43 protein-coding genes and 1 pseudogene (1 of these 44 only partly in view) are annotated in these 42,838 nt (G+C 72.0%); 25 read left to right on the forward strand and 19 right to left on the reverse strand.

Annotated features, from left to right (window positions below; translation table 11 throughout):
- From ABT015_RS06370 to ABT015_RS06390, 5 genes are all read right to left on the reverse strand, one after another.
- Nucleotides 1-880, reverse strand: the 5' end (the start) of a protein-coding gene (locus ABT015_RS06370) for an acetyl/propionyl/methylcrotonyl-CoA carboxylase subunit alpha (RefSeq protein ID WP_350877312.1). Its footprint begins 896 nt before the window's first position; only the first 880 of its 1,776 coding nucleotides appear in the window; it begins with the start codon at nucleotides 878-880; its stop codon lies off the left edge, out of view.
- Between the two features lie 288 nt (nucleotides 881-1,168).
- Nucleotides 1,169-1,768, reverse strand: a complete 600-nt coding sequence (locus tag ABT015_RS06375; RefSeq protein ID WP_350877314.1) for a nucleoside triphosphate pyrophosphatase — start codon at nucleotides 1,766-1,768, stop codon at nucleotides 1,169-1,171.
- 72 nt (nucleotides 1,769-1,840) lie between these two features.
- The gene (gene mmpB / locus ABT015_RS06380; RefSeq protein ID WP_279634918.1) at nucleotides 1,841-1,966 is read right to left on the reverse strand and encodes a morphogenic membrane protein MmpB; all 126 of its coding nucleotides are present in this window, start codon (nucleotides 1,964-1,966) and stop codon (nucleotides 1,841-1,843) included.
- Between the two features lie 137 nt (nucleotides 1,967-2,103).
- Nucleotides 2,104-2,325 (reverse strand): acyl-CoA carboxylase epsilon subunit, encoded by a 222-nt coding sequence (locus ABT015_RS06385; protein ID WP_350877317.1) that lies wholly within the window; start codon nucleotides 2,323-2,325, stop codon nucleotides 2,104-2,106.
- Between the two features lie 25 nt (nucleotides 2,326-2,350).
- Entirely contained in the window at nucleotides 2,351-3,940 is a 1,590-nt protein-coding gene (locus ABT015_RS06390) for an acyl-CoA carboxylase subunit beta (RefSeq protein ID WP_350877319.1), read from the reverse strand.
- A gap of 241 nt (nucleotides 3,941-4,181) precedes the next feature.
- Here ABT015_RS06390 and ABT015_RS06395 point away from each other — a divergent pair, with 241 nt between their 5' ends.
- The 3 genes and pseudogenes from ABT015_RS06395 to ABT015_RS06405 form a co-directional block, all read left to right on the forward strand.
- Nucleotides 4,182-5,075 (forward strand): biotin--[acetyl-CoA-carboxylase] ligase, encoded by an 894-nt coding sequence (locus ABT015_RS06395; RefSeq protein WP_350877321.1) that lies wholly within the window; start codon nucleotides 4,182-4,184, stop codon nucleotides 5,073-5,075.
- Between the two features lie 169 nt (nucleotides 5,076-5,244).
- Entirely contained in the window at nucleotides 5,245-6,369 is a 1,125-nt protein-coding gene (locus tag ABT015_RS06400) for an adenylate/guanylate cyclase domain-containing protein (protein WP_350877323.1), read from the forward strand.
- 467 nt (nucleotides 6,370-6,836) lie between these two features.
- A pseudogene (locus tag ABT015_RS06405) lies at nucleotides 6,837-7,970 on the forward strand (GGDEF domain-containing protein); the annotation flags it as partial.
- A 610-nt stretch (nucleotides 7,971-8,580) separates the two neighbouring features.
- On the opposite strand, the gene ABT015_RS06410 reads toward ABT015_RS06405, so the two are convergent.
- Nucleotides 8,581-9,177: a TetR/AcrR family transcriptional regulator gene (locus ABT015_RS06410; protein ID WP_350877325.1), complete on the reverse strand. Its 597-nt coding sequence runs from the start codon at nucleotides 9,175-9,177 to the stop codon at nucleotides 8,581-8,583.
- A 127-nt stretch (nucleotides 9,178-9,304) separates the two neighbouring features.
- Here ABT015_RS06410 and ABT015_RS06415 point away from each other — a divergent pair, with 127 nt between their 5' ends.
- Complete coding sequence (locus ABT015_RS06415; protein ID WP_350877327.1) at nucleotides 9,305-10,504, forward strand: macrolide family glycosyltransferase; 1,200 nt, start codon at nucleotides 9,305-9,307, stop codon at nucleotides 10,502-10,504.
- On the opposite strand, the gene fdhD is transcribed toward ABT015_RS06415, so the two are convergent.
- On the reverse strand, nucleotides 10,494-11,378 hold the full coding sequence (gene fdhD / locus ABT015_RS06420; protein WP_350877331.1) for a formate dehydrogenase accessory sulfurtransferase FdhD: 885 nt from the start codon (nucleotides 11,376-11,378) through the stop codon (nucleotides 10,494-10,496). The genes ABT015_RS06415 and fdhD overlap by 11 nt on opposite strands.
- 156 nt (nucleotides 11,379-11,534) lie before the next feature.
- On the opposite strand from fdhD, the gene hutH reads away from it, so the two are divergent.
- Complete coding sequence (gene hutH, locus ABT015_RS06425) at nucleotides 11,535-13,118, forward strand: histidine ammonia-lyase (RefSeq protein ID WP_350877333.1); 1,584 nt, start codon at nucleotides 11,535-11,537, stop codon at nucleotides 13,116-13,118.
- A gap of 110 nt (nucleotides 13,119-13,228) precedes the next feature.
- Here the strand turns inward: hutH and ABT015_RS06430 are convergent, their stop codons facing one another.
- Nucleotides 13,229-13,654, reverse strand: a complete 426-nt coding sequence (locus ABT015_RS06430) for a hypothetical protein (RefSeq protein ID WP_350877335.1) — start codon at nucleotides 13,652-13,654, stop codon at nucleotides 13,229-13,231.
- A gap of 206 nt (nucleotides 13,655-13,860) precedes the next feature.
- Between ABT015_RS06430 and ABT015_RS06435 the strand changes: the two genes are divergently transcribed.
- Nucleotides 13,861-14,730: a MurR/RpiR family transcriptional regulator gene (locus tag ABT015_RS06435; protein WP_350877337.1), complete on the forward strand. Its 870-nt coding sequence runs from the start codon at nucleotides 13,861-13,863 to the stop codon at nucleotides 14,728-14,730.
- Between the two features lie 59 nt (nucleotides 14,731-14,789).
- A complete protein-coding gene (locus ABT015_RS06440) occupies nucleotides 14,790-15,113 on the forward strand; it encodes a hypothetical protein (protein ID WP_063349091.1) in 324 nt (107 codons plus the stop codon).
- 1 nt (nucleotide 15,114) lies between these two features.
- Here ABT015_RS06440 and ABT015_RS06445 read toward each other — a convergent pair whose 3' ends face one another.
- Nucleotides 15,115-15,687: a Uma2 family endonuclease gene (locus ABT015_RS06445; protein WP_350877339.1), complete on the reverse strand. Its 573-nt coding sequence runs from the start codon at nucleotides 15,685-15,687 to the stop codon at nucleotides 15,115-15,117.
- Nucleotides 15,688-15,867: 180 nt separating this feature from the next.
- On the opposite strand from ABT015_RS06445, the gene hutU reads away from it, so the two are divergent.
- From hutU to hutI, 4 genes are all read left to right on the forward strand, one after another.
- Entirely contained in the window at nucleotides 15,868-17,538 is a 1,671-nt protein-coding gene (gene hutU / locus ABT015_RS06450) for a urocanate hydratase (protein WP_350877341.1), read from the forward strand.
- Between the two features lie 17 nt (nucleotides 17,539-17,555).
- Nucleotides 17,556-18,737 carry an allantoate amidohydrolase gene (locus tag ABT015_RS06455; RefSeq protein ID WP_350877412.1) on the forward strand — a complete coding sequence of 394 codons (1,182 nt, stop codon included), beginning with the start codon at nucleotides 17,556-17,558 and terminating at the stop codon, nucleotides 18,735-18,737.
- Nucleotides 18,728-20,107, forward strand: coding sequence for a formimidoylglutamate deiminase (locus tag ABT015_RS06460; RefSeq protein ID WP_502897266.1), 1,380 nt, complete (start codon nucleotides 18,728-18,730; stop codon nucleotides 20,105-20,107). The genes ABT015_RS06455 and ABT015_RS06460 overlap by 10 nt, the downstream gene beginning before the upstream one ends.
- A 64-nt stretch (nucleotides 20,108-20,171) precedes the next feature.
- Complete coding sequence (hutI, locus tag ABT015_RS06465) at nucleotides 20,172-21,347, forward strand: imidazolonepropionase (RefSeq protein ID WP_350877343.1); 1,176 nt, start codon at nucleotides 20,172-20,174, stop codon at nucleotides 21,345-21,347.
- A 243-nt stretch (nucleotides 21,348-21,590) separates the two neighbouring features.
- On the opposite strand, the gene ABT015_RS06470 is transcribed toward hutI, so the two are convergent.
- A complete protein-coding gene (locus ABT015_RS06470; protein ID WP_350877345.1) occupies nucleotides 21,591-21,791 on the reverse strand; it encodes a DUF397 domain-containing protein in 201 nt (66 codons plus the stop codon).
- Nucleotides 21,784-22,650 (reverse strand): helix-turn-helix domain-containing protein, encoded by an 867-nt coding sequence (locus ABT015_RS06475; protein WP_350877347.1) that lies wholly within the window; start codon nucleotides 22,648-22,650, stop codon nucleotides 21,784-21,786. Before ABT015_RS06475 ends, ABT015_RS06470 begins: the two co-directional genes overlap by 8 nt.
- A 262-nt stretch (nucleotides 22,651-22,912) precedes the next feature.
- Here ABT015_RS06475 and ABT015_RS06480 point away from each other — a divergent pair, with 262 nt between their 5' ends.
- The 4 genes from ABT015_RS06480 (at nucleotide 22,913) to ABT015_RS06495 (ending at nucleotide 24,408) form a co-directional block, all read left to right on the forward strand.
- The gene (locus ABT015_RS06480) at nucleotides 22,913-23,281 is read left to right on the forward strand and encodes an ATP-binding protein (RefSeq protein ID WP_350877349.1); all 369 of its coding nucleotides are present in this window, start codon (nucleotides 22,913-22,915) and stop codon (nucleotides 23,279-23,281) included.
- A 32-nt stretch (nucleotides 23,282-23,313) separates the two neighbouring features.
- Nucleotides 23,314-23,532, forward strand: coding sequence for a hypothetical protein (locus tag ABT015_RS06485; protein WP_350877351.1), 219 nt, complete (start codon nucleotides 23,314-23,316; stop codon nucleotides 23,530-23,532).
- Nucleotides 23,529-23,651 (forward strand): hypothetical protein, encoded by a 123-nt coding sequence (locus ABT015_RS06490; RefSeq protein WP_350877353.1) that lies wholly within the window; start codon nucleotides 23,529-23,531, stop codon nucleotides 23,649-23,651. The genes ABT015_RS06485 and ABT015_RS06490 overlap by 4 nt, the downstream gene beginning before the upstream one ends.
- Nucleotides 23,652-23,853: 202 nt before the next feature.
- Nucleotides 23,854-24,408, forward strand: a complete 555-nt coding sequence (locus ABT015_RS06495) for an NUDIX hydrolase (RefSeq protein WP_502897267.1) — start codon at nucleotides 23,854-23,856, stop codon at nucleotides 24,406-24,408.
- A gap of 35 nt (nucleotides 24,409-24,443) precedes the next feature.
- Here ABT015_RS06495 and ABT015_RS06500 read toward each other — a convergent pair whose 3' ends face one another.
- On the reverse strand, nucleotides 24,444-25,523 hold the full coding sequence (locus ABT015_RS06500) for an NsdA family TPR-like regulatory protein (RefSeq protein ID WP_350877355.1): 1,080 nt from the start codon (nucleotides 25,521-25,523) through the stop codon (nucleotides 24,444-24,446).
- Nucleotides 25,524-25,850: 327 nt separating this feature from the next.
- Here ABT015_RS06500 and ABT015_RS06505 point away from each other — a divergent pair, with 327 nt between their 5' ends.
- From ABT015_RS06505 to ABT015_RS06515, 3 genes are all read left to right on the forward strand, one after another.
- Complete coding sequence (locus ABT015_RS06505) at nucleotides 25,851-26,021, forward strand: hypothetical protein (protein ID WP_350877357.1); 171 nt, start codon at nucleotides 25,851-25,853, stop codon at nucleotides 26,019-26,021.
- 81 nt (nucleotides 26,022-26,102) lie between these two features.
- Entirely contained in the window at nucleotides 26,103-27,296 is a 1,194-nt protein-coding gene (locus tag ABT015_RS06510; RefSeq protein WP_350877359.1) for a JmjC domain-containing protein, read from the forward strand.
- Entirely contained in the window at nucleotides 27,230-28,036 is an 807-nt protein-coding gene (locus ABT015_RS06515) for an aldo/keto reductase (protein ID WP_350877361.1), read from the forward strand. Before ABT015_RS06510 ends, ABT015_RS06515 begins: the two co-directional genes overlap by 67 nt.
- On the opposite strand, the gene ABT015_RS06520 is transcribed toward ABT015_RS06515, so the two are convergent.
- On the reverse strand, nucleotides 28,024-28,851 hold the full coding sequence (locus ABT015_RS06520; protein ID WP_350877364.1) for a hypothetical protein: 828 nt from the start codon (nucleotides 28,849-28,851) through the stop codon (nucleotides 28,024-28,026). The two genes, ABT015_RS06515 and ABT015_RS06520, sit on opposite strands and share 13 nt — an antisense overlap.
- A 144-nt stretch (nucleotides 28,852-28,995) precedes the next feature.
- On the opposite strand from ABT015_RS06520, the gene ABT015_RS06525 reads away from it, so the two are divergent.
- Nucleotides 28,996-29,481 (forward strand): hypothetical protein, encoded by a 486-nt coding sequence (locus ABT015_RS06525; protein ID WP_350877366.1) that lies wholly within the window; start codon nucleotides 28,996-28,998, stop codon nucleotides 29,479-29,481.
- A 48-nt stretch (nucleotides 29,482-29,529) separates the two neighbouring features.
- Here the strand turns inward: ABT015_RS06525 and ABT015_RS06530 are convergent, their stop codons facing one another.
- A complete protein-coding gene (locus tag ABT015_RS06530) occupies nucleotides 29,530-31,536 on the reverse strand; it encodes a S9 family peptidase (protein WP_350877368.1) in 2,007 nt (668 codons plus the stop codon).
- Between the two features lie 108 nt (nucleotides 31,537-31,644).
- Entirely contained in the window at nucleotides 31,645-33,153 is a 1,509-nt protein-coding gene (locus ABT015_RS06535) for a peptide MFS transporter (protein ID WP_350877370.1), read from the reverse strand.
- Between the two features lie 329 nt (nucleotides 33,154-33,482).
- Between ABT015_RS06535 and ABT015_RS06540 the strand changes: the two genes are divergently transcribed.
- Together ABT015_RS06540 and ABT015_RS06545 are read left to right on the forward strand one after the other, a co-directional pair.
- Nucleotides 33,483-34,157, forward strand: a complete 675-nt coding sequence (locus ABT015_RS06540; RefSeq protein WP_030290974.1) for a response regulator transcription factor — start codon at nucleotides 33,483-33,485, stop codon at nucleotides 34,155-34,157.
- A gap of 63 nt (nucleotides 34,158-34,220) precedes the next feature.
- Complete coding sequence (locus tag ABT015_RS06545; protein WP_350877372.1) at nucleotides 34,221-35,465, forward strand: sensor histidine kinase; 1,245 nt, start codon at nucleotides 34,221-34,223, stop codon at nucleotides 35,463-35,465.
- A gap of 72 nt (nucleotides 35,466-35,537) precedes the next feature.
- Here ABT015_RS06545 and ABT015_RS06550 read toward each other — a convergent pair whose 3' ends face one another.
- Entirely contained in the window at nucleotides 35,538-36,104 is a 567-nt protein-coding gene (locus ABT015_RS06550) for a GtrA family protein (RefSeq protein WP_350877374.1), read from the reverse strand.
- A gap of 246 nt (nucleotides 36,105-36,350) precedes the next feature.
- Here ABT015_RS06550 and ABT015_RS06555 point away from each other — a divergent pair, with 246 nt between their 5' ends.
- The 3 genes from ABT015_RS06555 to ABT015_RS06565 are packed head-to-tail and all read left to right on the forward strand — an operon-like array spanning nucleotide 36,351 to nucleotide 39,269.
- On the forward strand, nucleotides 36,351-37,490 hold the full coding sequence (locus ABT015_RS06555; RefSeq protein ID WP_350877416.1) for a 5-(carboxyamino)imidazole ribonucleotide synthase: 1,140 nt from the start codon (nucleotides 36,351-36,353) through the stop codon (nucleotides 37,488-37,490).
- Nucleotides 37,487-38,023, forward strand: coding sequence for a 5-(carboxyamino)imidazole ribonucleotide mutase (purE, locus tag ABT015_RS06560; RefSeq protein ID WP_063349101.1), 537 nt, complete (start codon nucleotides 37,487-37,489; stop codon nucleotides 38,021-38,023). Before ABT015_RS06555 ends, purE begins: the two co-directional genes overlap by 4 nt.
- A gap of 31 nt (nucleotides 38,024-38,054) precedes the next feature.
- Nucleotides 38,055-39,269 (forward strand): dipeptidase, encoded by a 1,215-nt coding sequence (locus tag ABT015_RS06565; RefSeq protein WP_350877377.1) that lies wholly within the window; start codon nucleotides 38,055-38,057, stop codon nucleotides 39,267-39,269.
- A gap of 2 nt (nucleotides 39,270-39,271) precedes the next feature.
- Here the strand turns inward: ABT015_RS06565 and ABT015_RS06570 are convergent, their stop codons facing one another.
- The 3 genes from ABT015_RS06570 to ABT015_RS06580 all read right to left on the reverse strand — a co-directional run bounded on the left by ABT015_RS06570 (nucleotide 39,272) and on the right by ABT015_RS06580 (nucleotide 42,205).
- Nucleotides 39,272-39,685 carry a CoA-binding protein gene (locus ABT015_RS06570; RefSeq protein WP_350877418.1) on the reverse strand — a complete coding sequence of 138 codons (414 nt, stop codon included), beginning with the start codon at nucleotides 39,683-39,685 and terminating at the stop codon, nucleotides 39,272-39,274.
- Nucleotides 39,686-39,741: 56 nt separating this feature from the next.
- Nucleotides 39,742-40,755 carry an HNH endonuclease gene (locus ABT015_RS06575; RefSeq protein ID WP_350877379.1) on the reverse strand — a complete coding sequence of 338 codons (1,014 nt, stop codon included), beginning with the start codon at nucleotides 40,753-40,755 and terminating at the stop codon, nucleotides 39,742-39,744.
- Between the two features lie 112 nt (nucleotides 40,756-40,867).
- Nucleotides 40,868-42,205 carry a UDP-glucose dehydrogenase family protein gene (locus ABT015_RS06580; protein ID WP_350877381.1) on the reverse strand — a complete coding sequence of 446 codons (1,338 nt, stop codon included), beginning with the start codon at nucleotides 42,203-42,205 and terminating at the stop codon, nucleotides 40,868-40,870.
- Nucleotides 42,206-42,386: 181 nt separating this feature from the next.
- On the opposite strand from ABT015_RS06580, the gene ABT015_RS06585 reads away from it, so the two are divergent.
- On the forward strand, nucleotides 42,387-42,838 hold a 452-nt coding region (locus ABT015_RS06585; RefSeq protein WP_350877383.1), incomplete at its 3' end, for an acyl-CoA dehydrogenase family protein.

Raw genomic sequence — 42,838 nt, forward strand, 5'->3', positions numbered from 1 at the left:
CCTGCAGCCGGGTGTTGACCTCCAGGAAGGAGATCGTGCCGTCCAGCGCCACCAGGAACTCGCAGGTCCCGGCGCCCTCGTAGCCGGCCTCCTTCAGGATGGCCTTGGACGCCCGGTACAGCTCGGCGTTCTGCTCGGCGGTCAGGAACGGCGCGGGCGCCTCCTCGACCAGCTTCTGGTGCCGGCGCTGCAGCGAGCAGTCACGGGTGGAGACGACCACCACGTTGCCGTGCTTGTCCGCGAGGCACTGGGTCTCCACGTGCCGCGGGTTGTCCAGGTAGCGCTCGACGAAGCACTCGCCGCGGCCGAAGGCGGCGACGGCCTCGCGCACCGCGGACTCGTACAGCTCCGGGATCTCCTCCAGGGTGCGGGCGACCTTGAGGCCGCGGCCGCCGCCGCCGAAGGCCGCCTTGATGGCGACCGGAAGGCCGTGCTCCCGGGCGAACACGACCACCTCGTCGGCACCCGAGACCGGGTCCGGGGTGCCGGCGACCAGCGGCGCGCCGGCGCGCTGCGCCACGTGCCGGGCGGTGACCTTGTCACCGAGGTCGCGGATGGCCTGCGGGGGCGGGCCGATCCAGGTCAGGCCCGCGTCGAGGACGGCCTGGGCGAAGTCGGCGTTCTCCGACAGGAACCCGTAGCCGGGGTGGATGGCGTCGGCCCCGGAGTCCGCTGCGGCCTTCAGGACCTTGGCGATGTCCAGGTAACTGGTGCCGGGGGTGTCTCCACCCAGCGCGTAAGCCTCGTCGGCCGCGCGGACGTGCAGCGCATCCCGGTCCGGCTCGGCGTAGACGGCGACGCTGGCGATACCGGCGTCCGAGCAGGCCCGGGCGACGCGGACGGCGATTTCCCCGCGGTTGGCGATGAGCACCTTGCGCACTGTGGCTCCCTTCTTGAACCTGGTCGAGTTTATGGATTCCTGGGCGGTACCGGCGAGTAGCCCCAGGTTGTGAACTATCCCACACGGACGGTGATGAGTTTCGAGGGCCCGTCGACCGCCCGTCCGATGACGCCGCAGGTCGCGGCCGGTGCGGTCGAACCGGCCGGATCCACAGCGGGTGACCGGGCGTTGTCCGGGGCCCCGGTGGCATCGGACACACTCTCGCGCGGCCGGCTCGAACGACGGTGGAACGGGCGGCGGGTCGCCGCGGTCCCGCGGGCCCGGCCGTCAGGCCCAGAGGTCGACCAGCCGGACGTCCAGGTCGGCGAGCAGGGCGCGCAGCAGCGGCAGCGAGAGGCCGATGACGTTGCCGGGGTCGCCGTCGATGCCCTCGATGAACGGCGCCGAGCGCCCGTCCAGGGTGAACGCCCCGGCGACGTGCAGGGGCTCGCCGGAGGCCACGTAGGCGGCGATCTCGGCGTCGTCCGGGGTGCCGAAGCGGACGGTGGTGGACGCGGTCGCCGAGGACTGCCGGCCGGTCGCGGTGTCGATCACGCAGTGACCGGTGCGCAGCACCCCGGCGCGGCCGCGCATCGACTGCCAGCGGGCGAGCGCCTCGGTGGCGTCGGCGGGCTTGCCGAGGGCCTGGCCGTCCAGCTCCAGGACGGAGTCGCAGCCGATCACCAGCTCGCCGCCGGTCAGTGCGGCGGCGACCGCCTTCGCCTTGGCCTCGGCCAGCACCAGGGCGAGTTCGGCCGGGGTGGCGGCGCTGATCGCGTCCTCGTCGACGCCGCTGACCACCACGCGCGGGTCGAGGCCCGCCTGGCGCAGCAGTCCGAGGCGGGCGGGGGAGGCGGAGGCGAGGACGAGGATGCGCTGGTCGGTCATGCCCCTCAGGGTAGGGGGTCCCGGTGTCCGCCGTTCGGGTGAACGGCGGTCGCGGCGGTCGGCTGACGGTGGTCACAGCAGCAGGAGGACGGCGGCCACCATCGCGAGGGCGGCGAGCACCCGGCCGGCCCGGTGCAGCCGCTCCATCATCCGGCGGGCCTCCGGGGAGGGCTCGTCGCGGGGGTCTGACCAGAGCACACGTCCAGGGTGCGCCGCGCCCGGCCCCGGGCGCCTGAGTATCCGTACTCAGCTTTCGGGCAATCCGGGCGGACGGGCCCGAACGGGTGCGGAGCGGGAAGTCGGACGGGCCGACTTCCCGCTCCGCACCCGGCGGATCAGCTCGCCCAGCCGGACGTCCGCCAGGCGTTGACGCCCGGGTGGACGGCCTGGCGGAACAGGCGGGAGCGGTCGTTCCAGGGGGCGGCCGGGCCGGCACCGGCCCGGCGCGCCGCCTCGGCGGCGGCCTGCGCGGCGGCGGCCCGGGCCTGGACCACCGCCAGGACGGCGGCGAGCTCCTCGGGGGTCGGCTGCCCGTGCAGCACGTGGATCGGGGCCATGGCTCAATTCTCTCCCGACGGGGGCCTACAGGGGGATGTTGCCGTGCTTCTTCGGCGGCAGCACCTCGCGCTTGCCGCGCAGCGCCCGCAGACCCCGGACGATGTGCCGGCGGGTCTCGCTCGGCGGGATCACCGCGTCCACGTAGCCGCGTTCGGCCGCCAGGTACGGGTTCAGCAGGGTGTCCTCGTACGAGGCGATCAGCTCGGCCCGCTTCTGCTCGGCACCGCCCGCCGCCCCGGCCTCGGCGATCTCCCGCCGGTGCAGGATGTTGACCGCGCCCTGCGCGCCCATCACCGCGATCTGCGCGGTCGGCCAGGCCAGGTTGAGGTCGGCGCCCAGGTGCTTGGAGCCCATGACGTCGTACGCGCCGCCGAAGGCCTTGCGGGTGATCACGGTGATCAGCGGGACGGTCGCCTCGGCGTAGGCGTAGATCAGCTTGGCGCCGCGGCGGATGATGCCGTCCCACTCCTGCTCGGTGCCGGGCAGGAAGCCGGGCACGTCGACGAAGGTCAGCACCGGGATGTTGAAGGAGTCGCAGGTCCGGATGAAGCGGGCGGCCTTCTCGCTGGCGTTGATGTCCAGGCAGCCGGCCAGGTCCATCGGCTGGTTGCCGACGATGCCGACGGACTGGCCCTCGACCCGGCCGAAGCCGGTGATGATGTTGCCCGCGTACAGCGGCTGGGTCTCCAGGAACTCGCCGTCGTCGACGATGTGCTCGATCACCTTGCGCATGTCGTACGGCTGGTTCGCCGAGTCCGGCACGATGGCGTCGAGTTCGAGGTCCTCGTCGGTGACGGTGAGGTCCGCCTGCTCGGGGTAGGACGGCGGGTCCGACAGGTTGTTGGAGGGCAGGTACGAGAGCAGGCTCTTGACGTACTCGACGGCCTCCTTCTCGTCGGTGGCCAGGTAGTGCGCGTTGCCGGACTTGCTGTTGTGGGTGCGGGCGCCGCCCAGCTCCTCCATGCCGACGTCCTCGCCGGTCACGGTCTTGATCACGTCCGGGCCGGTGATGAACATGTGCGAGGTCCGGTCGGCCATCACCACGAAGTCGGTGATCGCGGGGGAGTACACCGCGCCGCCCGCGCAGGGGCCCATGATCAGCGAGATCTGCGGGATCACGCCCGAGGCGTGCACGTTGCGGCGGAAGATCTCGCCGTACAGGCCGAGCGAGACCACGCCCTCCTGGATCCGGGCGCCGCCGGAGTCGTTGATGCCGATGACCGGGCAGCCGGTCTTCAGCGCGAAGTCCATCACCTTGACGATCTTCTCGCCGAACACCTCGCCCAGGGAGCCGCCGAACACGGTGAAGTCCTGGGCGAAGACGGCGACCTGGCGGCCGTCCACGGTGCCGTAGCCGGTCACCACGCCGTCGCCGTACGGGCGGTTCCGCTCCTGCCCGAAGTTCGTCGAGCGGTGCCGGGCGAACTCGTCGAACTCGACGAAGGAGTCCTCGTCCAGCAGCTCCGCGACCCGCTCGCGGGCCGTCAGCTTGCCCTTGGCGTGCTGCTTCTCCACGGCCGCGGCGGAGCCGGAGTGCACCGCCTCGTCGAGCCTGCGCCGCAGGTCGGCGAGCTTGCCGGCGGTGGTGTGGGGGTCGTACGGCGCCTCGGTCATCCGGTGGCTCTCCCTGATCGATGGGCCGCGACCTGTTCGAGTGCGCGCGGGCCGGGGTGGGGGCCCGCGCATGAGGGCAGGGCGGCGCTGCGAACTACCGTTGGGTAGCGTAGCCAGCGCACGGGCCCGGACGTCATGTCCTGGCGTTATGGCCATCAACACAGTGTGTCCACGCTCGTTCTGCGGGACGATGGGGCGGCCTACGCCCCACGCGGCCGGACACGTTCTAGTGTTCTGGACCATGACCGCACCCGACTCCCCCCGCCGCAGTGGACTGCGCGGTTTCGGCCACGCCGGGCCGTCGCCGTGGACCGACCTGGACCGCCCGCCGCTGGACGAGGCGGCACTGCGCCGCGACCTGCTCGTCCCGGACGGGCTCTGGACCTCGGTGGACGTCGTCGCCGCGACCGGCTCCACCAACAACGACCTCGCCGCCCGCGCCCGGGCCGGCGCCCCGCAGGGCGCGGTGCTGGTCGCCGAGCTGCAGAACGCCGGGCGCGGCCGGCTGGAGCGCCAGTGGAGCGCCCCGGCCCGCTCCGGGCTGTTCCTGTCCGTCCTGCTGCGCCCCGAGGAGGTGCCGGTCGAACGCTACGGCTGGCTGCCGATCCTGGTCGGGGTGGCCACCGCCAGCACGCTGAGCCGGATCGCCGGGGTCGAGGTCGGGCTGAAGTGGCCCAACGACCTCCAGGTGGAGATCGACGGCGCCGAGCGCAAGCTCGGCGGCATCCTCACCGAGCTGAGCGGCGGCGCCGTGGTCGCCGGCCTCGGCATCAACGTCTCGCTGCGCGAGTCCGAACTGCCCGTCCCCACCGCCGCCTCGCTCGCGCTGGCCGGCGCCGAGGTCACCGACCGGTCCACCCTGCTGCGCGCCCTGCTGCGCGAGTTCGCCGGGCTGTACCGCACCTGGACGGCCGCCGCCGGGGACCCGCACACCAGCGAGCTGCTCCGCGCCTACGCGGACCGCTGCACCACGCTCGGCCGCCAGGTGAAGGTGCACCTGCCGGGCGACCGGGAGCTGGTCGGCGAGGCGGTGGCGATCGACGGCGACGGCCGCCTGGTGGTCCGCACCCCCGACGGCGCACGCCGGGCGGTCGGCGCGGGGGACGTCGTCCACGTGCGCCCCGAGCCCCGCTGAACGGCACTCTTCACCTCTCCTTGACCCGGGCTGATGCCCCGGATCGCGCGATTCCGTGCGAACATTCCACCTGGCAGCGGTGTGAGGCGCGCCACTGCCCGCCGGGTGGCGGGCGCGCCCGGACAGGCAGGACACGAGGCGAGTGCGGCGACCGCACGGGGACGGACCGGTGGCAGAGGACGGCAGCAGCGGCGCGGCATCGGGGGCCCACGACCCCACGGTCGCGCTCGAACTGGAACGCCTGATCCTGGACGCGCCACGCCGCTACACCCCGTACCAGGCCGCGCGGGCCGCCGACGTCCCGATGGAGCTGGCGACCCGCTTCTGGCGGGCCATGGGCTTCCCCGACATCGGCCAGTCCCGGGCCCTCACCGACGGCGACGTGATCGCCCTGCGCCGGCTCGCCGGCCTGGTCGAGTCCGGCCTGCTCAGCGAGTCGATGGCGATCCAGGTGGCCCGTTCCACCGGCCAGACCACCGCCCGGCTGGCCGGCTGGCAGATGGACACCTTCCTGGAGAACCTCACCCAGGCCGTCGAGCCCGGCCTGACCCGCGCCGACGTCGCCTACCCGCTGGTCGAGCTGCTGCTGCCGGAGCTGGAGCAGTTCCTGGTGTACGTCTGGCGCCGCCAGCTCGCCGCCGTCACCGGCCGGGTGGTCCAGGCCGCCGAGGACAACGAGATCACCAGCGGGCGCCTCGCGGTGGGCTTCGCCGACCTGGTCGGCTTCACCCGGCTGTCGCGGCGGCTGGAGGAGGAGGAGCTCGGCGAGCTCGTCGAGACCTTCGAGAACACCTGTTCGGACCTGATCGCCGGGCAGGGCGGCCGGGTCATCAAGACCCTCGGCGACGAGATCCTCTACGTCTCCGAGGACCCGGTCACCGCCGCCGAGATCGCGCTCAGCCTGATCGAGGCCCTCGCCGAGGACGAGACCATCCCCGCGCTGCGGGTCGGCATGGCCTTCGGCACGGTCACCTCGCGGATGGGCGACGTCTTCGGCACCACCGTCAACCTGGCCAGTCGGCTCACCTCGATCGCGCCCAAGGACGCGGTGCTGATCGACGGCGAGTTCGCCGCCGCGCTGGAGCAGTACGGCAGCGTGGCCCCGCCGGACGCGGACGGCCCCGGCCTCGCCGAGGCGCTGTCGGCCGCCGCCGGGATGCCCGCCTCGGGCCTGCCGGTGCCGGGGCTGGACGCCGGGCACCGGTTCCACCTGCAGCCGATGTGGCGCCGACCGGTGCGCGGGCTCGGGCTGGTCGAGCCGTGGCTGCTGTCGCGGCGGCTGAAGCCGGAGTAGGCTCCGCCGCCGCCCCTCCCGGGCCCTTCTCGCGCCTCTCCCAAGCCTTTTTCGCGCCTCTCCCGGGCCCGTCCCGGTCCCTTCCGGACCCGTCCCGGTCCTCTCCTGTGCCCTTCCCGGCTTTTCCCGGGCCTTTCCGGCCTTCCCCTGCCCTTTCCAGGACGTGGCCCGGAGCCGCTCCCGATGCTTGGGGTGCCGAACGGTTGAAACCCGTACGGCCGGTTGCGGGTCCGTCCCGGCAAACGGGGCATAACCGAACGAAACCGCCATAGTCTTGGTGAAAGCGGCCGGGTGGGTGCGGACGCCGTCGGGGGTCCGGCAGGACCGAGCACAGGGAGCGAGGCGAGCCGGTGAGCAGTGAGGCGATCATGACGGACCGCGGCTGCGACTGCGACTGCGGCGGCCCGCGGCCGTCCGGTCGACTGCCCGACCTGCGGCTGCAGTCCGTGGTCGAGCTGGCCCAGGACATGGCCCGCGCGCTCACCCCGCTGGAGGCCGTCCGGGCCGCCGCCGCCCGCGCCACCGAGGCGCTCGGGGCCACCATGGCGGCCGTCTCCGTCTGGGACCGCGAATCCGGCCGGCTCCGGGTCCTGGTCAACCACGGGGAGCTCGCGCCCGGCGAGGAGGAACTGCCCGAGGACGAGTCCTACCCCGTCGCCGACTTCCCCGAGATCGTCACCTATCTGGAGGAGCGCTGGACCACCGGGCGCCTCCCCCGGGCCTGGCTGCAGACCGCGGAGAACGCCGAACCGCACGCCGGGCACGCCCACCCCACCGCCGGCGCGTACTGCCAGGAACGCGCCGCGGCGCTGCGCCGGCGCGGCCGCGCCTGCTGCGTGGTCGCCCCGATCGTCCTGCACGGGCAGGCGTGGGGCGAGCTGTACCTGGCCCGCAGCGTCGGGAAACCCGGGTTCGTCGCCGCCGACGCCGACTACGCGACCCTGCTCGCGGCCCAGATCTCGGCCGGCCTCGCCCAGACCGAACGCCTCGCCGACCTGCGCAAACTCGCCTTCTCCGACCCGCTCACCGGCCTCGCCAACCGGCGCGCCGTCGACGCCCGGCTGGAGAGCGCCCTCAGGGCGCACAACCGGGACAACACCGTGGTCTCGCTCGTCGTCTGCGACGTCAACGGCCTCAAGCGGGTCAACGACCAGCTCGGCCACGAGATGGGCGACCGGCTGCTCGAACGGTTCGCCCACCAGCTCTCGGTCGCCGCGGCCAAGCTCCCCGGCAGCCTCGCCGCCCGCCTCGGCGGCGACGAGTTCTGCCTGCTTGCCGAGGGGCAGAAGGCCGACGAGGTCGTCGCCGTCGCCGAGGAGCTCTGCGCCCGGGCCCTGGCCCTGTCCGAAGGCGAGGGCGTCGCCTGCGGAGTCGCCTCCACCGGCGACTCCATCGGCCCGGTCACCACCCCCGACCGGCTCTTCCGGCTCGCCGACGCCGCCCAGTACCGGGCCAAGGCCGCCCGGGCCGCCCACCCCGTCGTCGCCGGGCGCAGCCACGGCCCCGGCTTCTCGCCCGACCCCACCGTGCTGCTCGCCGACGCCGCGGACCCGCACCACCGGGCCGACGGACGCGCCCGGCCGGGCCGGGCCGGGGCGGGCGACCGGCGGCGCTTCCGGGGCGCCGCGCACAGCGCGGACCCGGGCCAGCTGCTCACCGCCGTCCTCGCGGCCCTCGACCAGGCCGCCGCCGCCCGGGCCGTCCACCCCGCCGACACCCTCGGCAAGCTCGTCGTCGTCGCCGAGGCCTCCGCCCGGTTGCTCGACGCCGTCGGCTGGTGGGTCTCCTACGTCCCGCCCGGCTCCCACCTCATGCGCACCGCCCAGCACGCCGTCTACCGGATGACCAGCGGCCCCAGCAGCACCCGCGCCGAGACCCAGCGGGCCCAGATCGAGGCCCCGGACGCCGTCTTCGACCTGCGGCACTACCCGATGACCCGCCGCGCCGTCCGCGGCGGCGCCTTCGCCCTGCGCGCCGGCGCGGCCGGCAACGACCCGGCCGAGGAGGCCATGCTGGTCGTCTCCGGCTACCGCGGCATGGTCGCCGCCGGTGGCCAGAACCCGGCCGGCGGCTGGCTCGTCGAACTCTTCGCCGACGACGCGACCCTGCCGTTCGGTCAGGCCGCCTTCGCCATGCGCGCCCTGGTGGCCGTCGCCCTGGCGGGCGCGGCCTCGCCCCCGGTGGTGTGAGGATCCGAAGCGGCCGGTGCGGTCAGGCCTGTCCGAGGGCGCGCAGGACCGCCTCGACCAGGCGGTCGGCGTGGGCGTGGTCGAGCGGGCCGAGGCGGTAGAGCCAGCGGTAGTGGAGCGGGCCGTAGAGGAGTTCGAGGGCGAGGTCGAGGTCCGCGTCGGGGGCGAGCCGGCCGGCCTCGCGGGCGCTGCGCAGGCGCTCGCGGGTGACGTCGAGGAGCGGGTCCAGCAGGCGGGTGCGGTAGTCGGCGTACAGGGCCGGGTCGTTGAGCAGTTCGGCGGTGAGGGCGCGGTAGGTGCGGTCGAGGGCGGGGTCGGTGAGCTCGTCGGCGGCGGGGCGCAGGACGGCCCGCAGGTCGGCGGCGAGGTCGCCGGTGTCGGGGAGGGCGAGGCTGCCCTCGTGCTCGTTGGCGGCGAGGAAGGCGTCGAAGACGACGGCGCCCTTGGAGGGCCACCAGCGGTAGATGGTCTGCTTGCCGACGCCGGCCCGGGCGGCGATCGCCTCGATGGTCAGCTTGCCGAAGCCGACCTCGGCGACGAGTTCGGCGGCGGCGGTGAGGACGGCGGCGCGGGAGCGTTCGCTGCGGCGGGCCGGGTCGGGGGCGGTTCTGTGGGCCATGGCGGAAATTCTAAGCGAAGTGGCGAGACGGACCGTATCGTCTTGACGTGGTGTCGGACCCCGATCATGCTGGGGTGGCGCCAGCGAGACGGATCGTCTCGTCTCACTCTGAATCCTGGAGGCCCCCATGACCCGCTCCGCGCACCCCGCCCACATCCTGATGGTCTCGATCCCGGCCCACGGGCACGTCAACCCCAGCCTCGCCGTGATCGCCGAACTGGTCGCCCGGGGCCACCGGGTCAGCTACGTCAACGACGCCTCCTTCGCCGGGGCCGTCGAGTCGACCGGCGCCCGCTTCGTCCCGTACCCGACGAGGCTGCCGCTCGCCGGCGGCCTGGACGCCTGGGAGGAGGACCCGGTGGCGCTCCAGGAACTGTTCCTGGACGACGCCCTCGCGATGTACCCCGTCCTGCTGGAGGCCTTCGCGGACGACCGCCCCGACCTGGTGCTCTGCGACATCGCGGGCTTCGCCGGGCGGGCGCTCGGCGAGCGGTTGGGCGTGCCGGTGATACAGCTGTCGCCCACCTACGTCGGCTGGGAGGGCTTCGAGCAGGACATGGCGGAGGTGTTCGAGGCGATCCGCAACGGGCCCGGCGGCGCCGAGCACTACCGGCGGTTCGCCGACTGGCTGGCCGAGGCCGGGACGCTGGAGCGCGACGTGGACGCCTTCAAGGGCCGCCCGGCGCGGTCCGTCGCCCTGATCCCGCGCGCCCTGCAGCCCAACGCGGACCGGGTCGACGAGCGGCGCGTCACCTTCGTCGGGCCGTGCTTCGGCGACCGCGCCCACCAGGGCGAGTGGCACCGGCCGACGCACGCGGAGAAGGTGCTGCTGGTCTCGCTCGGCTCGGCCTTCACCCACCAGCCCGCGTTCTACCGGGCCTGCGTCCAGGCCTTCGGCGGCCTGCCCGGCTGGCACACGGTGCTCCAGGTCGGCGCGCACACCGACCTGGCCGACCTGGGCGAGGTGCCGGACACCGTCGAGGTGCACCGGTGGGTGCCGCAGCTGTCGGTGCTCGCGCAGGCGGACGCCTTCGTCACCCACGCGGGCATGGGCGGCTCCAGCGAGGGGCTGTACCACGGCGTGCCGATGATCGCGGTGCCGCAGGCCGTCGACCAGTTCGCCAACGCGGACGCGCTGGTGGGGCTCGGCGTCGCCCGCCGCCTGGACACCGCGCGGGCCACTCCGGAGGCGCTGCGCGGCGCGCTGCTGGAGCTGGTCGGCGACTCGGCGGTGGCCGAGCGGCTGAAGGCGCTGGCCGCCGCCGGCCGGGCCGAGGGCGGCACCGCCCGCGCGGCGGACCTGATCGAGGCCGAGCTCAGGGGGTGACCGGCGTGGCGGGGGAGGGCGCCGGCGTCGAGGGCGTGGCGGGGGAGGGCGAGGCGATCCGGTCCGGCCGGGTGTAGACGTTCGCGCCCTCCCCGCGCAGGAAGCCGACCAGGGTCAGGCCCAGCTCCTCGGCGAGGTCCACCGCGAGCGAGGACGGCGCCGAGACGGCCGCCAGCAGCGGGACACCCGCCAGCGCGGCCTTCTGGGTCAGCTCGAACGAGGCCCGGCCGCTGACCAGCAGGACGTGCCCGGTCAGCGGCAGCCTGCCCTCGCGCAGCGCCCAGCCGACCACCTTGTCCACGGCGTTGTGCCGCCCGACGTCCTCGCGGGCGCAGAGCAGTTCGCCGGTGGCGGCGTCGAACAGGCCGGCCGCGTGCAGGCCGCCGGTGGACTCGAAGGTGCGCTGGGCGGCCCGCAGCCGCTCCGGCAGGCCGTACAGCAGGGACGGCGGGACGGTGAGCGGGTCCTCGCCCACCGGGTGGCGGACGTGGGTGCGGACGGCGTCCACCGTGTCCCGGCCGCACAGGCCGCAGGCGCTGGTGGTGAGCAGGTTGCGGTGCGCGGACAGCGGCAGCGCGCGGGCGGCGCCGCGCAGGGTGGCGTCGACGACGTTGTAGGTGTTGGCGCCGGACTCGTCCGTCCCGGCGCAGTACCGCAGGGCCGCGAGCTCCTCGGAGGTGTGCACCAGCCCCTCGCCGACCAGGAACCCGGCCACCAGGTCGAAGTCCTGCCCGGGGGTGCGCATGGTGACGGTCAGCGGCTCGCCGCCGAGCCGGATCTCCAGCGGTTCCTCCGCCGCCAGCGAGTCCGGCCGCACCCCGCGCTCGTCCCCCCGCAGCCGCACCACCCGGCGCCGTGCCGTCGCCCGCGTCATCGCCCTGCCACCTCCGTGCGTGTCCGTGGCCACCAGCGTGCGGCACGGGTCGGCCCGGGTGAAAATCCTGCTGGCCGGTCCGGGTGTGCCATCGTGGCCGTTTCGGATGGCGACCACCTGTTGTCATATCTTCATTCACCTGATGTGATGGTGTATATGGATATGCACAGTGCTGTGGCCCCCGACGCTCCGCTGGTCCAGGTCGGCAAGGCCGACGTCAGCGCCGAGGACGTGCTGGCCGTCGCCCGGGGGAACGCCCGGGTCGAGATAGGCCCCGACGCGCTCGCCGAGATGGCGACGGCGCGGGCACGGATCGACGCCCTCGCGGCCGAACCGCGCCCCGTCTACGGCGTGTCGACCGGATTCGGCGCGCTCGCCGTCCGGCACATCAGCCCCGAACTGCGGGCGCAGCTCCAGCGGTCGCTGGTGCGCTCGCACGCGGCCGGGATGGGACCGGCCGTCGAGCGCGAGGTCGTCCGGGCACTCGTCTTCCTGCGGATGAAGACGCTGGCCTCCGGCCGGACCGGCGTACGCCCGCTGGTCGCGCAGACCATGGCCGCCCTGCTCAACGCGGGCATCACCCCGGTGGTCCGGGAGTTCGGCTCGCTCGGCTGCTCCGGCGACCTCGCGCCGCTGTCGCACTGCGCGCTGGTCCTGATGGGCGAGGGCGTGGCCACCGGCCCGGACGGCGTGGAGAAGCCCGCCGCCGAACTGCTCGCCGCCGCCGGCATCGAGCCCGTCGAACTGCTGGAGAAGGAGGGCCTGGCCCTCATCAACGGCACCGACGGCATGCTCGGCATGCTGGTGATGGCCATCGCCGACCTGCAGCGGCTGTACACCACCGCCGACATCACCGCCGCGATGACCCTGGAGGCGCTGCTCGGCACCGACAAGGTGCTCGCCCCCGAACTGCACGCCCCGATCCGCCCCCACCCGGGCCAGGCGCTGAGCGCCGCCAACATGCTGGCCGTCCTCAAGGACTCCGGCCTCACCGGCCACCACCAGGACGACGCGCCGCGGGTCCAGGACGCCTACTCGATCCGCTGCGCCCCGCAGGTGGCCGGCGCCGGCCGGGACACCCTCGCCCACGCCCAGCTGGTCGCCTCCCGCGAGCTGGCCGCCTCGGTCGACAACCCGGTGGTGCTGCCGGACGGCCGGGTGGAGTCCAACGGCAACTTCCACGGCGCCCCGGTCGCGTACGTGCTGGACTTCCTCGCCATCGCCGCCGCCGACCTCGGCTCCATCTCCGAGCGCCGCACCGACCGGCTGCTCGACAAGGCCCGCTCGCACGGCCTGCCGGCCTTCCTGGCCGACGACCCCGGTGTGGACTCCGGCCTGATGATCGCCCAGTACACCCAGGCGGCGCTGGTCAGCGAGAACAAGCGGCTCGCCGTCCCGGCCTCGGTCGACTCGATCCCGTCCTCCGCGATGCAGGAGGACCACGTGTCGATGGGCTGGTCCGCCGCCCGCAAGCTGCGCCAGTCCGTCGACAACCTCGGCCGGATCCTCGCCGTCGAACTCACCGCCGCCGCCCGCGCCCTGGAGATCCGCCGGCAGGCCGACGGCGCGGGCCGGACGGCCCCGGCCACCACGGCCGCCATGGCCGCCGCCCGGGAAGCGGGGGTCGGCGGCGCCGGCCGCGACCGCTTCCTGTCGCCGGACCTGGAGGCGGCGGCCGCGCTGGTCGCCTCAGGGGAGCTGGTGCGGGCCGTGGAGCGGGTCACCGGGCCGCTGGCCTGAGCCGGTGTGAGCCGGGCTGACACGGTGCGATCGGTGCGATCGGTGCGATCGGTGTGACGGTCCGTCGGGCCCGGTGCGGGCGGTGGGGCGGCCGGTGCGGGCGGCGGGGCTCAGTCCCAGTCGTCCCGGGACCGGGACCGGGACCGCGGCTCGTCCCGGTCCCGGCGGTTGCCGAACGCGGCGGCGAAGTTGACGCCGACGATGCCCGCCCAACTGACCAGCAGGCCGTAGAAGCCGCCGCCCTGCGGGCTGGCCGCGATCGCGGTGAGCGGGATGCCGAGGGCCAGCGAGATCACCGCCAGCCGGTTGCCGGAGCGGCCGGGCCCCGGCCCCTGGTGGTGCGGCCGGCGCCGGTGCGCGGGCTCGTAGTCGTCCATCCGCTCGGCCACCCGGCGCTCGACCCGGGCGTCCAGCCGGGCGTCCAGACGGCTCAGGAACGAGTCGACCAGCTCCGGCTCGTACTCCTTGCCGAGGTCCTTGCGAGCATGCAGGGCGGCGTCGAGGTCGCGCCGCAGGTCGTCCTGGCGAGTGTCCATGGAAACAGCCTGGGCCCGCGCCGGGGGCGCGGTCCATCCGTCGGTGGGGGAATCCGGGCGGGTTCAGGGAGAATTCAGGGTTACCCCGAGCTCCCACCCGCTCGGGCCGTCTCGCCCGGCGTCCCGCCGTACGAGACGTCTTTGCCAGGCGCGACGCACTGCTGCACAGTCGTCGTCCGAATCGCTCGCATCCGGAGGTACCGCTGATGACCGCCACCGACGAGGCCGGCACGGTCGGCCCCTCCGCCCGGCTGCTCCAGCTGTTCGAAGGCCACCGACTGACCCCGACCCAGCGGCGGATCGCGCACTCGCTGGTCCGGCACGCCACCGAGGCGCCGTTCCTCTCCAGCGTCGAGGTCGCCGAACTCGCCGGCGTCAGCCAACCCTCCGTCACCCGCTTCGCGGTCGCCCTCGGCTACGACGGCTACCCGGCACTGCGCAAACAGCTGCGCGAACTCGGCGCGGGCGAGCCCGCCGCGCCGGAGACCCCCGACGACGCGGTGCGCAACGAGCACCAGCAGGCCGTGCTCGCCGAGATCGCCCACCTGCGCCACCTCGCCGAACTCCTCGCCGACCCCGAGCCGATCACCCGTGCCGCCCGGCTGCTCGCCGCCTCCCGCCCGCTGCCGGTGCTCGGCCTGCGGGCCGCCTCCGCGCAGGCGCGCGGCTTCGCCTACTTCGCCGCCAAGGTGCACCCGGACATCCGCCTCCTCGACGAGGGCGGCAGCATGCTCGCCGACCGGCTGGAACAGGCCGCCGCGGCCGGGGCCACCGCGCTGCTCTGCTTCGCGCTGCCGCGCTACCCGCGGGAGCTGATGGACGCGCTGGTGGTGGCCCGCGAGTGCGGGCTGACGGTGCTGACCGTCGCCGACAGCGCCTTCGCGCCGGTCGCCAAGCTCTCCGACCTGATGCTGCCGGCCGCCGTCGGCACCGGGCTGGTCTTCGACACCGCGTGCGCGCCGATGATGCTCGGCCGGGTGCTGTTGCAGCGCATGTGCGACGAACTCCCGGGCGCGGAAGCCAGGTTGGAGGCCATCGAGCAGTCCGCCGCGGCACGTGGCCTGTTTTTGGAGTAGACACGGCGGGGAGTAGCCGTCACGAACCCGGGCATCCCCTACAGCAGGGGGTGCCGCCCATGCGCGTGATCCACGAGATGAAGTTCGTCGCCCGCCTGGCCTCGGGTGTCGACGAATGGTCCTGCCCCACCTGCGGACGCCGCGTCACCCTGCGGCGCCTGCCCGATCCCGAACTGACCGTCCTCGACCCGGGAGACGAGTCCGCCGTGCACGTCGGCGTCATCGAACCCGACGCCCGCGCAGCCGCCGCGGCCGCCGAGAAGTACGGCCTCGGCCCGGTCCAGAACATCCCCCGCCCGCCGACCCCGCCCACCCCCGACGCCGCCGACCGCCGCTGGCTCGCCGAGATCGGCATCGACTGGGACGGCGACGCCGCGGCGTGACTCAGGCGCGGGGTGCGTACAGCGGCAGTGCGGAGGTGTCCAGTTCGGCGGGCAGCGGCGCGGGCAGCGGGACGGGCTCGCCGTACTTGCCGTGCAGCACGCCCTGGTACTCGCCGTCGCGGGGGTGGGTGCGAAGCGTCCAGACACCCTTGCGGGGGTCGACCGCGAGGAGGACCGGCACGCCCGCGACGGCGTACCAGCTCGTTTTGGTCGCGATGTGGCTGACCCGCTCGGAGGTGGAGATGACCTCTACGGCGAGCTCGACGTCGTGCGGGTCGGCCAGCCAGTCGTCGTCGTCCTCCCAGTCGGACGGCAGGACGACCAGGTCGGGTGTCGCGTAGTCCTCGGCGTCGTCGGGCATGTTGATCGAGGAGACCTCGTAGGCGCCGAGACCGGCCGGGAGGTTGCCGTCGAGTTGGCGGGACAGGCGCTTGACCGTCCCCGCGTGCTTGCCGCGAGGAGTGGGGGACATCACCAGGGTTCCTCCGATGATCTGGACGCGGAGGCCGGTGCTCCGCTCGATCTCCTCCGCCACATCCCGCAGTTTGCCGGGCCGCACGGTGATCGCAGTCATCGTGTTCTCCGTTCTCGTCGCTGGGCCGAGTGGCTGGTGTTCGCCGGGTTCAGGCTAGCGCGCCGAGCCGGTCGGCGGCGGGGCTGATCGGATGGGTCCGGGGTCTGGTCGGGAGCTGGTTGTTTGGATATATTCAGCCGAGCTGAATCTGAATGAATCCATCCGCATGGAGGCCGGGACATGGTGCAGCAGCAGGCGAGCGGGCCGCGTGAGGTCAGGGCGGCGCGGGGGACGGGGCTCACGACGCAGGGGTGGCAGCAGGAGGCGGCCCTGCGGATGCTGATGAACAACCTCGACCCCGAGGTGGCCGAGCACCCGTCGAAGCTGGTCGTCTACGGCGGCACCGGCAAGGCGGCGCGGGACTGGCGTTCGTTCGACGCCATGGTGCGGACGCTGGAGGGGCTGAAGCAGGACGAGACCATGCTGGTCCAGTCCGGGCGGCCGGTCGGCGTCATGCAGACCCACGAGTGGGCGCCGCGGGTGCTGATCGCCAACTCCAACCTGGTCGGCGACTGGGCCAACTGGGAGGAGTTCCGCCGGCTGGAGAGCCTCGGGCTCACCATGTACGGGCAGATGACCGCCGGCTCGTGGATCTACATCGGCACCCAGGGCATCCTGCAAGGCACCTACGAGACCTTCGCCGCCGTCGCCAACAAGCGGTTCAACGGAACGCTGGAAGGCACCATCACCCTCACCGCCGGCCTCGGCGGCATGGGCGGCGCCCAGCCGCTGGCCGTCACCATGAACGGCGGCGTGGCGATCTGCATCGACTGCGACCCGTCCCGGATCGCCCGCCGGATCGAGCACCGCTACCTGGACGTCGAGGCCAAGGACCTCGGGCACGCGCTGGAGCTGGCCACCGCCGCCCGCGACAAGCGGCAGCCGCTGTCCATCGGCGTGCTGGGCAACGCCGCCGAGCTGGTCCCGCAGCTGCTCGCGATGGACGCGCCGATCGACATCGTCACCGACCAGACCAGCGCCCACGACCCGCTCGCCTACCTGCCGGTGGGCGTCGCCTTCGACGACATGGCGGACTACGCGGCGGCCAAGCCCGCCGAGTTCACCCAGCGGGCCCGCGAGTCGATGGCCCGGCACGTCGAGGCGATGGTCGGCTTCCAGGACGCGGGCGCCGAGGTCTTCGACTACGGCAACTCGATCCGCGGCGAGGCCCAACTGGCCGGTTACGACCGCGCGTTCGCCTTCCCCGGGTTCGTCCCCGCGTACATCCGGCCGCTGTTCTGCGAGGGCAAGGGACCGTTCCGCTGGGCGGCGCTGTCCGGTGACCCGCAGGACATCCACAAGACCGACAAGGCCGTCCTCGACCTCTTCCCGGAGAACGAGTCGCTGCACCGCTGGATCAAGATGGCCCAGGAGAAGGTGCACTTCCAGGGCCTGCCCGCGCGGATCTGCTGGCTCGGCTACGGCGAGCGCGACAAGGCCGGCGAGCGCTTCAACGACATGGTCGCCTCCGGCGAGCTGTCCGCGCCGATCGTGATCGGCCGCGACCACCTCGACTGCGGCTCGGTCGCCTCCCCGTACCGGGAGACCGAGGCGATGCTGGACGGCTCGGACGCGATCGCCGACTGGCCGCTGCTCAACGCCATGGTCAACGTGGCCTCCGGCGCGTCCTGGGTCTCCATCCACCACGGCGGCGGCGTCGGCATCGGCCGCTCGATCCACGCCGGCCAGGTCACCGTCGCCGACGGCACCGCGCTGGCCGGCGAGAAGATCCGCCGGGTGCTCACCAACGACCCGGGCATGGGCGTGATCCGGCACGTGGACGCCGGCTACGACCGGGCCGGCGAGGTCGCCGCCGAGCGCGGGGTCCGCGTCCCGATGGGTGAGCTGTGACGTCCTCGTTCGAAGAGATGTGGGCGGAGCTGCTCCCCGTGGGCCGCTCCGCCGCCTCCGGCGGCTACCGCCGCTTCGCCTGGAACTCCGCCGACGCCGAGTGCCGGGCCTGGTTCGAGCAGCAGGCCCGTGACCGCGGCCTCGCCTACGAGCTGGACCGCAACGGCAACCAGTGGGCCTGGCTGGGCGATCCGAACGCGGGCGGGGCGGTCGTCACCGGCTCGCACCTGGACTCCGTCCCGGACGGCGGCGCCTTCGACGGCCCGCTCGGCGTGGTCTCCTCCTTCGCGGCCCTGGACGAACTGCGCGGCCGCGGGGCCGAGTTCACCCGCCCACTGGCGATCACCAACTTCGGCGACGAGGAGGGCGCCCGGTTCGGCGTGGCCTGCATCGGCTCCCGGCTGTCCGCCGGCGTGCTCTCCCGCGAGGCCGCGTACGAGCTGCGCGACGCCGACGGCGTCCGGCTGCCCGACGCGATGGAGCGGGCCGGCTACGACCCGGGCGCGATCGGCGCGGATGACGACCGGCTGGCCCGGATCGGTGCCTTCGTCGAACTCCACGTCGAGCAGGGCCGCCTCCTCGCCGAGGACCGGCCGGTCGGCGTGGCCAGCGCGATCTGGCCGCACGGCCGCTGGCGGTTCGACTTCCACGGCGAGGCCAACCACGCCGGCACCACCCGGATCGAGGACCGCCGCGACCCGATGCTGACGTACGCCAACACCGTGCTCGCGGCCCGCAAGAAGGCCCGGCAGGCGGGCGCGCTGGCCACCTTCGGCAAGGTCGCGGTCGAGCCCAACGGCACCAACGCGATCGCCTCGCTGGTGCGCGGCTGGCTGGACTCCCGGGCCGCCGACGAGGCGACGCTCACCGCGCTGGTCGAGGAGATCGAGCAGGCCGCCGCCGAGCGCGGCGGGCGCGACGGCGTCCGGGTCGAGCTGACCCGCGAGTCCTACACCCCGGTGGTGGACTTCGACGGCCCGCTGCGCGACCGGCTCGCCAAGCTGCTGGACGCCCCGGTGCTGCCCACCGGCGCCGGACACGACGCCGGGATCCTGGCGTCGGCCGTCCCGACCGCCATGCTGTTCGTGCGCAACCCCACCGGGGTCTCGCACTCCCCGGCCGAGCACGCCGAGGAGGCCGACTGCCTGGCCGGGGTCGCCGCCCTCGCCGACGTACTGGAGGACCTGGCGTGTCGCTGAGCCCATTGACCTCGGGGACCGAGCCGGTGGCGTACTGGGCGCGGTACGCCTGGCTGCCGTACGACAACGGGCCGGTGGTCGAGCCGGACGTGCTGATCACCGTCGGCCCCGGCGGCCGGATCACCGCGGTGACCCCGGACAGCGGGCCCTGCCCGCCCGGGGCCGTCCGCCTCGACGGGCTGCTGCTGCCCGGCCAGGCGAACGCCCACTCGCACGCCTTCCACCGGGCGCTGCGCGGGCACGTCCAGGTCGGCTCCGGCACCTTCTGGACCTGGCGCGACACCATGTACCGGTTCGCCGGGGCGCTCGACCCGGACCGCTACCTGGCGCTCGCCACCGCCGTCTACGCCGAGATGGCGCTGGCCGGGGTGACCGCCGTCGGCGAGTTCCACTACCTGCACCACGCCCCCGGCGGCGCCCGCTACGACGACCCCAACGCGATGGGCGAGGCGCTGATCGAGGCCGCCGCCCGGGCCGGCATCCGGATCACCCTGCTCGACACCTGCTACCTGTCCGCCGGCTTCGGCGCCGAGCCGACCAGGCCGCAGCAGCGGTTCAGCGACGGCGACGCCGAGGCCTGGGCGGTGCGGGCGGACGCGCTCAAACCCCGCGAGCACGCCCGGATCGGCGCCGCCGTCCACTCGGTGCGGGCCGTCCCGGCCGAGCAGCTGGGCACCGTCGCCCAGTGGGCGGCGGTGCGCGAGGCTCCGCTGCACGTCCACCTGTCCGAGCAGACCGCCGAGAACGACGCCTGCCTCGCCGCGCACGGCGTCACCCCGACCCGGCTGCTCGCCGACCACGGCGTGCTCGGCCCGCGCACCTCGGCCGTGCACGCCACCCACCTCACCGACGAGGACGTCCGGCTCCTCACCGACACCTCCACCACCATCTGCATGTGCCCCACCACCGAGCGGGACCTCGCGGACGGCATCGGCCCGGCCCGCCGGCTCGCCTCGGCGGGCTGCCCGGTCACCCTGGGCAGCGACAGCCACGCCGTCATCGACCCGTTCGAGGAGGCCCGCGCCCTGGAGCTGAACGAGCGGCTGCGCACCCGCACCCGCGGGCACTGGACGGCCAACCTCCTGCTGCGGGCCGGCACCGAGGACGGGCACGCCTCGCTCGGCTGGCCGGAGGCGGGGCGGATCGAGGCCGGCGCGCTCGCCGACTTCACCGTGATCGCCCTGGACTCGGTGCGCACCGCGGGCCCGCCGCCCCGGCTCGGCGCCGAGACCGCCGTCTTCGCGGCCTCGGCGGCCGACGTGCGGCACGTGGTGGTCGGCGGCCGGCAGATCGTCCGGGACGGCGTGCACCAGCTCGTCGCGGACGTGCCGGGCGCGCTGCGGGACTCGATCGGCGTGCTGGACCACTGAGCCGTTCGCCACTGAGCCGTTCGCCACTGAGACGTTCCTCCAACCCCCTTCGGAAGGCTTTGTCTTGAGCACCCCGACCACCCTGATCACCGGCATCGGCAGCCTGGTCACCAACGACACCGGGCACGGCACCGGGCCGCTCGGCCTGCTCGCCGACGCGGCCGTGGTGATCGACGGCGGAACGGTTGCCTGGGTCGGCCCGGCAGCCCAGGCCCCGGCAGCGGACGAGCGCTTCGACGCCGAGGGGCGGGCGCTGCTGCCCGGCTTCGTCGACTCGCACGCCCACCTGGTGTTCGCGGGCGACCGTACGGCCGAGTTCAACGCCCGGATGTCCGGGCAGGCGTATTCGGCGGGCGGCATCCGTACGACGGTGGCGGCCACCCGGGCGGCGAGCGACGCCGAACTGGAGGCCAACCTGGCCGGGTTCGTCCGGGAGGCGCTGCGGCAGGGCACCACCACGATCGAGTGCAAGTCCGGCTACGGGCTGACGGTCGAGGACGAGGCGCGGGCGCTGCGGATCGCCGCGCGGCACACCCCGGAGACGACGTACCTGGGCGCGCACGTGGTCGCGCCCGAGTACGCCGACGACCCGGCCGGGTACGTCGACCTGGTCACCGGCGAGATGCTGGACGCCTGCGCCCCGCACGCCCGCTGGGTGGACGTGTTCTGCGAGCAGGGCGCCTTCGACGGCGACCAGGCGCGGGCTGTTCTGACGGCGGGGATCGAGAAGGGCCTCACGCCGCGAGTGCACGCCAACCAGCTCACGTACGGGCCCGGCGTGCAGCTCGCGGTGGAGCTGGGGGCCGCCTCGGCGGACCACTGCACCCACCTGACGGACGAGGACGTGGCGGCGCTGGCGGGGTCGGCGACGGTCGCGACGCTGCTGCCGGGTGCGGAGTTCTCCACCCGCGCCGAGTACCCGAGCGGGCGGCGGCTGCTCGACGCGGGGGCCGTGGTGGCACTCTCCACCGACTGCAACCCGGGTTCCAGCTTCACCAGTTCGATGGCGTTCTGCATCGCGGTCGCGGTCCGGGAGATGGGCATGACCCCGGACGAGGCGGTGTGGGCGGCCACGGCCGGCGGCGCCCACGCGCTGCGGCGCACGGACGTGGGGTCGGTGGCGGTCGGCTCGCGGGCGGACCTGCTGCTGCTGGACGCCCCGTCGCACGTCCACCTGGCGTACCGCCCGGGCGTGCCGCTGACGGCCGCGGTCTGGCGCGCGGGCGTCCGGGAGGTCTGAGCCCGGGGACCGTCTTGCTCAGGTGGCGGCGGAAGGGCCAGCAGGCCCTGATGCCGACTTCTCCCGGGGTCATCAGGGCTGACGGTAGGCGCAGACAAGCAGGGTGTCGGCAGCACGTGCACCCGGTACGGCAGGAGGGAGCCGGTCGACACTGATCTTCGTGAACCCCGACTCTTTAACTTAGCCGCATCTCCTCTACCGGCGGCCTCTTGCTCCCAGCAAGAGGCCGCCGGAACGATTCGTTCAGGGGGTGGTGGTGAGGTGGTCGAACTCGCCGGCCTTGGCGCCCTGGAGGAAGGCGGCGAATTCGAGGCGGGTGGTTCGGACGATCGCCTCGCCCTCGTCGGACTCCCGGAGTTCGATCACCCCGTCGGCGGTCCGCACCTCGACACAGTCGGAGTTGGAGCCGGAGTAACTGGACTTCTGCCAGGCAGAGTTAGACATGCTTACTTTCCATATCCTTCTTGATGGATCGAATGAACTCTCGGGAGTCGCCTTCGGACAGAGCCGCTGAACCGAGCCGGGCGAGCATGGCGCGAAACCTGGCGATGTGAGCGGGCGCATCGAAGAGCACGTTGCCGACGGCGGAGTCCACCTGCACGGTGTCGAGCTCCCGAACCGGGCCTTCGACATACGTGAAGTTTTCGTAGTTGAGCGGAAGCGTGTCTACATCGAACAGCACGACTCGGATCGAGACCTTTGGGCGCCCGGAGTCTTCGATGAGGCTGCAGAGCTGTTCGGCTTGGATCTGCGGTCCGCTGAACTGCATCCGCAAGGCAGCCTCATGGATGTAGGCGGAGTACGGTGTCGCGCCGGATTGAAGCAGCTCTCGTCGTCGGATGCGGAACGCGGTTCTCAGGTCGACCTCGTGGCGCGGGAGAGGTGTCAAGGCTCGTTCGAAGACGGCAGACGTGTATCCACTTGTCTGGAGCAGCCCGGGGATGAAGGCCATCGTGTAGGTCGAGAGCCCGCTTGTATGGCCTTCGATCTCGGCGACCTCAAGGAAGTCGCTCGAGAGGGTCCCGCGGTACTCCTCCCACCAGCCGCCCTTGTCGCGATCCGTGATGATCGCTGCCAACGCATCGATCAGAGGCTCGTTGACGCACATGCACAATGCCGCAATCGTGCGCAGGCGTTCGACGCTGACGCCGGTCCTGCCGCTCTCCATCTGTGTCACATGGGCAGGGTTGATGCCCAACGCGCGGGCGAGTTGACTCCCGCCGAGGCCTGCCTGCTCCCGCATCCGGCGCAGCTCAGCACCCAGGCGTAGCTGACGGAGGGTCGGGTTCGTTCGAAGCGCCATGGAGTCCTCCCTGCAAGTCGTGGGACCAGTCTGCCGGAGAGGGACTGCCACGTTAGAGGGAACTTCCTCTGCTTCGCCACAAATCTGTGGCGCCCCGCGCTATCGTCGTCTCCAGCTCGACCCGACGAATCGTCAGTAATTCCTGCGTCCACGGCAGTAGGCGCCTGCTGCCCGCGCGCCGCAGAACAGCCGCCGCCCCGGCCTGGCTCACGGCGACGACCGTCATCACCTCTCCCCACGCCACAGCCTCACGGAGGTTCCCGTGTGCACCCGTAACACCCCCTCGCTCACCCTCTCCCGGCAGGCCCTGCGGGACGCCATGACCCGCAGCGGCTGGGACGCCGACGCCATCTTCAACGCCGAACTCGCCCTCTGCGAGCTCATCGTCAACGCCTGGCGGCACGGCGACACCCCCGCGCCCGTCGTCTGGTTCTCCGTCCTCGGCCGCACCCTCCGGGTCACCGTCTCCGACGAGAGCGACGCCCTCCCCCGGCAGCGAACCCCCGCCGATTTCGCCGAGTCCGGCCGGGGCCTCCAGCTCGTCGCCGGGCTCACCCGCCGCTGGGGCGTCGACCCGCAGAAGCGTGGCAAAACCATCTGGTACGAGCTGGAGCTGGACTCCCTCGCGTGACCCGCGATCCCGTCGTTCCGGAGGACTCCCGGATGCGCGACTACACCAAGCCCCACATCATGGACCTCCTGGGCGAGTTGCACAGGCGCGGCCTGCCGCACGGGCTCCTCTGGGGATCCGCCTCCCCCGGCGAAACGACCCTCGACGGCCGCATCCTGATCGACTTCGGGAATGCGCCGGTCAGTACTCTGCTCAACCTCCTCCACCTGCTCCGCGACCTGGACGATGACGACGAGGGGTGGCGCCAGTGAGGCTCTTCATCGGCGCGGTCCTCCTGGCCCTCCTCGTCCTCGCGATCGCCACCGTGGCCCTCGGCGTCCTCGCGACCCTCAAGATGCCCCGCCCCGAGGAGCGCGACGAGCACCCCTGACCCACCCCACGAAGGCCCTCGCCCACCCCGGGTGAGGGCCTCGCGGGCGTTCGGCCGGATGCGGTATGAGTGCTGCGAACGTGGCGTTCAGCAGTCGGGGAGATCAGTTGCACCTGGAAGGACGAGGACCCGAACATGCGTCCTCCGTTCGGTGGGTGTGGTCAACTAGGCCCACTGACAACTTCCCAGGATGTGATTGCTGATGAGCACTCAGGCCGACGGGCTGGAACCGTGGAAGATTTACGGCGACCGCTTGGTTTATGACAACCCTTGGGTACAGCTGGCCCTCGTGGACGTCGAGCCTCCTGGGGTAGCGCGCTTCGAGCATCACATGGTGCGATTGAAGCGCGTGGCCATAGCCGCGGTACTAGATGCCGACGAACGCGTGTTGATGCTCTGGCGATACCGCTTCGTGCCACAGTCCTGGGGCTGGGAGCTTCCCGGCGGCATTGTCGATCCCGGAGAGGACGGCCTGGGAGCCGCTCTGCGCGAGGTCGAGGAGGAGACCGGCTGGCGACCGGATCAGCTCGACCACGTGGTCACCTTCCAGCCGATGGTCGGCATGGTCGACTCGCCGCATGAGGTGTTCGTTGGTCATGGAGCGACCCTTGTGGGCGAGCCGGAAGCCGGCGAGGAGGCCGGCCGCGTCGCTTGGCTGCCGATGTCCGAGATCCCGGCGCTGATGGCGGAGGGGAAACTCATGGGTTCCGGAACCCTGGTGGCGCTCTTGCACATCCTGGCTTCCCGTAAGCAGTGACACCCGGAGAGCCCGTGGTCCCTGTCGTGACTCCCCTATCGCGACTCTCCGAACTTCTCGACCAGTTGGTTGATTCGGCTGCGTTGGCGCGCTGATCCCGTGCGATTGGCCAGCAGCCGCGCCTGTCGTAAGTGGCCAACGGCCTCGCTCTGTTCCTCTCGGGCGAGATGAGCCTGGGCGAGATCGCAGTGCAGACCGGCGGTTGCCCTGGTAAAGGTGGCATCCATGGTGGCGAGAGCGTCGTACAGGTCGCTCATCGCAGCGTCGTCCCCAAGGCGGGCGAGCACATTGCCTCGCCACCGGGCCAGGTGGCTGTCGTTGAGGAAGATGCTCGACATGTCGGGGTCGCGGTCCGAAGCTCCGGCGGGGAGAGCGGCCGCTGCCAGGTCCAGGGACCGTCGGCAGGCTTCTGTCTGGCCTGCCTGGGCGAGGAGTTCGGCTTCGGCGGCATGCAACCATGCGTCCAGCCGAGGGGAGGCCTTGGTGCCGACGATGCGGTGGGCCTCCTGAACGAGCTGTACGGCGAGGTCGTTCTTCCCGGCAGCCGACAGCACGTATGCCTGCTCGGCCATGGCGTGCGCCACGTACATGGGTTCCCTCGACTCGGTGGCGGCCCGCTTGCCCAGTTCGTAGTGGCGCCATGCCCGTTCAGTGGCGCCGATGTCGAGCGCCTGCCACGCCGCCAGCGTGGCAGCCCCGGCGAGTGCACGGGCGATCGGTTCCCTGGTCGTGGGCAGTACGGCGAAGGTCAGTGATTCTTCCAGGGCTTTCAGGTGTGCCTGCATCTGGTCCACCAGGGCAGCAGCCCCCATCTGGCGGTCCACCGTGCGCAGGAGCTCGGTCTGGGCCATGAAGATGTCCACCGTGCCACGGCTGAGGCTGTGGGCAGCGTCGATGCGGACGACTAGTTCGTCATAACCAGCTACCGCCAGTGGTTGGTTGCCTGTTGTGTCGCTGCCGAGGAGTTCTCGGTCGGTGAGCCCGAGCAGTGCGCGAAGTATCGATGCATACAGGGGGCCGATCGGCCGGCGGCTGTTCTCCCACTCCGAGACGTAGACGCGCAGACTCGCTGTCGAGGCGATGCCGAGGAGGCGCTGCCGGGCGTACCGCTCCATCTCGTGAACTAGCCGGTCCTGCGACCAGCCCCGCTCCTTTCGAGCTTGCCGCAACTGAGCTGACATATCTCAGCCCCATCTCCCGTGATCGTGCCCACCGCTGCGTCCTGGCTGTGTCGGCGCAGGTCGGGAAGGGTTAACTCGCGAGCGTTAAGGACGGTTGGCTACCGGCCTGGCGAACAGTCATATTCCATTGTTCTCAGGCTAATCACTGAGATGCCTTCTGTTTCGAGGTTCCGGGCGATCAGCCCCTACCCAGTGCCGGAGGGGTTCGCCCCAGACCTTCGCCCGGAATCGGGCGGAGCCGAGAAGAAAGGAGAGCGCCACGTGGACGACACCACGAAGAAGCCGCTGACGAAGACGAGTGGGCTGCTGGTCGCGGTCGAGGAGCTGGCCGCTGTCCAGGACAGGTACGACAGCCTCCGCTCCGACAACGCCGGATCGTCCGGCGATGCTCCGTGGCCCGGCGGTGACGGAAACCTGACCGACGTCGCCTAAGACCCGGTCATCCCCCGGGGCGGGAACTCGTGCACCGCGCGAGTTCCCGCCCCACTCCAGCACACCCCTACGGAGGCAGCAGTGGAACACCGACTGGTCACCGCCATCGAGACGGCCCTCGGATGGCGCAGCTCCGAGCCGATCGGCACCGGCTTCGTTCTCGGGCGGATCGAGGACGACGCGCTCCTGTCGCGCATCCTCACCCCGAACAAGCTGCTCGACATCGCGATGCGGCGCAGCCTCAACCGGCCACAGTTCCGGGCCTTCCAGAACGGCGAGGAAGTCCACCCTGCCGTGTACTTCACCGACAGCGTCAGCCCGCGCGGACAGTCCATCCCGATGGCGAACATGTACCGCCTCGGCGACCTGCTCCGGCAGGGCGCGACGCTCATCATGGACCAGGTCAACGTCTTTGACCCCACCATGGAGGTCACCTGTCGCGCCTTGCAGTGGTGGGCGCACGAGCGCGTGCAAGTGAACGCGTACCTCACCACCAACGACGCCGCCGGGTTCCCACTGCATTGGGACGACCATGACGTGGTCATCGTTCAGCTGTCGGGGGAGAAGGACTGGGAGGTTCGAGACACCTCCCGCACTGCTCCCATGTACCGGGACGCCGACCCCAACAGCACGCCCAGCGACACCGTGATCTTCAACGGCACACTTCAGGCTGGCGACGTCATGCACATCCCGCGCGGCCATTGGCACCAGGCCACCCGCACCGGAAGCGGCACTGGTCACAGCCTCCACGTCACCTTCGGAATCACCAAGCGCACCGGCGCCTCCTGGATGGCCTGGCTGGGTGATTGGTGCCGCGAGCAGGAGATCTTCCGCCACGACCTCGACCGCAGGGGTACTGGCAGCTCCGCTCTGATGGAAGCTGCCAGTCGCCTCGTCTGCCAGCGCGGCCCGGAGGACTTCCTCAGCGCCCACAGGCAGCAGACCGCCCCCGGGCGCCACGTCCCCTTCCTCGGCATCTTCGGCCCGCTCCGCGCCGTTGTGTGTACCACCCACTTCCCGCCCCGGCTTAGGGAGAACGGGGACGCCGTGGACGTCATGGCGGCCGGGAAGAAGCTCACCTTTGCCGCGAAGGCCCTTCCCTCCTTGCGGTTGCTGCTCAGCGGCAGGCCGGTGGCGCTCGAGCAGGCAGCGGCGGCCGCCGGGGACGAGATCCACGAGGTTGCCGTGGCCCTGATCAAGGAGGAGTTGTGCGCACCGCTAACCGACGAATTGTCCTGGGGCTACACCGGTCTCGTCACCGACGCGACCTCCTGAGCCACGCCCTGGACCTCGGCGTCACCGCGCTCGACACCGCGTCGAACTACCTTGGCCATCACTCCCACTGCACCCTCACGATGGTTGCCGGCGACCTGCTCGCGAAGTTCTCGATCTCCACGAAAGTTGGCTACTTCGAGGACGGGCACAGCCTCCTCCCGGCCCGGCTCCGGTGCGCTGTCGAGAAGACGGCGAAGGATCTCGGCTGTGAACCGGACACAGTCCTCCTCCACAACCCTGAGCATTCCACCCCCAACGCCGAGACTCTGAGGCGTGCGTGCGCGGTCTTGTCCGACGCGGCTGCGGCGGGGCTGTGCGGGCGCTGGGGGATTTCAACCTGGGACCCCCGTCCGCTGGTCGGCCTCGCCATACCTCGGCCGGAAATTCTGATGGTCCGGTCCGGCCTTCTGGTCAGCAGCAGCGTGCTCGATGCCGCCCAGGCGCTGGTGACCGGGTGGCGGCCGACCACGGTATGGGGGATGAGCCCGTTCGGCGGCAGTGCGACGGCATCCGTATGGTCGAGGGTGGACCCGAGGGTGTTCCTGCAGGTACCACAGGTACCAGCTGTCACGGCGGTTCAGGCAGCATTCCGGGTCGCCTTCGCGCTTCCCGAGGTAGAGGCGGTGGCGGTGGGCACCGATGATGCTGAGCATTTGCGGGAGCTGCTCGGTGGCCTGGCGTATGAGATCGACACCGAGGTGGTCCGGTCATACCGGCAGCTTCTGAGTCAGTCCGGCTGAAGCTCCTTCGCCACCTGCTCCGCCAACACGCGGGCGCCCTCAAGGCGCGGGTCCTCGGGATGCGCGTACGGCCCGAGGATCTTCGCCGCGACGAACAAGGTCATCAGCTTGCCGTCCCGGCTCGCGAAGTCGCCGCTCCTCTCGACGCGAACGCGATCGGCCAGCGCCGGAACAGCGAGTGACGCCGCCCACAGCGTGGCAGCGTCCAGACCACGTGGGGCCATGCCCCAGTCCTCCCAGTCGAAGACGCAGAACTCGGGCGCCGTCACGTTCGCCCAGTTCAGATCCGCATGCGCCGGACACCACTCGCTCACCACAGCGTCGATCCCGGGGAACACCTGGCTGATCGTTCGACTCACCAGCTCCTGGGTAATCGTCTCCATGTCCGGTGTGGCGATCCGATTCGTCCGTTGCTTCGCGAGCGCGTCGAGGGAGGTATTCAGCGCCGGCCACCAGTTGGACGGCAAAGCGGGGTCCTCGGCCACAACTGCGGACCCCACTGGGGTGGATGGCAGCAGTTCGGTTTCATCGGCCCGCCACATCACTGGCTCGGCGTCGTCCCGCCAGGCGACGCCGGCCAGCCACGCGGGCTTCGCGATCCCGTGCAGCGCCTCAGCGGAGGGGGTCCCGTCCCCGCCTTGGACGCCGATTCGGTCGAGTCCGCGCCGTTCGATGCGCACCCAGGTGCCACGCTCCGTACCGGCTCCCACGGACCGGCGTTTGCGGACCACCGTCGCCTTGTCGAGCCGGGTCCCCAAGGCCGTCTCGACGCGTTCCAACACCTCGTCGACCGGCACCCGGCGTAGATCCGTCATGGGACAACGGTAGCGATGCTCAGCGGAGTTGGGAGTCGCTCCGAACGAGACGCCGTCAGCCGGCCCGCGCCCGAACGATCAAGCTCTCGGGTCTGGCATCGTGAGCGGGATCTGGAACTGGCCGAGCAGCACATCCGCGCGGCCATGAAGATCGGCGACCATCGCACGGAGCTGGCGTTCATGCGGTTGCGCCAACAGCGCACTGACCGGCCGCCGTTCGAGGACTACCTGCGCGGCCGGGAGTGGCCCGCCGACGGGGTGCGGACCACCACCGCCCTCGCCCCGCCTGACACGGGCGGGTGGTTCGAGCAGTTCGTCATCGGGGCGGCCGTGCCCGGTGTGTTCTGGCGGGCAGAGCGCCACGACGACGGCGCGTACACCCTGTGGCTCCACAGCCGCGACACCCGCTCCTGGGCCTCGGCCGACTACGAGCGTGGCCGCACCGCGTACGAGGTGTACCAGTCCGGCCCCCGGAACCTCTGGGACGAGGTGGAGGCCGCCCGGCGCCGGTGGGACGCCCGGGGCCGCCCCGGCCCCGCCCGCTTCGGCCTCACCGCTACCCCGGACGCCCACACCATGTGGCTGGACTCCCCGGAGAGCCCGGAGGCCATCCGCGTCCTCGGGGGGTGAGGGCGTGCGCAGGAAGTCGGCCCGGCCGACTTCCTGCGCGCTCATGCTCTACCTGCCCAATGACCGCCGCAGGAACTCCAGTTCATGCAGCAGCAGGTGCTCCACCACCGCCTCGTCGGTCGGCCGGTGGCCGGTGCCACGCAACGGCAGGACCTCGTGCGGGCGGCCGGCGGCGAGGAGGGCGCTGGAGAGCCGCAGGGCGTGGACGGGGAAGACGTTGTCGTCGTCCAGGCCCTGGATCAGCAGCAGGGGGCGGCTCAGCTTCGGGGCCTCGGTGATGAGCGAGCCGCTGTCGTAGTGCTCGGGATGCTCGTCGGGGTGGCCGAGGAAGCGCTCCTGCCAGTGGGTGTCGTACAGCCGCTGGTCGGTGGGGGCGGCCCCGGCCGAGGCGGCGTGGAAGACGTCGGGGCGCCTCAGCACCGCGAGGGCGGCGAGGAAGCCGCCGTACGACCAGCCCCGGATGCCGACCCGGTCGAGGTCCAGCAGTTCGGGTCGCAGCCGGGCGGCCTCGTGCAGGGCCTCGATTTGGTCCTCCAACGCCGGCCCGGCCTTGTCGCCGTAGATGGTCTTGTCCCAGCGCGGCCCGCGCCCCGGGGTGCCGCGCCCGTCCGCCACCAGCACCGCGAAGCCCTGGTCGGCGAACCATTGCGACACCTGCTCGTGCCAGGCGCCGCCGGTGGTGGCCTTCTGCATCGCGGGCCCGCCGTACGGGTCGAGCAGGACGGGCAGCGGGGTGCCGCCGGGGCGGTGGCCGGTGGGCAGGAAGAGGTTGGCGCGCAGTTCGCGCGGGCCGAGGCGGAGCAGCTCGGGGCGGGTGGTGACGACGGGCGCTTCGGTGTACGAGGTGAGCGCCAGCGGCGGGCGGCCCTCCCGCAGAACGGTGGCGCGGCCGCCGGTGGTGAGGACCAGCGTGCCGCCGCGCTCGACGCCGCCGTGTACGCCGGGCCCGCTGCTCAGCCTTCGTACGCCGGAGCCCGGTTCGTACGTCCACAGGTGGGTCTCGGTGGGCTCCTCGGAGGCGGTGAACAGCACCGTCTCGCCCTCCGTCCCGAGGACGGCCCGCAGCTGTAGCCCCGCAGGGGTGACCGGTTCGCCGTCGACGGTCAGGTGCCGGGTGTCGCCGTCGTCGGCGGTGTCGACCAGCGCGCCGCCCGCCGTCCGCACCGGCAGGCCCGGGATCAGTTCGACCCACCGCGGGTCGGCTCGCTCGGCGAGCACCAGGGTGTCCCCGTTCGCCCTGATCGCCAGCGTACGGACGGTGCGCTGGTCGCGGCTCTGCACGGCGGCGTACGGCCCGTGGTCGTCCCACCCGGCGGCGGTCAGGTACTCGAAGGAGGCGCGGTCCCAGCGGACCTCGGTACGGCCGCCGTCGAGGCCGAGCAGCCAGAGCGTGACCTCGGCGTTGGCGGTGCCGGCCAGCGGGTAGCGGATGACGCGCGGCGGCTGCCCCGGGTCGGTGGGGTCGGCGAGGAACCAGCGGGTGACCGTCCGGTTGTCGACCCGGGCGACCAGCAGGGCGGTGCCGTCGGGGGACCACCAGTACCCGCGGGTGCGGTGCATCTCCCCGGCGGCGACGTACTCGGCCAGGCCGTAGCCGACGTCCTCGGCCTCCGGCTCGGCCAGCGCCCGGTCGCCCGTACCGTCCGCACCGGCCACCCGCAGGGCGCCGCCGCTGACGTAGGCGATCCGGCGGCCGGTCGGGTCGAGCCGGGGGTCCTGCGGAGGGCCGGGGACGGGGACGGCGCGGACGGTGCCGTCAGCGGTGTCGGCCAGCCACAGCGTGCCGTCCAGCGCGAAGGCGGCGAGCCGGCCGGTGGCGTCGGTGCTGTACGCGGCGATGCCGACGGAGGCGCCCAGCGCGGCCGGGTCGGCGATCAGCCGTTCCCGGCCGGTGGCGGTGTCGAGCGCCCAGAGGCAGGCGAGCGGGTCGGTGCCGCCGCGGCTGCGCAGGAACAGGACGGCGGCGCCGTCGGCGGTGATGCCCGGGTGGGTGGGGGCGCCCAGGGTGAAGTGCCGGGTGCGGGCGAGCTGGCGCGGTAACGGGTCGGTCGTCATGCCGGGCACCATAGGCACGGTCTGTGTGGCGCTGTCGAGCGAAAACCGGCCGGGGCCGCCGCGGATCTCAGGAATCCGCGGCGGCCCCGGTGCGGGCGGGTGTGGGCGTCAGTGGACGTCGCCCATGAGCGTGACGACCCGCTTGCGGTACATCGCGAGCGCGAGGCCGGCGACGATCGCCATGCCGCCCTGGACCGCGAAGTACCAGCTGCTGCCGACCACCTTGTCGCCCAGCACCAGCTGGAAGATGGCGGCCACGCAGTCACCGGCGGTGACGGCGAGGAACCAGACGCCGACCATCTGGCTGGCGTACTTGGCGGGCGCCAGCTTGGTGGTCACGGACAGGCCGACGGGGGAGAGGGCGAGCTCGCCGACGGTCTGGACCAGGTAGACCATGGCCAGCCACAGCGGGGTGACCTTGGTGTCGCCGGTGGCGGCGGCCATCGCCAGCATCATGACCATGAAGGAGGCGCCGATCATCAGCAGACCGAAGGCGAACTTCATGGTGGTGCTGGGGTTCTTCGACCGGCGGGCCAGCGCGACCCAGAGCCAGGCGAAGACCGGGGCCAGCGCCATGATGTACAGCGGGTTGAGCGACTGGAACCAGCTGGACGGGAAGTTGATCCCGAACAGCGTCGAGGCGGTGTGGTCCTTGGCGAAGACGTTCAGCGTCGAGCCGGACTGGTCGTAGATCATCCAGAACACGGCGGCGGCGACGAAGAACCAGATGTAGCCGCTCATCTTGGACTGCTCGTCGGCGCTGAGGTCCTTGTCGCGCTTCACCTTGGCGAACACGAAGAAGGGGATCGCCAGGCCGGCGATGGACAGCGGCCAGACGGCCCAGTCGATGGTGAAGTGGCCGGTGGAGACGACGATGCCGTAGAAGACGACCGCCGCGGCCAGCCAGATGCCGGCCTTGCGGAAGATCTTGCGCTTCTCGTCCGCGCCGATCGGCGAGGTCACGATGTCGCTGGTGGGGCTCAGGTGGCGGGTGCCCAGCAGGAACTGGATCAGGCCGAGCGCCATGCCGATGCCGGCCAGGGCGAAGCCCAGGTGCCAGTCGACCTTCTGGCCGACGGTGCCGACCACCAGCGGGGCGAAGAACGCGCCGAGGTTGACGCCCATGTAGAAGATCGTGAAGCCGCCGTCGCGGCGCGGGTCGTTCGGGCCGTCGTAGAGGTGGCCGACCATCGTGGAGATGTTGGCCTTGAGCAGGCCCGAGCCCACCGCGATGCAGACCAGACCGGCGAAGAACGCGCCGGTGAACGGCACGGCCAGCAGGAAGTGGCCGGCCATGATGATCGTGCCGCCGATGGCGACCGTCTTGCGGGCGCCGAGGAAGCGGTCGGCGATCCAGCCGCCCGGGAGGGCCAGCAGGTAGACCATCGCCGTGTAGACGCTGTACACGGCGCCGGCGGTCGCCAGCTTCATGCCGAGGCCGCCGTCCGTGACGGAGGCGGTCATGTAGAGCACCAGCAGGGCGCGCATGCCGTAGTAGCTGAAGCGCTCCCACATCTCGCTCAGGAAGAGCGTGGCGAGCCCTCGGGGGTGACCGAGGAAGGTCTTGCCGCTGGGCGAGGCCGGGGTGAGGCCGGCTTCCAGGGTGGTAGACGCCATGAGTAGGGGTTCCTTGCCTGACAGCGTCCGCCAAGGGGGGTGGCGGCGGACGTGGACGGAACCACTCTACGTGGCGATATTTAGCGTTATCAGATGACAAAAGCCACGAATCAGGTAGGGGAATGGCAAAGTCCGCGACAGATCCGTCCGATCTATCCATGGTAGACAGGCAAATTTCCCTTCAATTTAAAGATTGAAGGCCGGATTCTTCGCCGAACGGGCGGTCTGCGACGGCGTGTTGAGTCTGAAGGGGCTCCTGTGTAACGATCACGCTCTGTGAACTACCTCACAAGGCAGTCCGCCATACCCGGGCGGACTACCATCACCACATGACCTGTGTGCTGCTCGCCGAGGACGATCCGGCGATCTCCGAACCGCTCGCCCGAGCCCTGCGACGTGAGGGCTATGAGGTGCTCGTCCGCGAGGACGGTCCGACCGCACTGGCCGCGGGCCTGACCGAGGAGGTCGACCTCGTCGTCCTCGACCTCGGCCTGCCCGAGATGGACGGCCTGGAGGTCTGCCGTCGCCTGCGCGCCGACGGCAAGAGCTGCCCCGTCCTGGTGCTCACCGCCCGCGCGGACGAGGTGGACACCGTGGTCGGCCTCGACGCCGGTGCCGACGACTACGTGACCAAGCCCTTCCGCCTGGCCGAACTGCTCGCCCGCGTCCGCGCCCTGCTCCGGCGCGGCAACGTCGACCAGCTCACCACCGGCGCGCACGGGGTGAAGATCGACATCGAGTCCCACCGCGCCTGGCTCGGCGAGGAGGAGCTCACCCTCTCCGCCAAGGAGTTCGAGCTGCTGCGCGTCCTCGTCCGGGACGCCGGCCGGGTGGTCACCCGCGAGGAGATCATGCGGCAGGTCTGGGACACCACCTGGTGGACCTCCACCAAGACCCTGGACATGCACATCTCCTGGCTCCGCAAGAAGCTCGGCGACGACGCGGCGAACCCGCGCTACATCGCCACCGTGCGCGGAGTGGGCTTCCGGTTCGAGAAGAATTAGCCCCGTACGGAGAACGCGGCCGGGAGTCGGCCGACGAAGCGGAGCACCTCGGGGAGCGGCAGCGTGAAACGCCGGATGATCAACTCGCTGCTGGGCGTCGTCCTGGTGGTGGTCGTGGTGTTCTGCGTGCCGCTCGCCCTGGTCGAGAAGCGCACCATCGTCAACTCGGCCCAGGACCGGGTGGACGCGTCCGCCGTCCGGGTGCTCGCCCTGGTCGAGAACCGGCTCTCCGCGGGCGAGCCGGTCACCGGCCGGGCCTTCGACAACCAGGTCACCGAGGGCAGCTACGTCGAGGTGCAGATCCCCGGCCAGGACGTCGTCTCCAGCGGCGAACGCCTGGCCGGCGGCCACCTGCTGAAGGCCGTCGAACGCGGCAACAGCGGCGAGGTCGTCACCGTCGAGCAGTCCCGCGCGGACGTCGACCACGAGATCGCCAACATGCTGCTGCTGCTCGGCGTGGTCGCCCTGCTGGCCGTCCAGGCCGCCGTGGCGCTCGCCGTCTGGCAGGCCAAACGGCTCGCCCGGCCGCTCACCGACCTGGCCGAGACCGCCGAACGGCTCGGCTCAGGCGACCCGCGCCCCCGCGACCGCCGCTACGGGGTGCCCGAACTCGACCGGGTCGCCGAGGTGCTGGACACCAGCGCCGAGCGGATCGCCCGGATGCTCACCGCCGAACGCCGGCTCGCCGCCGACGCCTCGCACCAGCTGCGCACCCCGCTCACCGCGCTCTCCATGCGGCTGGAGGAGATCACCGCCCTCGCCGAGGAGCCGGAGACCGTCAAGGAGGAGGCGACCATCGCCCTCCAGCAGGTCGAACGGCTCACCGACGTCGTCCAGCGGCTGCTCACCACCCAGCGCGACCCGCGCAGCCCCACCGCGGTGGCCTTCGACCTGGACGAGGTGATCAAGCAGCAGGTCGAGGAGTGGGGCCCGTCGCTGCGCGAGACCGGACGGGTGCTGTCCCTGGAAGGCCTGCACGGGGTCACCGCCGTCGGCACCCCGGGCACCGTCGCCCAGGTGCTGGCCACCCTGATCGAGAACTCGCTGATGCACGGCGCCGGGACGATCACCCTGCGGGTCCGGCCCTCCGGCACCTCGGTGGTGGTCGAGGTGCAGGACCAGGGCGCCGGCGTGCCACCGGACCTCGGGAACCGGGTGTTCGAACGCGCCGTCAGCGGCCGCAACTCCACCGGCATCGGCCTGGCCGTCGCCCGTGACCTCGCGGAGGCGGACGGCGGGCGGCTCGAACTGCTCTCGCTGAAGCCCGCCGTGTTCGCGCTCTTCCTCGGCCGCAGCCACACGGACTGAGCCGGGGCGGGAGCCGGTCGGGGGTGCGGCCTAGGTGCGGCCTAGGTGCGGCCGGGGGTTACGGCCGGGCGGCTATTCGGCCTTGGCGTAGCGGATCTGCTCGGCGGCCAGCATCAGCTCGGCCTGGGCGGCCAGCTCCTGGCCGCTGGCGCCGCCGGTGCCGCCGGTGCCGCTCGCTTCCTGCGCGACCGGCTCGGGCAGCGCCTTGAACACCCAGGTCCGGTACGAGAAGAAGCGGAACACGGTGGCCACCGCGAGGCCGGCCACCTTGGCGCCCAGCTGCTCGTAGTGCGAGTCGAGGCCGAGCACGTACACCGAGAAGCCGAGCACCCCGGTCTCGATCAGCATGCCGATGCCGCTGTACACCAGGAACAGCGTGATCTCCCGCTTGCGCGAGGCGGCATCGCGGTCCCGGTACAGCCAGTAGCGGTAGCCCAGGTAGTTGGTGGCGATGGCGATCAGCGTCGCCGCGATGTTGGACCGCAGCGAGGCCAGGCCCAGCCCGTTGAGGCACACCCAGAACACGGCGAAGTTGACCACCACGCCGCTCAGGCCGACCAGGCCGAACTTCACCACTTCGCCTGACAGCCCCCGCAGTTTCTGCGAGAGCGAAGGGCTCGAAGCTTCGGTCGTCGCCATACCGGGCTGCCTCCATGTGCCTGCGGGTCGAAGAGCGGATCGCGTGGACGCGTCCACCCCTTGAGCCCTGCGTGCACGCACATGATCGGACTGCGCAGACCAGGACCTAGCCGTCCAGGCTACCCGCTTCCACCGAACGGCTCAGCCCCCAGGGCTCCGGGTTGACTGGGACGCCCAGCCCACCCCAGCGGTTCCACCACCCCCGACCGGCCCGGATATCCTGGCGGGGTGACTTCCCCGGGCAATGTGAATTTTCCAGTGGTGGGCATGATCGGCGGCGGGCAGTTGGCCCGCATGGCACACCAGGCGGGCATCCCGCTCGGGGTCAGGTTCAAACTCCTCGCCGACACGCCCCAGGACTCCGCCGCACAGGTGGTCTCCGACGTCGTCCTCGGTGACTACCGCGACCTCGACACGCTGCGCCGCTTCGCGGCCGGCTGCGACGTGATCACCTTCGACCACGAGCACGTCCCCACCGAGCACCTGCGGGCCCTGGAAGCCGACGGCATCGCCGTCCGGCCCGGCCCGGACGCGCTGGTCAACGCCCAGGACAAGGGCGTCATGCGGGCCAAGCTCGACGCCATCGGCGTGCCCTGCCCCCGCCACCGGATCGTCGCCGACCCGGCCGACGTCACCGCCTTCGCGAACGAGGGCTCCGGCTACCCGGTCGTGCTGAAGACCGTCCGCGGCGGCTACGACGGCAAGGGCGTCTGGGTCGTCGACGGCGAGGAGGACGCGCAGGCGCCGTTCCTGGCCGGCGTCCCGGTGCTCGCCGAGGAGAAGGTCGACTTCGTCCGCGAACTCGCCGCCAACGTCGTCCGCTCGCCCAGCGGCCAGGCCGTCGCCTACCCGGTGGTGGAGAGCGTCCAGGAGAACGGCGTCTGCGCCGAGGTCACCGCCCCCGCGCCGGACCTCGACCCCGCCCTCTCCGACGAGGCCCAGCAGCTGGCCCTGCGCATCGCCGGCGACCTCGGCATCACCGGCCACCTCGCCGTCGAACTGTTCCAGACCAGGGACGGCCGGATCCTCGTCAACGAACTCGCCATGCGCCCCCACAACTCCGGGCACTGGACCCAGGACGGCGCCGTCACCTCGCAGTTCGAGAACCACCTGCGGGCCGTCCTCGACCTCCCGCTCGGCGACCCCCGGCCGCGCGCCAGGTGGACCGTCATGGTCAACGTCCTCGGCGGCGACTACCCGGACATGTACCACGCCTTCCTGCACTGCATGGCCCGCGACCCCGGCCTGCGGATCCACATGTACGGGAAGGACGTGAAGCCCGGCCGCAAGGTCGGCCACGTCAACGTCTTCGGGGACGACCTCGACGACGTCCGCGAGCGCGCCCGCCACGCGGCCGCCTACCTGCGAGGAACGATCACCGAATGACCTCCTCCCCTTCGAGCCCGCTCGTCGGCATCGTCATGGGCTCGGACTCCGACTGGCCCGTCATGGAGGCCGCCGCCCAGGCCCTCGACGAGTTCGAGATCCCCTACGAGGTCGACGTCGTCTCGGCGCACCGGATGCCCCGCGAGATGGTCGCGTACGGCGAGAACGCCCACCGGCGCGGCCTCAAGGCCATCATCGCCGGCGCCGGCGGCGCCGCCCACCTGCCGGGCATGCTCGCCTCCGTCACCCCGCTGCCCGTCATCGGCGTGCCGGTGCCGCTGCGCTACCTGGACGGCATGGACAGCCTGCTGTCCATCGTCCAGATGCCGGCCGGCGTCCCGGTCGCGACCGTCTCGGTGGCCGGCGCGCGCAACGCCGGCCTGCTCGCCGTGCGGATGCTGGCCGCGTTCGACCCCGAGCTGACCGAGCGGATGACCGACTTCCAGGCCGAGCTGAACAACCAGGCCACCGAGAAGGGCAAGAAGCTCCGCGCCAAGGTGGCCGGATCCTCCTCCTTCGGCTTCGGCAAGTAGCCCCGGCGGCGGGTGGGGTAGAACAGCCGGTATGACTACCGATCCGGACTCCCCCACCCCGCTGGACCGCGCCAAGGCCCTGCTGCGCACCGCCCCCGTGGTCGACGGCCACAACGACCTCCCGTGGGCGATGCGCGAGCAGGCCGGGTACGACCTCGGCGCGGTCGACCTCGCCGCCGACCAGAGCGACCGCCTGCACACCGACCTCGCCCGCCTCGCGGAGGGCGGGGTCGGCGCGCAGTTCTGGTCCGTCTACGTGCCGACCCGGCTGGCCGGCGACCACGCGGTGAGCGCCACCCTGGAACAGATCGACTTCGTCCACGCCCTGGTCGAGCGCTACCCCGACCGGCTCCGGCTCGCCCGCACCGCCGACGACATGGAGGCCGCCCGCGCCGAGGGCCGGATCGCCTCCCTGATGGGCGCCGAGGGCGGCCACTCCATCGACTGCTCGCTCGCCACCCTGCGTGCCCTCCACGAGCTCGGCGTGCGCTACCTGACGCTCACCCACAACGACAACGTGCCGTGGGCCGACTCCGCCACCGACAAGCCGGCGGCCGGCGGGCTGACCCGCTTCGGCGAGGAGGTCGTCCGGGAGATGAACCGGCTCGGCATGCTCGTCGACCTCTCGCACGTCTCCGCCGACACCATGCGCGACGCCCTGCGGGTCACCGAGGCGCCGGTCGTCTTCTCGCACTCCTCCGCCCGCGCCGTCTGCGACCACCCGCGCAACATCCCGGACGACGTGCTCGCCCAGCTGCCCGCCAACGGCGGCGTGGCGATGGCCACCTTCGTGCCCAAGTTCATCCTGCCCGCCGCCATCGAGTGGACCCTGGCCGCCGACGAGAACATGCGCGCCCACGGCTTCCACCCGCTCGACACCACCCCGCCCGCGATGGAGCGCCAGCGCGCCTTCGAGGCCGCCAACCCGCGCCCGATCGCCACCCCGGCCACCGTCGCCGACCACCTCGACCACCTGCGCGAGGTCGCCGGCATCGACCACATCGGCATCGGCGGCGACTTCGACGGCACCGCCTTCCTGCCCGACGGCCTGGGCTCGGTGGCCGGCTACCCCAACCTGATCGCCGAACTCCTGCGCCGGAACTGGTCCGAGGCCGACCTCGCCAAGCTCACCTGGCACAACGCCGTCCGCGTCCTGCGCGACGCCGAGTCCGTCGCCGCCGGGCTGCGGGCCGGCCGTCGTCCGTCCATCGCCACCATCGCGCAGCTGGACGGCGCGCAGGGCTGAGGTCAGCCCAGCCGCGGGATCTCGATGGCCGGGCACCTGTCCATCACCATGGCGAGCCCGGCCGTCCTGGTCCGCGCGTACGCGGCCTCGTCGACCACACCCAGCTGGAACCAGACGGCCCTCGCCCCGGCCACCACCGCCTGGTCGGCCACCTCCCCGGCCAGCGCGCTGTTCACGAACACGTCCACCACGTCGACCGGGAACGGGATCGCGGCGAGCGAGGCGTAGCCGGGCTCGCCGAGGACCGTCTCGGCCTTCGGGTGCACCGGCACGACGCGCTTGCCGTACCGCTGGAGCACCCCGGCCACCCCGTAGGCGGCCCGGGCGGTGTTGTTGGACAGGCCCACCACCGCCCAGGTGTCGCCGGTGCCGGTGAGGATCTCGCGAACCGTCGCGTCGTCGCCGTAGCTCGTCATGCCGGTGCCAACGACGGCCACGGGCGCCGGATTCCCGCGAGCCCCGTACGGAGGGGTCAGTCGAAGTGCGCCTGCACCTGGCGGATGAAGGCGGGCCAGCGGCTGCCCGGCGAGCGCGAGCCGAGCTTCGCGTGGTTGAGGCTCGCCCGCAGGTTGTCCTTCAGCCGGACCGGGGAGTTCATGACGGCCTCGTTGCGACTGGCCAGTCGGTCGAGTTCCTTCAGGGTCGGCAGGCGGTCGCTCTTGGCGCTGTTGCACGCCTCGTGGGTAGGCGAGAGGTTCCATGGGCGGTCCAGGTCCGGTTGTGGCCCGCCCGGCTCGAAATCGAAGCGCTTCATCAGCGAGAACGGGAAGACGTGGTCGACGGCGACCTTGTCCTCAGCGGTGATGGGTTCGTCGCAGATCAGGCAGCGCCCGTGCTGGAAGCCGATCAGGGCGTCGGCGACCCCGGTGACGGGGCGTCGACGGCGCCGATCCATCAGGAGCCACCGCTCCACATCCACCGAGAGTTCGTCGGCGAGCAGGCCACGGCCGATGCCCAGGGCGAAGGCGGACTCCACGATGCTCCAGCGTGCCGCCAACTCCGCCCGCAGTCCGGCGGCCTGTTCCGACGCGGCGATCTGCTGGAGGGCGGGAGTGAGCAGGACGACGCGGTCCCGTCCCCGGCCGGACAACTCGTAGAAGCGGTGCGCGACCTCGGTGCCGCCCGCGAGGTTGTGGAACCGGTCCATGACCATGTCCGGCATCGACTTGCAGGCGGCTTGGAGGAGTCGCTCGGTGGGGCGTCCGGCGGCCAGGCACTCGTCGGTCTCCTGCGCGGAGACGGCGAGGAAGTCGTCGTCCCCGCCCATGGCCGGGGCCTGAGGGGCGTCGCGCAACCGGGTGACCAGAGCCATGGAGTACGGCTCGGCCAGTTCGTGCAGCGGCACCTCGGTGCGTCCGGCGGCCGCGCACTCCAGCAGGGCGGATCCCAGCGCGAACTTGTACGTGCGGGCGTTACGGCCCATGAGGACGGCCTGTCGCCAGGCGGTGCGCGGCGTCGGCTCTCGCCGGTAGAACTCTGTCGTCATCGCGTGCTCCAGGTCGGTCGAACGGGAGGCGTAACTTCAGAACGAAGGGTGGAATTCCAGACGCGCCCGCCCCCAGGGGTCCGGGGGCGGGCGCGGGAAGTGTCGGCAGGCGTCAGCTGGGGCGGCCGAGGGCGCGGTAGGTCCAGCCGGCGGCGCGCCAGGCGTCGGCGTCCAGGACGTTGCGGCCGTCGAGGAGGCGGCGTTCGGCGACCACGGCGCCGAGGTCGGCCGGGTCCAGCTCGCGGAACTCGGCCCACTCGGTGAGGTGCAGGACGACGTGGGCGCCCTCGGCGGCCTCCAGGGCCGAGTCGGCGTAGGCGAGCGAGGGGAACATCTTGCGGGCGTTGTCGACGGCCTTCGGGTCGTAGACGGTGACCTGGGCGCCCTGGAGTTGGATCTGGGCGGCGACGTTGAGCGCGGGGGAGTCCCGGATGTCGTCCGAGTTGGGCTTGAACGCGGCGCCGAGGACGGCCACCCGGCGGCCCAGGAAGCCGCCGCCGCACTGCTCGCGGGCCAGCTCCACCATCCGGGAGCGGCGGCGCATGTTGATCGAGTCGACCTCGCGCAGGAAGGTCAGTGCCTGGTCGGCGCCGAGTTCGCCGGCCCGGGCCATGAACGCCCGGATGTCCTTGGGCAGGCAGCCGCCGCCGAAGCCCAGGCCGGAGTTGAGGAACTTGCGGCCGATCCGCTCGTCGTGCCCGAGCGCGGTGGAGAGCAGCGTGACGTCGGCGCCGGCCGCCTCGCAGACCTCGGCCATCGCGTTGATGAAGGAGATCTTGGTGGCCAGGAAGGAGTTGGCGGCGGCCTTCACCAGCTCGGCGGTCGCGTAGTCGGTGACCAGGAACGGCACCCCGGCCGCGATCGGCTCGGCGTACACCTCGCGCAGCAGCCGCTCGGCGCGCTCGCTGTGGGCGCCGACGACGATCCGGTCCGGGCGCAGGGTGTCCTGGACGGCGAAGCCCTCGCGCAGGAACTCCGGGTTCCAGGCGAGTTCGGCGCCCGCGCCGACGGGTGCCAGCGCGGCCAGCCGCTCGGCGAGCCGGCTCGCCGAGCCGACCGGCACGGTGGACTTGCCGACCACCAGGACCGGGCGGGTCAGGTAGGGGGCGAGGCCGTCGATCGCGGCGTCGACGTACGACATGTCGGCGGCGAACTCGCCCTTGCGTTGCGGGGTGTTGACGCAGACGAAGTGCACGTCGCCGAACTCCGCGGCCTCCTGGACGGAGCTGGTGAAGCGCAGCCGGCCGGTCGAACCCTCGTGCCCGGCGACGTGCTTGAGCAGCAGCTCGGACAGCCCCGGCTCGTACATCGGGACGCGGCCGGCGGTCAGCGTGGCGATCTTGTCGGGGTCGATGTCCAGGCCCAGCACCTCGAAGCCGAACTCGGCCATCGCGGCCGCGTGCGTGGCGCCGAGGTAGCCGGTGCCGATCACGGAGATGCGGAGGGTCACGGGTTCCCCTTTGTGCGGACTCGACCTGTACGGGTGCCTCTGATGCTATCCGCCCCGACGGATCCGGCCTCGATCGCCTGTACACCGGGGACGCTAGGCAGCCGCAGGTCGGAGCCCTAGGATCTCTACTGAACGGTAGTTAACACCGGATCGACTTCGATCACTGGACGAGGCGGGCATCATGGCGGGCAGCGCAGGGGCGGCTGACTTCGATCTCTTCCGTATCTCCGAGGAGCACGAGATGCTCCGTGAGGCGGTGCGTTCGCTGGCCGAGGCGAAGATCGCTCCGTTCGCGGCGGAGGTGGACGAGCAGGGGCGGTTCCCGCAGGAGGCGTTGGACGCGTTGCGGGGGAGTGATCTGCATGCGGTGCACGTGCCGGAGGAGTTCGGTGGTGCGGGGGCGGACGCGCTGGCGACGGTGATCGTGATCGAGGAGGTGGCGCGGGTGTGTGCGTCGTCCTCGTTGATTCCGGCGGTGAACAAGCTGGGGTCGTTGCCGGTGCAGTTGTCGGGTTCGCCGGAGTTGAAGGCGAGGTATCTGGGGGCGCTGGCGCGGGGTGAGGGGATGTTCTCGTACTGCCTGTCGGAGCCGGAGGCGGGTTCGGACGCGGCGGGGATGCGGACCCGGGCGGT

Origin of the sequence: Kitasatospora sp. NPDC094016 (genome assembly GCF_040304045.1) — a bacterium.
Taxonomy (GTDB): domain Bacteria; phylum Actinomycetota; class Actinomycetes; order Streptomycetales; family Streptomycetaceae; genus Kitasatospora.

Bases quoted from the DNA above. Each gene is read 5' to 3' on its own strand.
- ABT015_RS06375 (WP_350877314.1), bottom strand. From the start codon at position 1,768: ATGACCGACCAGCGCATCCTCGTCCTCGCCTCCGCCTCCCCCGCCCGC.
- ABT015_RS06385 (WP_350877317.1), bottom strand. From the start codon at position 2,325: ATGGCCCCGATCCACGTGCTGCACGGGCAGCCGACCCCCGAGGAGCTC.
- ABT015_RS06390 (WP_350877319.1), bottom strand. From the start codon at position 3,940: ATGACCGAGGCGCCGTACGACCCCCACACCACCGCCGGCAAGCTCGCC.
- ABT015_RS06395 (WP_350877321.1), top strand. From the start codon at position 4,182: ATGACCGCACCCGACTCCCCCCGCCGCAGTGGACTGCGCGGTTTCGGC.
- ABT015_RS06410 (WP_350877325.1), bottom strand. From the start codon at position 9,177: ATGGCCCACAGAACCGCCCCCGACCCGGCCCGCCGCAGCGAACGCTCC.
- ABT015_RS06415 (WP_350877327.1), top strand. From the start codon at position 9,305: ATGACCCGCTCCGCGCACCCCGCCCACATCCTGATGGTCTCGATCCCG.
- fdhD (WP_350877331.1), bottom strand. From the start codon at position 11,378: ATGACGCGGGCGACGGCACGGCGCCGGGTGGTGCGGCTGCGGGGGGAC.
- hutH (WP_350877333.1), top strand. From the start codon at position 11,535: ATGGATATGCACAGTGCTGTGGCCCCCGACGCTCCGCTGGTCCAGGTC.
- ABT015_RS06430 (WP_350877335.1), bottom strand. From the start codon at position 13,654: ATGGACACTCGCCAGGACGACCTGCGGCGCGACCTCGACGCCGCCCTG.
- ABT015_RS06435 (WP_350877337.1), top strand. From the start codon at position 13,861: ATGACCGCCACCGACGAGGCCGGCACGGTCGGCCCCTCCGCCCGGCTG.
- ABT015_RS06440 (WP_063349091.1), top strand. From the start codon at position 14,790: ATGCGCGTGATCCACGAGATGAAGTTCGTCGCCCGCCTGGCCTCGGGT.
- ABT015_RS06445 (WP_350877339.1), bottom strand. From the start codon at position 15,687: ATGACTGCGATCACCGTGCGGCCCGGCAAACTGCGGGATGTGGCGGAG.
- hutU (WP_350877341.1), top strand. From the start codon at position 15,868: ATGGTGCAGCAGCAGGCGAGCGGGCCGCGTGAGGTCAGGGCGGCGCGG.
- ABT015_RS06455 (WP_350877412.1), top strand. From the start codon at position 17,556: ATGTGGGCGGAGCTGCTCCCCGTGGGCCGCTCCGCCGCCTCCGGCGGC.
- ABT015_RS06470 (WP_350877345.1), bottom strand. From the start codon at position 21,791: ATGTCTAACTCTGCCTGGCAGAAGTCCAGTTACTCCGGCTCCAACTCC.
- ABT015_RS06475 (WP_350877347.1), bottom strand. From the start codon at position 22,650: ATGGCGCTTCGAACGAACCCGACCCTCCGTCAGCTACGCCTGGGTGCT.
- ABT015_RS06485 (WP_350877351.1), top strand. From the start codon at position 23,314: ATGCGCGACTACACCAAGCCCCACATCATGGACCTCCTGGGCGAGTTG.
- ABT015_RS06495 (WP_502897267.1), top strand. From the start codon at position 23,854: ATGAGCACTCAGGCCGACGGGCTGGAACCGTGGAAGATTTACGGCGAC.
- ABT015_RS06500 (WP_350877355.1), bottom strand. From the start codon at position 25,523: ATGGAGCGGTACGCCCGGCAGCGCCTCCTCGGCATCGCCTCGACAGCG.
- ABT015_RS06520 (WP_350877364.1), bottom strand. From the start codon at position 28,851: ATGACGGATCTACGCCGGGTGCCGGTCGACGAGGTGTTGGAACGCGTC.
- ABT015_RS06525 (WP_350877366.1), top strand. From the start codon at position 28,996: ATGAAGATCGGCGACCATCGCACGGAGCTGGCGTTCATGCGGTTGCGC.
- ABT015_RS06530 (WP_350877368.1), bottom strand. From the start codon at position 31,536: ATGACGACCGACCCGTTACCGCGCCAGCTCGCCCGCACCCGGCACTTC.
- ABT015_RS06535 (WP_350877370.1), bottom strand. From the start codon at position 33,153: ATGGCGTCTACCACCCTGGAAGCCGGCCTCACCCCGGCCTCGCCCAGC.
- ABT015_RS06540 (WP_030290974.1), top strand. From the start codon at position 33,483: ATGACCTGTGTGCTGCTCGCCGAGGACGATCCGGCGATCTCCGAACCG.
- ABT015_RS06550 (WP_350877374.1), bottom strand. From the start codon at position 36,104: ATGGCGACGACCGAAGCTTCGAGCCCTTCGCTCTCGCAGAAACTGCGG.
- purE (WP_063349101.1), top strand. From the start codon at position 37,487: ATGACCTCCTCCCCTTCGAGCCCGCTCGTCGGCATCGTCATGGGCTCG.
- ABT015_RS06565 (WP_350877377.1), top strand. From the start codon at position 38,055: ATGACTACCGATCCGGACTCCCCCACCCCGCTGGACCGCGCCAAGGCC.
- ABT015_RS06570 (WP_350877418.1), bottom strand. From the start codon at position 39,685: ATGACGAGCTACGGCGACGACGCGACGGTTCGCGAGATCCTCACCGGC.
- ABT015_RS06575 (WP_350877379.1), bottom strand. From the start codon at position 40,755: ATGACGACAGAGTTCTACCGGCGAGAGCCGACGCCGCGCACCGCCTGG.